We start from the raw sequence: 45,388 nt of genomic DNA on the forward strand, positions 1-45,388 counted from the left end.
GCTCGCGCCTGCCGCCGCGGCTCCACCCGCCCGAACCTGGCCGCGACCCGAGCGAACAATGCGTCCAACCCCGACACCCACGACTCAACGTCGCTTACCGCCACCTCTGTCACAGTAGAACCATAAACCCAGAAAGCTCACTGTAGTACTAGGGCCTGTCTCGAAGTCCCCGTCCGTAGCGAGCGGTGTCCAGGTGGTGCCTCGCAAGGCGGAGGAGGGAGTCAGCCCGGTGTTGGCTGGCGACCGACGACAACGCGGCGAGGCGCCGCCTGGGCACCGCGCAGTAGGACAGCGGGACTTCGAGACAGGCCCTAGGGGCGGTGGTGGGCCTCGCCCGGCCAGGAGCCTTCCAGGCCGTCGTCCTGGCCGGGCAGGTCCAGCTCGCACCAGACGACCTTGCCGTCGGCGACGGGACGGGCGCCCCAGCGCTTGGCGAGCCGGTGGACGACCTGCAGGCCGCGACCGCCCTCGTCGTCGTCGGCCGCCTGGCGGGCCCGGGGCAGGGCGTCGGAGTCGTCGCGGACCTCGCAGACGAGCGTACGGTCGCGCAGCAACCGCAGCTCGATGTCGCCGGAGGCGTACCGCAGCGCGTTGGTCACCAGCTCCGACACGACCAGCTCGGTGCTGAAGGACAGCTCCTCGCACTCCCAGCGTTCGAGCGTCTCGCGCACCCGGGCGCGGGCGTCGCGCACCGCGGTCGGCAGCGCGGGCAGTTTCCAGGAGGCGATCTCGCCGTCGGGCAGCCGCCGAAGGCGGGCGATGAGCACGGCGATGTCGTCCCGGTCGTGGTCGGCGTACGCGCTGTCGAGGGTGGCCTTGGCGAGCTCCTCCAGCGGCCGGAACAGCGCGTCCGCGCCGAACAGTCCCTGCAGTCGGGAGAGGCCGTCGTCGATGTCCTGGCCGCGGTTCTCCACGAGGCCGTCGGTGTAGAGCACCAGGACGCTGCCGTCCCCGATGGTGAACGTGCGGGTCTCGATCATCCCCTCGCCGACGCCGAGCGGGGGCGCGGGCGGAACGTCGAGGAACTCGCTGGTGCCGTTCGGGCGCAGCAGCAGCGGCGGCAGGTGCCCGGCGGAGGCGATCTCGCAGGTGCCGTCCGTGGCGTCGTACACGGCGTAGATACAGGTGGCGAAGGCGGGCTCCCGCTCGCCGAGCTCCCGCATCAGCGCGTCGAGTTGCTGCAGGCCGTCCGCCGGGGACAGCTCCAGGTTGACGATGGTCCGCAGGGCGGTGCGCAGCCGTCCCATCGTGACGGCGGCGCGCACGCCGTGCCCGGCGACGTCGCCGACGATGAGGGCGACGCGGCCGCCCGGCAGGGCGATCGACTCGTACCAGTCGCCGCCGACCTCGATCAGCTGGTTGCCCGGGAGGTAACGGTGCCGTACCGCCACGCTGGACGGGGCCGTCAGGCCGGTGGGCAGCATGCTGCGCTGGAGGGTCAGCGCGGTCGCGCGCTCGCGGCTGTAGTGGCGGGCGTTGTCGATGTAGAGGGCCGCGCGGGCGGCGAACTCCATGCCGATCTCGACGTCGTACGCGTCGAAGGCCCGGTGGGTGGCGCTCCGGGTGCAGACGACGAACCCCAGCGTGGTCCCCCGCGCGATCAGCGGCAGCAGCACCATGGAGCTGTCGGCCAGGAGCTTGGCGACGGGCTTGCGCCGCCAGAGCCGGGCGATCCGCTTGGCCGCCTTGGCGTCGAGGTGTGGCTCCAGCACCGGCTCGCCGGTGGCCATGCAGCGGGTGTACGGCGTGTCGGGCGGGTAGGTGAGGACCTCCCCGGTGGGGAAGGCGGCGTTCCACTTCGGGTCCGAGGCGTCGGTGGCGAGCGCCACGCGGCGCAGCACGGTGGTGCCGTCGGCGGCGATCGAGGGGTGCTCGTCGGCGCCGACGATGCTCTCCTGGATGAGGACGCCGGCGGCGTTGCAGAAGTGCGGCACGACGACGTCGACGAGCTCCCGCGCCATCTGGTCCAGGTCGAGCGTCGCCCCGATCCGGACGAGCGCGTCGTCGAGCATCGCGCGGCGCATCAGCGCCGGATCGGTGAAGCGTTCCAAGTCCATCACGGCGACCCGGATCATCATCAGATCGGTCGGGTCGGCGCCGGTGGCGTGCATCGGCTGGACGGTGACCACGGCGTTGCGCGCCTCGCCGTCCCCGGTCCGCACACCGAGGACGGCCGTCCGCTCGTGGCGGCTCGCGAGGGCGTCGAGGAGCCCTGTCAGGGCCTCCTTGCTCTCCTCGGTGAACAGACCGGTCACGTCGGTGCCGACGACCTCCTCTGGTGGCCGGCCGAGGACACCGGAGGAGTTCTGCCCGCACTGGAGGACCTCGCCGGCCCGGCCGATGCCGAGCACGAGGGTCCTTGCCGAGGAATCGGCCATCCTCCGGAGTCCTTCCTGTGGCCCATCAGCCCTCGAGTAAAAGTATGACCAAAAGGGGACTGGAGGGAAGGAAGATCACGCGTCTCATGGTGAGGGCCGCCCGAGACCGGCGATGAGCTCGTCGACGACGCGCTCGGCGAAGTCCTCCGGGACCGGTCCGGCGCCGACCGCCCTCGCTCGATGGGCCATGGCTCCGGTGAGGATCCACAGGGCCAGCTCGATGTCGAGGTCGGGGCGCAGCTCTCCGGTGGCGATGCCGCGTCGCAGCACCTTCCGCATGACCTCGCGCCGGGGTTCGATGACCTCCCGGTTGAACCGGTCCATGAGCTCCGGATAACGCTCGGCGCTGCTGAGGATGCTCCAGTAGCAGTCCACGCGCTTCTTCTGGGTCTTGTCCGCGATCAGGGCCTGGGCCCAGACGATCAGGTCCTCGCGCACCGACTCGCCGCGCGGCTCGGCGATCGGCTCCTTCAACGCGGCGAGCGCGTCGATGATGAGAGCCTCTTTGTTCGGCCAGCGGCGGTAGATCGTCGTCTTCCCGACTCCCGCCCGCGCGGCGACGGCCTCGATGGAGACGCCGGCCACCCCGCCCTCCTCGGCGAGGATGGCGAGGGTGGCGTCGACGATCGCTTTGTCCGCACGCTCGCTGCGCGGCCGGCCCGGCGGCCGGGCGGCGAGCTGATCACTCGTCTGGGTCATCGCGCATCACCGTCTCATACCTCGACGGCTTCACGCTGCTCGACCGGCGGGGTCTCGACCTCCCGCTCCGGCTGGCCGGGCATCCACTTCAGGACGACGAGCGCCCCGACGAAGGCCACCGCGGCCGAGATCGCGGACGTGATGTGCATGGCGTGCACGAAGGAGTCGTGCGCCGGCGGGAGGATCGCCCGGCCCGCCGCGCCGAACTTCTCCGCCACGCCCGTGGTCGTGCCGATGTCCGCTCCGGCGACGTCGCGCACGCGCTCGGGCAGCGCGGTCAGGTGCGGCTTCAGGCCGCTGCGGTAGATGGAGGAGACCAGGGAGCCCAGGACGGCGACGCCGAGCGCGACCGCGACCTGGCGGGCGATGTTGTTGATGGCCGACCCGGATCCGGCCTGCTCCCTCGGCAGCACCGACATGACGGCGGTGGTGGCCGGGGGCATCACCAGGGCCATTCCGGAACCCTGCACGAAGAAGGTGATCTCCAGGATCCAGACCGGGCTGTGGACGGCGGTGAAGTGGTAGCTGAGCAGCGCCAGCGCGACCATGGTCAGGCCGGTCGCGGCGACCAGCTTGGCGCCGTACCGCTTGACCAGCCCGGCGCTGCGCGGCGAGAAGATCATCTGGCCGACGGCCAGCGGCAGCGTGAGCAGGCCCGCCTGCAGCGGGGAGTAGCCGCGGACGTCCTGCAGGTACAGCGAGATGAACAGGAAGACGCCGCCGAGGGCGAAGAAGACGAGGGCGATGGCGCCGACCGACGCGGACAGCCGCCCGTCGCGGAACAGCCGGACGTTCAGCGAGGGGTGCTCGATGCGGGACTCGTACCAGACGAACGCGGCGAGCAGCGCGACTCCGGCGAGCACGGGGCCGAACACGGTCGGCTCGGTGACGGTCGCCTTGTCGCCGCCCTCGATGATCCCGTACGTCAGGAGGATCAGACCGGCGATCGACAGCAGCACGCCACCGAAGTCGATCTTGGCGCGCACGGCGTTCTTGGACTCCGGCACGACGATCGCGATGCCGATCACGCCGGCGATGACGATCGGGACGTTGATGAGGAACACCGAGCCCCACCAGAAGTGGTCGAGCAGCAGGCCGCCGGTGATGGGCCCGACGGCGATCCCGATGCCGACCGCGCCGGCCCAGACGCCGATGGCCCGGCCGCGCTCCTGCGGCTCGAAGACGTTCGTGATGATCGACAGGGTCTGCGGCATGACCGCCGCGCCGCCGAAGCCCATGGCCGCGCGGGCGAGGATGAGCTGGCCGGGGGTCTGGGCGTACGAGGAGAGCAGCGAGGCCAGGCCGAACAGCAGCATGCCGATCATCAGCATGCGCTTGCGGCCGATCCGGTCGCCGAGCACGCCGAACGTGAACAGGAGGCCGGCGAAGACGAGGGTGTAGGAGTTGATCGCCCATTCGAGCTGGCCCTGGGTGGCGCCGAGGCCGTCGCGCGGGTCCGCGATCGTCTTCAGCGCGACGTTGAGGACCGTGTTGTCGAGCACGATCACGAGCAGGCTGACGATCAGGACGCCGAGGATCGTCCAGCGCCTCTTGTGGATGGTCTGCGGATCCATGAGGCCCTTCAGAGATATCGATACGATGCTGTTGCGTTTCTTAACGTCGCCAACCTTAGGATATTCCCGATCCGATACGCAACCGTAGCGTTTCATATCGGACGCCGGGAAGGTCCGGGCTGTACGGGTCGTTGACCTCGTGGGATCATCGATCTCGTCCGGGGACGCCACCGTGGCGCCTCGAGGCAGGAGGTTTCCGATGTCTGTATCGACCGGTCGGCCGACCGCCCTGTACGGCGGCCAGACGGGGCGCCGCGTGACCGTCCGCGACATCGCGGCGGCGAAGGAGCGCGGCGAGAAGTGGCCCATGCTCACCGCGTACGACGCGCTCACCGCGCGGGTCTTCGACGACGCCGGGATCCCGGTGCTGCTCGTCGGCGACTCCGCCGGGATGGTGATCTTCGGCCACGAATCCACGATCCCCGTCACCGTGGACGATCTCATCCCCCTCACCGCGGCGGTGGTGCGCGGCACCTCTCGCGCCATGGTCGTCGCCGACCTGCCCTTCGGCGCGTACCAGACCGGCGTGCCCGAGGCCCTGCACACCGGCGCCCGATTCCTCAAGGAGGCCGGCGCGCAGGCGGTCAAGCTCGAAGGCGGCCGTCGGGTGCTCCCCCAGGTCGAGGCGATGGTCGCCGCCGGCATCCCGGTCATGGCGCACCTCGGGCTGACGCCGCAGTCGGTGAACGCCTTCGGCGGCTACCGCGTCCAGGGACGCGGCGAGGACGGCGAACGCCTCATGGCCGACGCCAAGGACCTCGAGGCCGCGGGCGCCTTCGCGGTCGTCCTCGAATGCGTCCCCTCCGAACTGGCCGACCGCGTCACCGCCGCGCTGTCGATCCCGACCATCGGCATCGGCGCGGGCCCGGGCACCGACGCCCAGGTGCTCGTGTGGCAGGACATGGCCGGCCTCACGCCGCACACCGCGAAGTTCGTCAAGCAGTACGCCGACGTGGCAGGCGTCCTGCGCGGCGCCGTACAGGAGTACGCGGCCGAGGTCGTCTCGGGCGCCTTCCCCGGCCCGGAGCACGCCTACCGCTGATCCGTACGGCATTCACCACCGGCCCCGGTCCACCCGGGGTCGACGGTGAATGTCGCCCCCTCGTCGCGTCCCCCGGTCGTCCTGTGTTCCGCGGCCCCGGCCAGCGAGGTGGCGGCCACACGCCTCGATCCGCCGAAGGCGCGTGTCCTCATGCACCTTCTGCTCGACGCGGGCCACGACCGTGCCTCGGTGCTCGCCGCCTTCGCCGCTCTCGAGGGCTCCGGCGCCATGCCGCCCTCGCCACGAGCGGCGACGTACGGAACGCACGCTCACCACACCCAGAACTTCCGGCGAAACGCCGCAAACTGCCGCTCGGATAGCCGACCGCTCCGGCCACCAGACCGACGCTTCCGCCGCCGAGCCACGTACGCCCACGGTGACACGAGTCCCTGACCTGGAGTCTTTTTACGCGTTTGTCACACTTCGCCGTTAAATAACCACATATTCGTCCGCCGGTTCCATAGCCTTCAGGGACGACTGTCCGGATGGTGGGGCAAACCCCCCGCTACCGGAAGGCATCGCCATGCCGCGAGTCCTGACCGTCGCCCTGACCACCGTCACGGTGACCGTTGCCCTCGTCGTTCCCATCTCGGCCGTCGCGACCCCGGCGTACGCCGCCACCTGCTCGCAGAGCTACCTGCCGCTGCCCGACCCGTCCTGCCAGCCGGGCGCGACCAACCCGGACGTCACGCAGTCCACCATCAACTCGACGATCTGCGTGTCCGGCTGGACGAGCACGGTACGGCCGCCGACGTCGTACACGAACCCGCTGAAGGTCAAGCAGATCGCCGAGTACGGCTACAGCAACACGAGCACCGCGGACTACGAGGAGGACCACCTCATCCCCCTGGAACTGGGCGGCGCGCCCAAGGACCCGAAGAACCTGTGGCCCGAGCCGCGCTACGACGCCGGCGGATCCACCTCGGCGGACAAGGACACGGTGGAGAACGCCCTCAAGAAGAAGGTCTGCGCCGGCACGATGACGCTCGCCAGCGCACGGCACATCATGGCGACGGACTGGAGGCAGGGCCAGAGTGCTCTAGCGACGCGCTGAGGACGCGCCGCGCCTCGGTGAGCGAGGGCCCGTACCACTCCAGGTGACGGCCGCTCACCAGCGCCACCGGGAGGCCGGGGAAAGTCTCCGGCCCGTCGGTGGCGGAGAAGGCGTACGGCTCGTCCGGCAGGACGACGAGGTCCGGCCGCCGGTGCAGCATCTCCTCGACCGACACCTTCGGGTACCGCTCGGCGGCACGCGCGTAAACGTTGCCGACGCCCAGTCGGGCGAGGAGGTCCCCGGCGAAGGTGTCGCGGCCGAGCACCATCCAGGGGCGTCGCCAGACGGGCACGACCGCGACCGCGCCGGACGGCGGGAGCTCGCGCAGGACGTCGGCCCAGGCGACACGGGCGCCCGCCAGCCAGGCGGGCGTGCCCTGCCCGCACGCGGCCAGCATCCGCTCGAGGCTGGTCAGCGCCTCCGGGAGAGTACGGATCATGGTGACCCACACGGGGACGCCGGCCGTCCGCAGGGCGTCGAGGTCGGCCTCGCGGTTCTCCTCGAAGTTGGCCAGCACCAGGTCCGGCGCGAGCTCGACGACCTTCCGCAGGTCGGGATTCTTGGTCCCGCCGACGCGTACGACGTCGAGGCCTGGCGGCTCGACGCACCAGTCGGTGGCGCCCACCAGCAGGTCCGGCGCCGTGCACGCGACCGCCTCCGTGAGGGACGGCACGAGCGAGACGATCCGGCGGACCTCGCGCGGAGCCCGGAACAGCACTCCCAGGTCGTCGACCATCGGGGGCGCAGGGGCACCGCGCGGCGATCCGGTCATCGGGGGGCGGCCTCGTCCAGCGCGGCCAGGAACTCCTCCGGGGTCATCAGGCCGGGCTGCCGGCCCTCGCGGGCCATCCGGTTCGCCAGCCGTCGGAGCAGCTCGTTGACCGGGGTGGGCACGCCGTGCTCGCGGCCGAGCAGAATGATCTCGCCGTTCAGGTAGTCGGCCTCGATCGTGCCGGTCCCCCGCTGCAGGCTCTGGAAGGAGGAACCGCCGGAGCGCCTGCGCCCGCGGATCGGGCGGATCTGGCTCGCGATGCCCACCCCGCTCGGCGCGTCGATGCCCGCGGCGCGCAGGCACGCCGTGCCCTCCTCCCGGGCGAGCCGGGCGATGTCCGCGCCCTGCTCACCGGGGCCGATGACGACCTCGACGGCGTTGCCGAGGTTCGTCAGGAGCTTGCCGTACTTGTAGCGCATGACATCCGGCCGGGCCTCGGACGCGAACGTCGCGCCCGCGAAGGCCGCCGCGAGGGACTCCGCGGTGTCGTCCACGCCCACCGGGTACCGGCCGACGTCGAGGCCGCCCGTCCGGGGCGCCAGGTACGCCTCGACGACGCCGGGTTCGAGGAACGCCGACGGCAGCAGGACGCAGACGCCGTACACGTGGGGGAACAGCCGCAGGGCGAGGCGTTCGTTCTCCACGCCGTTCTGGGCGGGCGCGACGACGATGTCCGGTGGCGCGACGGCCGCCAGCTCGGCCAGCGCCGGCAGGGTGTCCTGCGTCTTCATCGTGAGCAGGACGACGTCGCCGGGCTGGAACGTCACCGCCGACGGCCGGTCGACGACCGGGACCGGCACCGTGACGCTCTCCTCCGGGGTGTCGAGGCGCAGGCCCCGGTCGCGGACGGCCTCGTAGTGCGCGCCGCGGGCGATGAGCGTCACATCGTGACCCTGCTGAAAGAGCCGTGCCCCGATGACGCCGCCGACCGCGCCGGCGCCGTAGACGACAAACCTCATATTTTTCGCAGCATGGATTCCTCTGTCTTCAGACCGAGGAAGAAATGCCGCGTCCTCCTTCGAATAGCGATAGCAATCGATACTGTGCTGGCATGACTCGGTTCCGCCTCCAGCCTTCGCCCAGCCAAGAGCGTGCGTTGCTGGAGCACTGCGCCCATGCGCGTTTCGTATGGAACCTCGCCGTCGAACAACATCAGGATTGGCGGCCCGGCCGAAAGAGTGGACCCGGATACCTTGAGCAGTGCCGTCAACTGACCGCCGCCCGAGCGGAGTTCGCCTGGCTGCGTGCCGGGAGCCAGACCGTCCAGCAGCAGGCGCTCCGGGATTTCGCGCAGGCCATGGCGAGATTCTTCGACGGAACCTGTCGTCGCCCGACCTGGCGTAAAGCCGGGCGCCACGAAGGGTTCCGCATCGTCGGTCAGCGAGGCAATCAATGGGAAGTCCGACGGGTGTCCCGCAACGTCGGACAGGTCAGGATTCCTAAAGTCGGTTGGGTGCCCTTTCGCTGGTCCCGGCCTGTTCCCAAAGACGTCAAGTCCTTCCGTGTCACCAAAGACCGAGCCGGGCGCTGGCACGTCGCATTCGCCGCCATCCCAAAACCCATCCTTGCCCCCGCCGGCAGTGAGGTCGTCGGCATCGACCGAGGTGTGACCGTTTCGGCTGCCCTGTCGACTGGGAGACTGCTGCATGCCCCTAGCCTTATCCGGCCTGAGACTCAACGCCTCAGACGGCTGCAGCGGGCGCTGGCACGCGCCAAGCCTGGCTCCAATCGGCGCAGCGGCATCAAGAGCGCCCTTGCCCGGCTCAAGACCCGCGAAACGGACCGACGCAAGGACTGGGTGGAACACGCCAGCACCGCGCTGGCCCGCCAATTCGCGCTTATCGCCGTAGAGGACCTCAACATTCGAGGGATGACCCGCTCGGCGCGCGGCACCATTGACGCGCCCGGCCAATGCGTGGCCGCCAAGGCCGGGCTCAACCGCGGCATCCTCGCCGGGGGCTGGGGCCAACTCGTACAACGACTGGAGGACAAGGCTCCCGGACGGTTGGTCAAAGTCAGCGCCGCGTTCACGTCGCAGACCTGTAACGCCTGCGGGCATCGCGCAGCGAGCAGTCGCAAGAGCCAAGCACTGTTCCGCTGCGTCGCCTGTGGGCATGAGGTCAACGCCGACGTCAACGCTGCCCGCAACATCAGAGATATCGCGGCGGGACGCGCCGTGACTGCGCGGGAAGGGCCACGGATTACCGGGCCGACGCACCGCGAACCTCAACCTGTCCTCCTGCGAGCTTAGGGAGTGATGGGTTGGAATCTCCGCCGTACGCGGCGGAGAGGACGTCAAACGTCGGTCACCCGGAGGCCGGCGTGGGCCTTGTAACGGCGGTTGATGGAGATCAGGTTCGCGGTCAGCGCCTCGATCTGGTGGGCGTTGCGGAGCCTGCCGCCGTAGACGCCGCGCATGCCCTTGACGCGGGCCGCCAGGGCCTGGACGGTGTTCGTGGCCTCCCGGTCGTCGCCGAGCACCAGCACGTCGAGGTCGACCTGGTCGATCTCCGGGTCGAGGAGGACGACGGCCGAGACGTGGTGGAAGGCCGCCACGACGGTGCTGTCGGGCAGGACGGCGGCGGCCTGCTGCGCGGCGCTGCCCTCCTCGACCGGCAGCGCGTAGGCGCCCTGCTTGTCGAAGCCGAGCGGGTTGACGCAGTCGATCACGATCTTGCCGGCCAGCTCCTCGCGCAGCGACTCGAGGGTCGCCTTGTGGCCGTCCCACGGAACCGCCACGATCACGACGTCGGCCTCGCGGGCGACGGCGGCGTTCTCCGCGCCCCGGGCGGTCGCCCCCTCCCCCAGGCTGTCGGCGGCCTGCTGGGCGCGTTCGGCACTGCGGGAACCGATGATCACTTCATGGCCGGCGAGGGCGAACCGGCGTGCCAGCCCCTTGCCCTGGTCGCCGGTGCCGCCGAGGATGCCGATGGACAGGCCACTGACATCCGGCGCATCTGCGTGCTGAATGCTCATAGTGGACGATCCTGCCAGGGCACCTCAGACCGGCTCCTTCCCGGGTACCGCGGCCATGGCGGCGCCGATGATGCCGGCGTCGTTGTGCAGCTCGGCGGCCACGACCGGGGTCCGCACCTCTTCCAGGTACGGCAGGAAGCGGTCGGCCCTCTTGCTGACCCCGCCGCCCAGGATGATCAGCGACGGCCACAGCAGGTCCTCGATGCGGTGCATGTACTCGCCGAGCCGCTTCGCCCACTGCTGCCAGTCCCAGTCGTGGACGTCGCGGGCGTGCGCGGAGGCCCGCCGCTCGGCGTCCTTGCCGCGGATCTCGATGTGCCCGAGCTCGGTGTTGGGCACGAGCCGCCCGTCGACGAACAGCGCGGTGCCCACGCCGGTGCCGAGCGTCAGCATGAGCACCGTGCCGGCCCGGCCGCGCCCCACGCCGAAGGTCATCTCCGCCACGCCGGCCGCGTCGGCGTCGTTGAGCAGCGTCACGGGCACCCCGGCGGTCTCCGCGAACAGGTCGCGCGCGGCCAGGTCGATCCACGCCTCGCCGAGGTTGACCGCCGTACGGACGACGCCGCCGGTGACCACGCCCGGGAAGGTGACGCCCACCGGGCCCGTCCAGCCGAAGTGCGCGACGATCTCGGCGACGATCCGTGCCACCTCGCGGGGCGATGCCCCCTCCGGGGTGGCCAGGCGCAGCCGCTCCTGCGCGAACTCGCCCTTCTCCACGTCGACCGGCGCGCCCTTGATGCCGGACCCGCCGATGTCGACACCGAGTATCTCCATAGGGCTATACCTACCTGACATCGCCGGGCCTAACAAAGCGCACGTGATCTCACGCTCCGTACGGCACCATGGGGCCATGGACGCGAGTCAGGTGGCGGCTCTGCGGGAGCTGCTCGCGACGACCGGCTGGCCGGAGCGCACCCGGGAGTTCGCCTGGGCGCTGCGTTCGTCCACCCGGGAGCCAGGCGGTCTGCTGGTGTTCGGCCCGCCCGACGACGAGCCGTGGCACCTCGCCGCCCACCTCGACGACGAGAGCCGGTTCGGCGGCGTCCCGGAGCTTTCGCCCACGCTGGTGCGCTGGGAGCCGCCGCCCGGCGCCCCGCCGCACCTGCGGGTCGGCCTGGAGCGCCTGGAGGCGGCCGGGCGCGGGGAGACGCTGGTCGTCGTTTCCGAGGACGAGTCGGCGGCGCCGCTGCTGGAGCGGGTGGACGACGCGCGGCGCATCGGCGCGACGATCTTCGCGCTGGACACCGGCGACCGGGAGCTGCAAGGCCTCGCGCACGAGGCGCTGACCGTGCCGGTCGACGACCGGCTCGTGTCGTTCGACGCGGCCCAGCACCTCGTGAGCGCCGCCGCCGGGGAGCCGCTCCCCAAACGGGGTCTGCGCGACCGCCTGGCCCGTCTCCTGGAGACGATCAGCGGCCCCACCGTGTCCTGAAGGCTGTTTCACGAGCCCGCGTCAGCCTCGCCGCGCAGGCGGACGGCGGGCTCATGAAACAACCGCTGGTCTCAGCTCTTGCGGCGCCACTCCTCGTTGCGCTCCGCGGCGCGCTCGAACGCGTGCGCCGCCTCTTCCTCGGTGGCGTAGGGGCCCATGCGGTCACGGTTCGGGCAGCCGGGCCCGTGCTCGACCCTGCGGTGCTTGAGGCAGAAGAACCACTTGCCCTCGTCACTCATCGCGCTCTCCGATCATGGTGTCATCGTGCCCCGGCGGGCTGACTACACTCCAACAGCATGACGACGCAACTCCGTCCTGGTCACGTCTCCCCGATGCGCAAAGTGCCGGCGGACATCCCCCGGCCGGAGTACGTCGGCAAGAAGGTGCCCCGCACCGGAGAGCCGGACGTCAAGACGCCCGAGATCATCGAGCGGATGCGGGTCGCCGGGCGGATCGCCGCGCAGGCGCTCGAGGAGGTCGGCAAGAACATCCGGCCGGGTGTCACCACCGACGAACTCGACCGGATCGGGCACGAGTTCATGCTCGACCACGGCGCGTACCCCTCGACGCTGGGTTACCGGGGCTTCCCCAAGTCGCTGTGCACCTCGCTGAACGAGGTCATCTGCCACGGAATCCCGGACGACACGGTCGTCCGGGAGGGCGACATCATCAACATCGACATCACCGCGTTCAAGGACGGCGTGCACGGGGACACCGACGCGACCTTCCTGGTCGGCGAGGTGCACGAGGAGTCGCGGCTGCTCGTCGAGCGCACGCGCGAGGCGATGATGCGCGCCATCAAGGCCGTCCGCCCGGGCCGGCAGCTCAACGTCATCGGCCGGGTCATCGAGTCGTACGCCAAGCGGTTCGGCTACGGCGTCGTCCGCGACTTCACCGGACACGGCATCGGCACGACGTTCCATTCCGGGCTGATCGTGCCGCACTACGACGACCCGCACGCGACCACGATCATCGAGGCGGGGATGACGTTCACGATCGAGCCGATGCTGACGCTCGGCACGATCGACTACGAGATCTGGCCGGACCGCTGGACGGTCGTGACGAAGGACCGCAAGCGCACCGCGCAGTTCGAGCACACGCTCCTCGTCACCGACACGGGCGCGGAGATCCTGACGCTCCCGTGAGATAGGGCGGTTCGTCGCGGGTACGTACCGCGCCGTGGCCGACAGACTCGGGACGTACCGCAGCAAGCGCGACGCGCGCCGTACGCCGGAGCCGGTTCCAGGCGAGGGGCCGCTCCCCCGTGGGAACGACGACACGTTCGTGATCCAGGAGCATCACGCGCGGCGGCTGCACTGGGACTTCCGGCTCGAGCGCGACGGCGTGCTGGTGTCCTGGGCGCTGCCGAAGGGCGTGCCGGACGATCCGCGGACCAATCACCTGGCCGTGCACACCGAGGACCATCCGCTGGAGTACGCGTCGTTCGCCGGGGAGATCCCGCAAGGCGAGTACGGCGGCGGTCAGGTCACCATCTGGGACCGCGGGACGTACGAGACCGAGAAGTGGACCGACCGTGAGGTCAAGGTCGTCCTGCGCGGAAACCGAGTGTCCGGCCGATATGTCCTGTTTCGGACGAACGGCAAGAACTGGATGATCCACCGGATGGACCCGCCGGTCGACCCGGACGCCGACCCGATGCCCGAGCGGGTCGACCCCGTACGGCCCGAGGTGCGCGAACGCCTTCCCCGCCGCGCGGAGGCGTACGGCTTCGAGTTCGCGTGGGGCGGGCGCCGGTTGATCGTGTTCTCCGACCGCGGCACGACGCACGCTCAGGACGCCGACGGCGACGCCGCCAGGGCCCCGTCCGGGCTCGGGGAGTCGCTCGCCGCCCACCGGATCGTCCTGGACGGCGAGGTGGCCGTCGTCGAGGACCACGAGACCTACATGATCTTCGACGTGCTCCACCTGGACGGCCGTTCGCTGTTCGACGAGCCGTACGAACGGCGCCGGGAGCTCCTCGACGGCCTGCGTCTCGCCGGGCTCCGGTGGCAGACCGCGCCCTGCTTCGACGACGGCGAGGCGGTGCGGGCGGCCGCCCGGCAGCAGCGCCTGCCCGGGGTCGTCGCCAAGCGTCTCGACGCGCCCTACCGCCCGGGGAAGGCCGACTGGCGTCTCGTACCGGCGGAGTGAGGGGCGACGCCCTCGATCCGTCGTCGTGACCCGATCCTGTCAAACATTCTGTCCGAATCAGGACGAATCAGCATTAAAACGGAAATCTCCCTAGCCGGAATGTCAGTGGCTAATTACGCTACGGTCGTCATTCCCATGCATCTGGAGGCAATACGTGGGCGGTTCCCGCTTCCCCTTCCCCACCCCGGGAGAGCCGATCCTTCACACCTACGCCCGGCTTCGTGACGCCGGGCCCGTGGTCCCCATCGAGTTGCCGGGAAACGTTCCCGCCTGGGCGGTGAACAGCTACGAGGCGCTCGCCGACGTCTTCGCACGCGACAACAAGGTGTTCTCGGCGGACCCTCGGCACTGGGTCGCCCTGCACGACGGAACGGTCCCCGCGGACTGGCCGTTGCGCCCCCTCGTCTCCGGCGACCACCTTCAGGTCAAGGAGGGCGTGGACCACCGGCGGCTGCGGACCCTGATCGCCCGGGCGTTCACGGCCGCCCGGGTGGAGGCGATGGCACCCCGGATCACCGAGGTGACGGCCGCGCTCATCGACGGGATCGCCGCGGCCGGAGACGGCGTCGACCTCGTGCCCGCCCTCACCGAGACGTTGCCGATGTCGGTCATCTGCGACCTGTACGGCGTTCCTCAGGACGGACGGGCCCAACTGCGCGGCTGGACGACCGCGCTGCTGTCGCACACCTCCACCGGCGAGCAGGCCGCCGCCGCCAATGAGGCGCTGAACTCCTACCTGGCGTCGCTGGTCGACCTCAAACGCCGCGAACCGGGAGACGACCTGACGACCGGGCTCGTCCGGGCGCACGACGACGAGGACCGTCTCTCCGACGACGAACTCGTCAGTGCCCTGTGGGTCATGCTCGTCGCCGGCCACGAGACGACCGTCCACCTGCTCGGCAACGCCATCATCACACTGTGCGCCCACCGGGATCAGCTCGCCCTGGCGATCGAACGGGACCTGTGGCCCCAGGTGGTCGAGGAGACCCTGCGCTACCGCGGCCCCGTGCTCGGCTCGCCGTTCCGGTACACCATGACCGACACGACCCTGGCGGACGTGCCCATCCCCGCCGGTGAGGCCCTCTGGCTGAGCCTGGCGCACCACGGGACGGAACACGGACGGTACGGCGACACGGCCGACCGGTTCGACATCACCCGCGAGCAGAGCGGTCACCTGGCGTTCGGGTTCGGCCCGCACTTCTGCGTCGGCGCGCCGCTGGCCCGGCTGGAGAGCCGCATCGCCCTGGAGGCGCTGTTCGGGCGCTTCCCGGAGCTCAGCCTGGCCACCGACTCCGACGCCATTCAGTACAACCCGTCCGCCATCACGTTCGGGCCGTTGTCCCTGCCGGTGAACCTCGGCCCGGCGCGGGAGCGCGCCACGGAGGAACGCCTGCCGGAGCACGCCTGACCTTCCGATGAGCGCGCTCTCCGGGACGCGCTCAAGCCCCCGGACCCGGTCCTGACCGGGTCCGGGCCATGGCGCGTCCACACTCCGGACTGATTCGGGTCGATCGTGGAACCGCTCCGGCGCGTCGCGCGTCCGTACTCCCCGAAGCGGGCTACAGTCCGCGCGTGTCAACAAAGCGGGTGATCTTCACATGATGGGCCATACGCACGCGCTGGCCGGGGCTGCGGCCTGGCTCGGGACCGTGCCGTTCCTCGCGGACTACGGCATGCGGATGACTCCCGGCCAGATCGCGGCCGGAGCCGTCGTCTGTGCCGGGGCGGCGCTGCTTCCGGACCTCGACCACCACGACGGAACGATCGCCAACACGTTCGGCCCGGTCACCCGCGTCCTGTGCAAGGGCATCAGCGTGGTGTCCGGCGGGCACCGGCACGCGACGCACTCGCTGTTGTTCTGCGTGCTCATGGCGATCGGCGCCGACTACCTGTCGGAGAGCGTCCTCCCGGCGTGGTGGGTGATGATGTTCCTGCTCATCGGCCTGGGGTTGCAGGGGATCGGGATCGGTGTTCCCAAGAAGGAGCACTTCGACGCGCTGCTCAACGCCGCGATCGCCGGCGGGCTGACCTTCCTCATGGCGAACATGAAGTTCGCCGGGCCCGGACTGGGGACGCACGGCTACACGCTGGGGTGGGCCGGATTCGCGGTGGGGCTCGGCTGCCTCATGCACGTCATCACCGACTCCATCACGCCGCAGGGCTGCCCCGTGTTCTGGCCCATCCCCTGGCGGCTCGCGATCCCGATCGTGCCCCGCACCAACGGGAAGGTCGAGCTGTGGGTGGTCACGCCCCTGCTCACGCTCGCCATCGTGATTCTCGGCATCCGGTCGTCGGCCGGTTCCTTCGCCGCGCACTGGCTCACGCGGAACGGCGGCTGACCCTCTGGCTCTCGCGTGGCGTCGGCGGGCACCCCTGGTACCTGCCGGCGGCGTTTCCGTTGCCGCACGCCATACCGCTTCACCCTGCGACCTGCTGGGAAGAGCAGTGATGTGGGACACATGACACGGTGTGGCGTGGCCGTGATCACCGGACTGGTGCTGGTCGCCGGGTGCGGTGACGGCGACGCCAACAAGACGAACGCGGCCGCGACCTCTCCGGCCGCGGGCGCTCCACCGCCGGCCCAGGGGTACGCCGGCCAACTGGAGCAAGCGTACGAGCAGGTCGTCAAGACGGTGCTGCCCTCCGTGGTCCAGATCGACACCGACTCGGGCCTCGGGTCCGGCGTCATCTACGACAACAGGGGCGACATCGTCACGAACGCCCATGTCGTCGCGGGGGCCAACCGGCTGACGGTGACCACCGCGACCGGCAAGAAGGCGCTGCCCGCGGCGCTCATCGGCCAGTACGCCCCGGACGACCTGGCGGTCGTGCGGGTGAGCAACGGGTCACTGAAACCCGCGCGCTTCGGCGACTCCAGCCGCCTGACGGTGGGTCAGATCGTCCTCGCCATGGGCAATCCGCTCGGCCTGTCGGGCAGCGTGACCAACGGCATCGTCTCCGCGGTCGGACGCACGGTGTCCTCGCCGCGCGAGGGCGCCTTCGCCGGCGCGACGATCGCCGGAGCGGTGCAGACGAGCGCGCCGATCAACCCGGGCAACAGCGGCGGCGCGCTGGTGACCCTGAACAACGAGGTGATCGGCATCCCCGCCCTCGCGGCCTCCGACCCGCAGATCGGCGGCGCGGCCGCGGGCATCGGCTTCGCGATCCCCAGCAACATGGTCAAACTGATCGCCGATCAGCTCATCAAGTCGGGCCGCGTGACCAACTCGGGCCGGGCCGCGCTCGGCGTCACCATCCGGAACGTCGCCGACCTGGCGGGCAACGTCGTCGGCGTCGGGGTGGCGTCGGTGACGAAGGGCGGCCCCGCCGACAGGGCCGGGATCCGCCCCAACGACATCATCGCGTCGGTCAACGGCACCAAGACGCCGACCACCGCCGAACTGTCGGACGTCCTGGCCGTGCTGAAGCCCGGCGACAAGGCGCAGATCGTGGTCCAGCACCCGGACGGCAGCAAGACCACGACCACGGTCACCCTGGGCCAACTGCCCGGCTAGGGCCTATCCGGCTGTACGGGAGGTCCTCCGGCGAACCCGGCCAGCGCGCGGTCGGTGACCTCGCGCAGCCGGTCACGGACCTTCGGGTCGTACGCGTCGCCGTGCGCCCTGGAGCGCCTCATGCCGTCGAAGAAACCACCCGTTCCGACATCCTCGGTGACGAGCCGCAGCACGGCGTCGCCGCCCTCCTCGACCGTCGACCATGGGGTGACGCCGGCTTCGCGGACCATGGCGGTGTCCATGTAGGTCGCCGGGTGGATGCAGTTGACCGCGACGCCGTCCAGCCGATCGGCCAGGTCGAAGGTCCAGGCGGCGAGCGCCAGCTTGCTTCGGCAGTACGCGAGGGTGCCGTTGTAGCGGCGGTCCATCGTCAGGTCGTCGAAGTCGATCGTGTCCTGGCCGAGGGATCCCTCGTTGACGATCCGGGCGCCCGGTCCCAGCGCGGGCAGCAGCAGGCGCGTGAGCAGCACGGGCGCCAGGTAATTGACGGCCCAGTGCAGCTCGTGCCCGTCGGCGGTGAGCCGGCGGTCCGTGCCGCTGCCGACACCCGCGTTGTTGATCAGTACGTCCAGCCCTGCGCCGCCGGCGCTCTCCGCCGCGAGGTCGGCGCGGACGCGGTCGGCGAGGTCGCGCACCTCTGCGAGCGACGCGAGGTCGGCGACGTACGGCCGGCCGCCGGTGTCCGCCGCGACCGCGTCGAGTTTCGTCCGATCACGGCCGTGCAGCAGAACGGTCATGCCCCGCTCGGCGAGGTGCCCGGCGAGGTACCGTCCCACGCCGGCCGTGGATCCGGTGATCAGTACTGTGGTCATGGTCCGATCCTCGTACGCGCTGCCGTGCCGGTACCAGGGCACGCCGGTCCTGGTACAACGGCCACCACTCACGGCCGGAAGTCGATGCGGTCGTGCTGGAAGTCGAGGGTGACGCTGCTGAAACGACGGAGTTCGTCCGAGCCGAGCAGCCCGGACACTCCCATGCCGAGGTCGACGACGGCGAGCGAGTGAGCCCGGAGCGGAATGCCGCCGATCGTCCACTGCCGCACCTTGACGATCGGCACGGTTCCGCTGCCGGTGACGCCCTGGACCCGGTGCTGCTGCCCCGTGCGCGGCAGCCCGAGCCGGCGGACGAGGCTGCGGTCCACGGAGGAGTTCGACGACCCGGTGTCCAGGACGAACTCGTACGGGCCTCGGCCGTTCACCCGCACCGGGACGAAGACCAGCGTGCCGTCGCCGCTGTTGATGACCCGCATGGGGAGCGAGAAGGCGCTGCCGGTCTCCACCGGCGAAGGCGCCACCCCCAGCGGCGAGGGCAACGACGATATGGGGACCGAACCGGCGGGGCGCGACGCGTGGGCCGCGGGCCGGGCCTGTGTCTCGCCGCAGCCTACGGCGGCGGGCAGCGCGGCCGCCAGCAGCAGCCTGATGATCATCGTGCGGGACACAGGGACGGACGTTCCCGTCGGTGGGCGGGCTAACCCGGGTCGCGGAAGAAGCTGGCCGGATCTTGGCGGCCGGAAATGGACCGCGGAGGTCAGGCGTCGCAGCCGGCCGTGACCGCGGAGGTCAGGCGTCGCAGCCGGCCGTGACCGCGGAAATCAGGCGTCGCAGCCGGGACGGGACCCCGGAGATCGGGCGTCGCGGCCGGGCGGTAGGACACGGGCGGCCAGGTCCAGGACTCCCGCCCGGATGCGCTCCCAGTCGTGACCGTCGGCGCGTAGCGCGTGGACGAGGTCCGCCGACAACGCGGCCAGGAGCACGTGGGACAGATGGTCGGCGTCGGCGCCCGGGTCGGCCTCACGGATGAGGATCGCCAGGTGACGATGCCAGAACCGGTAGCTTCCGATGCGGTAGCGCGCGCCCGGCACGGCGGTCTCGGACAGCCGCAGCACGTCGAGGTGGCCGCTGAGGTAGTCGACGTAGGCGTCGAGGAACGCCGTGATCCGCTCCGCCGCCGGGACCCCGGGTCCGAGCGGCGGCGGGCCCGACAGGATCCCTTCCTGGAGTTCGCGCTCCCGATCGTCGAGGAGGGCAACCGCCAGACCCGACTTGTCGCCGAAGCGCCGGAAGACCGTCCCCTTGCCGACCCCGGCCTCGCGGGCGACGGCGTCCATGCTCACCCCGTCCACGCCGTGCACGGCGAACAGCTTGGCCGCGGCGTCGAGCACGAGCCGCCGGTTGCGCGCGGCGTCGGCCCGTTCGGTCGGCCTCCGGGCCGCCAGCGACGACAGCTCGACGTCCTCCGGCATCCGCGCTCCCTCACTCGATCGATCCCTCGACATTCGGACCATAGTCCGGTAGCGTCCCCGATATCAACCGGACTGCGGTCCGATTATCGAAGGGACCATCATGACCGCGCTCATCTCCCGCGACGACCTGCGTGCCGCCATCGAGGCCGACACGGTGACCGTCGTCGACGCCCTGCCCGAGTCGTACTACGCGCAGCAGCACCTGCCCGGCGCGCTCAACCTCGTCGAGGACGAGGTCGACGCCCGCGCGGCGGACCTGCTGCCGGACCGGAACGCCCCGATCGTCACCTACTGCTCGAACGCCGCCTGCGGCAACAGCGAGGCCGTGGCGACCCGCCTGACGGGCCTCGGCTACACCGACGTCCGCAAGTACCGTGACGGCATCCAGGACTGGGTGGAGGCCGGCCTGCCCGTCGAGTCCGGAACTCCCGCCGCCCGCTGACCGGCCGGCACCGCCGAGCGGCCGCGGCCCGCTTCCGCCCGGCCGCTCAGGCGTCCCCTCCGGCCCGCGCCCGCCCGGCACTCAGAGGTCGCCCCCGGCCCGCGCCCGCCCGGCACTCAGAGGTCAACCCCGGCCCGCCCTCACCCGGCCGCTCAAACGTCCCCTCCGGCCCGGCACTTCGCGGCACGCAGGCGTCCCCTCCGCCCCGGCGCTTCACGGCACGCAGGCGTCACCCCGACCCGGCCTCTCGCGGCACGCAGGAGTTACCCCGACCCGGCCTCTCGCGGCATTTCAGGGGTCACGCCGGCCCCGGGCTCATCCCGCGCTCAGGCGCCGGTCTCGGCCGCCCGTACGCGCTCGATGACGGGGGCGAACGCCTCCATGTACGAGCCGTGCACCGTGTAGTACGTGAAGCCGTAGCGCTCGCGATATCGCAGGATCCGCTCGGCCATCTCGTCGACGGTACCGATCAGGACGAAGGGCGTATCGAGGATCTCGTCGGCGCTCAGGACGCGCCCGAACCGCTCGCTCACCTTCTCTGCGGCCGCCCGCCGGTCCTTCGTCTCCAGCACGATCTGGACGAGCGTCTGCCACTCGACCTCGTCCGCCCGCTCGCCCGCGCATTCGCGCGCGTAGCGGACGCGTTCGTCCGCCTCGGCCGCCGTGGCGAGGCGGAACGTCCCCGGAGGCTGGCCCTTGACCTGGTACGTCCCGGCGATCCCGACGATGTCGGCGCGCTTCGCGGCGACGCGCAGGATCCGGTCCCCTGTGCCGCCGATCAGCAGCGGCGGCCCGGAGCCGTCGAACCCGCGCCGCTGCACCGGTGCGAGCACCGGGAGCCCCATCGCCTCGCGGAGCGCGGCCTGCTGTTCGAAGCCGTCCCCGGCGAAGAGCCGGGCCAGTTCGTCGATGGTCGCCTCGAGGCGGTCGGCTCGGGCGCCGAAGGGCTCCCACGGGACGCCGGCCTCGTCGAACTCCCATTTCATGTGACCCGCGCCGAGGCCCAGCTCCAGCCGGCCGTCCGTGAGGACGTCCGTGGTGGCCACCTCCCGCGCCAGCAGGGCCGGATTCCAGAAGGCGGCGTTCAGCACGAGCGTGCCGACCCGGAGGCGCTCGGTCGCCGCGGCCACGGCGACCAGTGCCGGGAACGGCGCGGGCATGCCGAGGTGGTCCGCGGCGAACACCGTGTCGAAGCCGTACCGCTCACCCTGCCGGCAGGTTTCGACGAGCGCCGCGCGGGAGTCGAGGCCGAGGAGGTTGAAGGAGAACCGGAATCCGCCCATGACGATCACCCTCACTCACGACGGCGGGGTCGGCAAAGCCCTTCACCTCAGGGCGAAACGGTCAGTCCTGGCTCCGTGCCCGCTTGTCCAGCGACGCCAGGTAGGCGTTGTAGTCGGCCAGTTCGTCGGCCTCCTTGCGCACGGCCGCCCGGTCGGCGCGGCGCTCCTCGCGGCGCGCCACCCGCTGGTCCTCCGCGAACCACTGGAACACCATCGCGATCAGCACGATGAACGTCGGAATCTCCCCGAACGCCCACGCGATGCCGCCTCCGGTGTGCTGGTCGGCGAGGATCGACGGCCCCCACGACCGGTGCAGCGAGTTGTACCAGCCCTGGGCGATCGGCTGCCCGAGCTCCATCAGCGCGATGCCGAAGAAGGCGTGGAACGGCATGGTGACGAACAGCAGGATGATCTTGGCGACGAACGGCATCCGGCGCGGCGTCGGATCGACCCCGATCAGCACGTAGAAGAACAGCGTGCCCGCGACCAAGAAGTGCACGAGCATCGCGAGGTGGCCGACGTGGGCGCGCATGAGGTAGCCGAACAGCCCCGTGAAGTACAGCACGTACGTGCTGCCCATGAAGATGATCGTCGCGGTGGCCGGGTGGGCGATGAACGCCATCCCCCGGCTGTTCAGGATGGCGGTCAGCCATTCGCGCGGTCCCCGGTCGCCGCGGATCGCGGCCGGCTTGAGCGCGCGCAGCGCGAGCGTCACCGGGGCGCCCAGCACCAGGAAGATCGGGGTCAGCATGGACAGCACCATGTGCTGGATCATGTGCACGCTGAACAGCACCGGAGCGTACGTCGCGGCGCCCGTCATCGTCACCGCCACCACCGTGACCAGGCCGACGAACCACGCGGCGGTCCGGGTCATGGGCCAGCGGTCACCGCGGCGGCGCAGCCGCATCACCCCGGCGACGTACAGGCCGCCGAGCACGACGACGAGGACGGCGAAGAACAGGTCGGGCCGCCACAGCGTCGCCAGCCGGACGACGTTCACCGGCGCCGGCATGTCGAAGCCCAGCAGGCTGCGCACGGGGGTCTCGTCGGTCGCGGGCGCCGGCGGGGCGGTGCGGGCGAGCGCGACCGCGACTCCCATCGTGGCGGCCATCACGAACGCCTCGACGGCGACGAGCCGGATGAACGGCCACGGCGGGCGCACGACCGACGGCCGCGCGTACCCCTTGGGGTTGTGCGCCATGATCGCCGGCAGCGTGCGTTCGCGGTGCAGCCAGCCGAGCACGCCCAGCGTCGTGAACAGGGTCGCCTTGACCACTATCAGCCGACCGTAGTCGCTGGTGAACAGCTCGGCCGGAGTGGGGACGCGGGAGATCGCGTTGGCGACGCCGCTGACCCCGACGGCGACGAAGCACCACAGCGCCATCCGGCTGAACCGGTGGGCGGCCACCCCGAGATGGTCGCCGTCGTGAGCGGCGTGCCAGCCCAGGATCAGCAGTCCGCCCACCCAGGGCGCGAGCGCGACGACGTGCATGGCGAGGCCGCTGATGGCCAGCTCGTGGTTGGGCGAGGACGCCGAGTGGCCGGTCAGCGGGGGCGGCAGGAGCGCGACGACGGCGGCGACGAGCAGGCCGGCCGCGCTGCCGGGCGTGGCGGCCGTCCGGGCCAGCAGCGCGATCATCGCGGTCAGCAGCACGACGATCATCAGCGCCGTGCCCTGCGGCAGCTGACCGACGTAGCTGGAGAGCTCGTTCCCGCCCGCGACCTTGGCGACGGGCTCGCCGAGGATGTCGGAGACGGTGAAGATCAGGGTGGCGGCGGACCCGGCCGCCCAGACCGCGGCGATCCAGGAGGCCCCCCGTAGGTAGCGCACGGCCTGCGGGTCGAGCACGCCCTTGACCGACGGCAGCAGGACGACGGCGCCCAGCAGCGCGCCGACGGTGAGGGTGCCGCCGAGGTCCATGGTCAACCGGGCGACCGGGAGACCCCACCGGGTGAGCGTGCCCGCGTCGGCGAGCCCGCTGATGACCTTCTCGCGGACCGCCCCGCCGGCGACCAGCGCGATGAGAAGGGCGGCGAGGCTGGTGAGCCCGACGAGCGCCGCAGCGATGTACGGCCGGTGGCTACGCACGGGAGACCGCGGCCCGGACTCGGACGGCTGGGCGAGGCGCACCGCCGTGGGCGCCGACCGAGCCGAGGCGGGCACCGACCAAGGCGGGGCGGGCGCCGGCCGAGCCGAAGTCGGCGTCGAGCAAGCCGAAGCCGGCCAAGCCTGGGTGGGCGCCGACCGAGCCTGAGCAGGCGTCGGCCGAGCCGAAGTCGGCGTCGAGCGAGCCGGAGCGGACGTCGGCCAGGCCGGGGCGTGCGGCGGCGGAGCCGGGGCGGCGCGCGGGCGGCGAGAGGTTCATCATGGCGAAGGAGGCGGTCTCTCCGGGTCGGCAGGTGATCCCGGGGCGCTCACCGCTCTGGGCGTGCTCCGCGTGCGGCCTCGTCCCCGGCCGCCGCTCGCCCGCTCGTCAGGATCGCTCCCCGGACCTCCTCAGCTTATTCACCCTCCGGGGCCCGGCGGATACGGGTCGCCCGGAGCGCTCCTGGCCTCCTCCGGCCGCCCGGTCCGTCACAGGCCGGCGCAGGCCAGCGCCCGCCGGTACGCGTCGGCCCGCTGCTGCGGTGAGCCGGCGTCCGACAGCAGTTCGGCGAGCCGGAACCAGCCCTGCGCCGCCTCACGGGAGGGCCCGATCTCCCTGAGGCAGGTCATGGCACGCTCCAGCGTGGCCGCCGCCTCGTCCGGGCGGCCGAGCCGCAGGGTCGCCTCCGCGAGTGCGATCAGGGCTCCGGCGGTGGCCGGCCGCGCATCGTTCCCCAGGAGTTCCAGCGCTTCGTTCGCCCGGTCGGCGGCCCGCTGAGCCTCGCCCGTCGCGAGCTCCGCGCGGGCGAGTTCGGTGAGGCACCAGGCGACGTCGAGGTCCGCCGCCCCGGTCGCGGTCAGCTCGTGGAGGGCGCGTTCGAGCTCGTCGCGGGCGCGTCGCGCGTCCTGCGGCCGGGCCAGCAGCATGAGGGTGGCGTACTCCCTCCGCAACCGGCTCACGTCGCGCAGGTCCGCGGCCTCTCCCAAGAGGGACAGCGCCCGCTCCCCGTACGTCGCCGCCGTGTCGAAGTCGCCCTGGTGCTTGGCGACGAGGGCGGTCTCCCAGTAGGCGGCCATGCGGGCGGCCGGGCTGCCGGTCGCCTCCGCCTGGTCCAGCAGCCGGTCGGTCAGCTGCCGGGCGCTGACCAGGTCGCCGCGTTCGAGGTAGACGCCGACGAGGGTGCCGCCGAGCTTGACCGTCTCGTCGCTCCACGGCCCCTCTTTGGCCGTCACCCGCGCGAACGCGCGCTCTGCCAAGGCCGCGCTCTCCGCCAGGTCGCCCTTCTCCCGGTGGCAGCGGGCGGCGGCAACGTTGACCCGGATCCATTCGTCGGTGTCGTACTCCGGTGACAGGTCCGACCCGAGGGCGGCCAACTCCCGCAACGCCTCGTCCAGCGCACCTGCCGCCTCGAGGGCGAGCGCGTGCCCCCACCGGGCCTGGCGCGCCGACTCGGGCAGCGCGGCCAGCGCCGGGTCGGCCAGCAGTTCGGCGAACCGGTCGCGCGCCTCGCCCGCCCGGCCGTTCCGCAGGGCGGTCTCGGCACGGTCGAGGGTCGTCTGCAGCCGATCCTGCGTGGCCTCGTCGATGCCGCTCGAGAGGTAGGACGCCGAGCAGCCGAGCTTGCGGGCGAGGAGCCGGACGACATCAGGGGTCGGGGTGCGCTTCCCACTCTCGATCAAGGAGACGTAGCTGTCGGACAGCTCCGGAAGAGCCAGCTGCGCCTGGGAAAGACCCTTGCGCATCCGCGCCCAGCGGATGCGTTGTCCGAGCGATTGGTGACTATCCACATTGACCCACTTTTACGAAAACAATCAACTAAGAATCAGGAGGGTTTGTTGAATCCACGGCGCGCATCACGAGGCCTCGCGGGCGTTGCCCCGCAGGCGGGACGTTCTCCCGCCGACCAGCGACACTTCGACGATCACGCCCCCTAACAGCGGCCGACCGATCGACCCGCTCGGCCCGATCTGCGGCACTGAAGATACTTGTACCAGAAAGGATAGTTTTCGCTGCCTTCTTACAGAAGACTCTTGGACGACTTTCGAAACCCGGCCACGGCGATCCACCACCGGAACGCCCGCCATGGGCGGCCGATCCGCCCACCGGCACCGGCAAAGCAGGACGACGATTCGCCCCATTTCACACATAGATCCGGAAACGTCGCGCTGGCACGTGCCGTACGAGCGGGCGGGTGCCGCACCCTACCGGCCGTCCGGCCTGCGAGGGGGTGTCCGGTGGATCCCTGTCCGGCTGCGCGGCGAACAAGACCCACCGGACACCCCCTGGGGGATCCGTAACTCGCATACCGATGAGTCCGGAAGACGACGTCAACGACTAGTCTTCCGACGTCACCCCTGCGGCCCACGACTCGTGCGATCCCGTTCATGATCGATTCGTCGGAGGCCGTGCTGAGTCGCGACCCCTGCGAAACGGAGCCCCGAATGACGACGCGGCTGGAGGCCGGAGGTCCCCTCGACCGCTTCTTCGACCTGACCGCACGCCGGACCACGGTGGCGCGCGAGGTGCGCGGCGGCATCACCACGTTCGTGGCGATGGCCTACATCATCCTGCTGAACCCCATCATCCTCGGCGGAGCGGAGGATGTGACCCACGCGCACCTGTCGATCCCCCAGCTGACCACCATGACCGCGCTGTCGGCAGCGATCTCCACCCTCATCATGGGCCTGGTCGGCAACGCGCCGCTGGCCCTCGCGTCCGGGCTGGGCATCAACGCGGTCGTCGCCTTCCAGGCCGCTCCGCACATGACCTGGCCGCAGGCCATGGGCCTCGTCGTGCTCGAGGGCGTGGTCATCGTGATCCTGGCCGTCACCGGGTTCCGCGAACGGATCATGAACGCCATCCCCTTGGCGCTCAAGCACGCCATCGCCGCGGGCATCGGCGCCTTCATCGCCCTGATCGGCATGGTCGACTCCGGCTTCGTCGGCAAGGGCGACGGCACTCCCCTGACCCTCGGCTCGGGCGGCCACCTCGCGGGCTGGCCGGTCGTCGTGTTCGTCATCGGCCTACTGCTGATGATCGTGCTGTACGTCCGCCGCGTCCCCGGAGCGATCCTGCTGAGCATCGCGGTCGCCACTGTGCTCGCCATCGTCATCAACAGCAACGCCACGATCGCCGCCAAGGCGTGGGGCACGGTCGTACCGAAGCTGCCCTCCAAGCTCGTCTCGACCCCCGACTTCGGGCTGCTGGGCAAGGTCGACCTCTTCGGCGGCTTCGGCCGGGCCGGCGTGCTCACGGCCCTCGTCGTACTGTTCACCCTCGTGCTGAGCGGCTTCTTCGACGCGATGGGCACGATCCTCGGGCTCACCGAGGAGGCCGGGCTGCTCGACGAGCAGGGACACGTGCCGCGGCTGGGGCGCATCCTCGCCGTGGACGGCACGTCGGCGATGATCGGCGGTCTCACCAGTTCCTCCGCCGGCACCGTGTTCGTCGAGTCGGCGGCGGGCATCGGCGAGGGCGCCCGCACAGGGCTGGCCAACATCGTCACCGGGCTCCTCTTCACCGCGACGCTGTTCCTCACCCCGATCGCGGCCGTGGTGCCGGCGCAGGCCGCCGCGCCCGCGCTCGTGATCGTCGGCGCCCTGATGATGACCCAGGTCGCCAAGATCGGCTGGTCCGACCTGGACATCGCGATCCCGGCCTTCGTCGCGATCGTGATGATGCCCTTCACGTACTCCATCACCAACGGCGTCGGCGCGGGCGTCATCGCCTACACCCTCATCCAGACCGCCCGCGGCCGGTGGGCCGGCTGGCTGCTGTGGCTCATCTCGGTCGTCTTCGTCGCCTACTTCGGCATCAACGTGATCGAGCGGATCTTCGGCATCTCCTGACGCCGCGTCCGACGGCCCCGGGAGCCGCTGGCGTCCGGGGCGGCCAGGCACGCGACGTACGGGGCCACAAGGACGCCGCGCACCCGGCGGATCACCGGTGCGCGGCCCGAGGAGCGCGGCGCACCGGCCGACATCGCGCGCGTGGCCGCATCCCGCGTCGCGTATGGATACCGTTAAGACCTAGGTGTGCCGGGAAGTCTGGTCGGCTCTGTCTTTGTCGTCCCCTTTTTAGGAAGAGGCAGCCGCCGTGGCAGACGTCGAAGCGTTCGGGCTCGCCGTTCTCGTGACCGCACTCATCGGCACGGTGGCCGTGCTGTCCAACCGGTTCAGCGAACGCGCCCGGATCCCGGCACCGGCGATCTTCCTGGTGTGCGCGGCGATCGCCTCCGACCTGTGGCCTCGTCTCGGCTCGGTCTCCCTGCCGACGATCGAGAAGGTCGTCACCGTGGCGCTCGCCGTGATCCTCTTCGACGGCGGCATGCACATCGGCCGACGCCGTTTCCGTTCCGCGGCCGCCGCCACGGTCTGGATCGGCGTCGCCGGGACGCTCATCACCACCGCGGCCCTCGCCCTGCTCGCCCATTACGCGTTCGGCATGGACTGGCGCCTGGCCATGCTGCTCGGCACCGCCCTCGCCCCGACCGACCCGGCCGTGGTCTTCTCCGTGCTGGGCCGCCGGGAGATCGCCGGGCGCACCGGCACCCTCCTGGAGGGAGAGTCCGGGGCCAACGATCCGGTCGGCATCGCCCTGCTCGTCGCCGTGCTCGGCGCGACCGGCGGCGGACTGTCGGCGGTCGGCCATGTCACGGTCGCGTTCCTCCAGCAGATGGTGATCGGGGGCGCCGTCGGAGTCGCGGGCGGAATGCTCCTGCTGGCCTTCATGCGGCGCGTCCCGCTCCCCAGTGAGGGCCTGTACGCGCTGCGGGTGCTGTTCGGCGCGCTGGTGATCTACGGGCTGGCGACCGTCGCGCACGGTTCGGGCTTCCTCGCCGTCTTCGCGGCCGGCATCCTGCTCGGCGACGAGCGCGCCCCGTACAAGAGAGAGATCGAGCGGTTCCACTCGTCGCTGGCGAGCCTCGCCGAGATCGTCGCCTTCATCATGCTCGGCCTCACGATCAGTCTGCGCGGCCTCGGTGACGGTGGAGCGTGGTGGATCGGCCTCATCATCGCCGCCGCGCTGGCCTTCGTGATCCGGCCGGTGTTCGTCGGGCTCCTGCTGTGGCCGGTGCGCCTGCGGCGGAGCGAGCGGATCTTCGTACTGTGGACCGGGCTGAAGGGAGCGGTGCCGATCCTGCTCGGCCTGTTCATCCTGCAGGAGGGACTGCCCGGCGTCCGGCGCGCCTACGAGATCATCTTCGTGGTGGTCGCGTTCTCGGTGACCGTCCAGGGCGGTCTGGTGCCGGAGCTCGCCCGCCGGCTGCGCATTCCCCTGCGCGTCGTCGAGCCCGAGCCGTGGAGCCTGGGCGTACGGTTCCAGGAGGAGCCGGAGGGCCTGCACCGATACCAGGTAAGGGCGGGCTCGGCCGCCGACGGCATGACCGTCGACGAACTGCCCTGCGGCGAGGACGTCTGGGTCAGCTTCGTCATCCGGGGCGGCCGCCTGGTCCCGGTGCGCGCCGACACGCTCATGCGGGCGGGAGACGAGGTGCTCGTCCTGGCCCCCGACACCCCGGACCTGGAGGCCGTCTTCACCCGCCGGCGGGACTCGGCGAGCTGACAGTGTGTCAGCATCCTTGGCGATGCGGATACAGATTGATGCCGCCTCTGCGGCCGTCGCGCGGTCACTCTTAGGGGAGAAGCACCCTGAGGAGGAAACGTGAAGGTCGCCGTACCCCGCGAGATAAAGAACCACGAATACCGCGTGGCCATCACGCCCGCAGGCGTGCACGAACTGGTCCGGCACGGCCACGACGTCCTCATCGAGCGCGGAGCCGGCGCCGGCTCGTCGATTCCGGACGAGGACTTCATCGGCGCCGGGGCCAAGATCCTTGAGACGGCCGACGACGTGTGGGCGGCCGGCGACCTGATCCTCAAGGTCAAGGAGCCCATCGCCGACGAGTACCACCGGATGCGGAAGGGCCAGACGCTCTTCACCTACCTGCACCTGGCGGCCTCGCGCGCGTGCACCCAGGCCCTGCTCGACGCCGGCGTCACCTCCATCGCGTACGAGACCGTCCAGCTGCCGAACCGGTCGCTGCCGCTGCTCGCGCCGATGTCGGAGGTCGCGGGCCGGCTCGCGCCGCAGGTCGGCGCGTACAACCTGATGCGCTTCAACGGCGGACGCGGCGTGCTCCCCGGCGGGGTTCCCGGCGTCGCCCCGGCGAAGGTCGTCGTGATCGGCGGCGGGGTCTCCGGGCTGAACGCCGCCCAGATCGCCGTCGGGATGGGCGCGGACGTCACCGTGATGGACGTCAACGTCGACCGGCTCCGGCACATCGACGCGATCTACCAGGGCCGGCTGAAGACGCTGGTGTCGAGCGCGTACGCGATCGAGCAGGAGGCGCTCGGCGCCGACCTGGTCATCGGCGCGGTGCTGATCCCCGGCGCCAAGGCCCCGACGCTGATCTCGAACGAGCTGGTGTCCCGGATGAAGCCGGGTTCGGTGCTCGTGGACATCGCGATCGACCAGGGCGGCTGCTTCGAGGACTCCCACCCCACGACGCACGCCGACCCGACCTACAAGGTCCACGAGTCGGTCTTCTACTGCGTCGCCAACATGCCGGGCTCGGTGCCGAACACCTCGACGTACGCGCTGACGAACGTCACGCTCCCCTACGCCGTCGCGCTCGCCGACAAGGGCTGGCGTACGGCGCTGCGGGACGACCACGCGCTGGCGCTCGGCCTCAGCACCCACGACGGCGCACTGGTCAGCGAGCCGGTCGCCGAGGCGCACGGCCTCCAGGCGACCGCGCTGGAGGACCTGCTCGCCTGACGGCGTCGACACGAGCGCCCCGGCGGCCGCCGGGGCGCTCGTGCGCTCGCCGAGGCGGGTCAGAGCGCCCGTTCCGCGTCCCGTATCGTGCCACCCATGGGGGAATTGATCCTGCTGCGACACGGTGAGACTGAATGGAGCCGCACCGGAAGGCACACCGGCCGCACCGACGTCGCCCTGACCCCGCGTGGCGAGGAGCAGGCCAAGGCGCTGGCGCCGCTCGTCGCCGCCCGGGACATCGCGCTGACCGTGACGAGCCCGGCCCAGCGCGCCCGGCGTACGGCCGAGCTGGCGGGACTGACCGGCACCGAGACCGACGACCGGCTCTGGGAGTGGGACTACGGCGCGTACGAGGGCCGCACCACGCCCGCGATCCGCGAGGAGCGTCCCGGCTGGTACCTGTGGACCGACGGGGTGCCGGAGGGAGAGACCGTCGACCAGGTCGGCGCCCGGGCGGACGCCGTCATCGAGCGCGTCCGGCCGTACCTCGCCGAGAGCGACGTCGCCCTCGTGGCGCACGGGCACGTGCTGCGGGTGCTGACGGCCCGGTACCTCGGCCTGCCGGCCGCCGACGGCCGCCTTTTCCGCCTCGACACCGGAACGATCTCCGCCCTGGGCGTCGAACACGAACGTCCCGTGATCAGCTCGTGGAACGTCCCCGCCCGGTAACCGCCCGCCTCGGTGCCGGGCACACGATTGCCGTCACCGTTGACTCCTTGCCGCCGGTGGCGCCGGGCAATTGACGGAGTTGCCGGAATTTGTGCGTCAACAGTGGCGGCAAAGCCCTGCGTCACCGGGGGCGCGTCGGCCGCAATACGCCCGAGGCGAACGCGGGATCGATCGTGCGTACTCGCGCCGTAGGCTCGCGCCGTGAACGATCGTCGTACGGCCGGCGTCGGTGACGTGCGCCTGGCCTACCAGGTCTACGGGGCGTCGGCGGCCCCTCCGGTCGTGCTGCTGCACGCGCTCGGCGAGGTCGGCTCGACCTGGCAGGAGACCGCGACGGGCCTCGCCGTCTCCCACCACGTATACGCGGTCGACCTGCGCGGGCACGGCGCGAGCGACCGGGCCGCCGCGTACTCCTTCGAGCTCATGCGCGATGACGTCGTGGCCCTCCTCGACGTCCTCGGGCTCGACCGGGTGACCCTCGTCGGGCACTCGATGGGCGCCACCGTGGCGTACCTGCTGGCCGGGAGGCACCCCGAACGCGTGGACCGCCTCGTCCTGGAAGAGCCGCCACCGCCGGTGCCCGCCGATCCGCCGAGGCACCTACCCGAGCACCCGGAGGAGACCGAGGCGTTCGACTGGGCGGCGGTGGACGCGATCTACCGGCAGCGCAACGATCCCGACCCGGCCTACTGGGACGTCGTGGCCGCGATCACCGCACCGACGCTGGTCGTCGCGGGCGGGCCGGGCAGCCCTCTCCCCCAGGACCAGATGGCAAGGCTCGCCGAGACGATCCCCGACCACCGGCTGGTGACCATCGACGCCGGGCACCTCGTCCACGAGGAGAGACCCGAGGAGTTCGCCGCCGCGCTCGCCGCCTTCCTCTCCTGAGCTCAGGAGGCGGCGGGAAGGTCGGCGGTCCCTTCCCGGGTCAGGCGGCGGGCTCTGCGGGCGTCGGGCGAGTAGATCCACTGCTCGGGCACCACCTGAGTGCCCCGGTACAGCGCCTTCAGCGTGGTCGTCGCCCACAGGTCCTCCAGCGGCGTGGCCGGCAGACCGTACATGCGGCGCGCCCAGCGCGGGAGGGTGGCCACGACGAGCGTCGCGATGCTCGGCGCGGCCAGTTTGAGCGGCAGCATCCGGCGCGGAACGGTCGGGTTGTACAGGCGCCGCAGGCCCTGCTTCGCCTCCTTGCACGCGTAGATCCTGGGCCGCATCTCCTCGTAGTACGCCCGCATCTCGGCGACCGAGGCGGGGATGTCGGCGGGGTCGAGACCGACGACGGCGCCGGATCGGCGCTGCTCGTCGACGAACGCGTCGGCCTCCTCAGGCGTCAGCGGGACACCGGCGCGCAGCGCGATGTCGAGGTAGGAGTCGACCTCGCCCATGTGGACCCAGAGGAGGTTCTCCGGCTCGTCGATCCGGAAGATCTCCCCGGTGACCGGGTGGTAGCCGGTCAGCTTGGAATGGAGGCGGCGCACCCGGCGGCCCGTCCGCTCGACCTCCTCGAGGGTGCCGTACGTGCGGACGCGGACGAACTCGATCGTGCGGCCCAGCCGCGACCAGGCCGCCCGGGGGTCCATGAGGTCGGAGTTCTGCGCGGTGCCCCACATGGACGGCGGGTGCAGTGCCTGCAGGATGAGCGCCCGGAAGCCGCCCACCATCTGGACCGGCTCCCCCATCACCTTCCAGGTCACCGAACCGGGGCCGAACAGCCCGTAGTCCTCGCTCATCGCCACCGCCTCGGGAGGTCCTGCCGGCGCGGTACAACTCGCGCCCTATGCAAGTAAATGATTATTTCCCCGGATCTAGGTTTTCACACGCCGTCGATGCGGCCGTCGAGCAGTCCGAGCAGGTGGGGGCAGTCGCGGAGCGGGGCGTCGCCGGGGCATTCACCGCGTGCTCCAGGGTCTCCACTGCGGCCTCCGCGCCGGCGATCCGCTCCCGGAGCACGGCTTCGACTTCACGGGGCCGTGAAGTGGCGACCCCGCGGCGGTCAGATCGTGGTCTGCTCGCGGACCCAGGCGAGGTAGTCGCCGCTGCCGGCGACGACCGGGGTCGCGATGATCTCCGGAGTGTCGTAGGAGTGCTGCTCGGTGATCTGCGCGGCCAGCGCCTCGAAGCGCTCGGCGGTGGTCTTGAACACCACCATCCACTCCTCGGCCGATTCGATCTCGCCCTCCCACCAGTAGGTGCTGGCGATGGGGCCGACGAGCTGGGCCGCGGCGGCGAGGCGCCCGGTGACCGCCGAGCGGGCGATCTCGGCCGCCTCCTGGCGTGAGTCGGTGGTCGTCGTCACCTGGACGTACGCCTCAGCCATCGACGGCTCCCTTCTCCGCTCGATCGTAGCCCCGGCCACCGCTCGCCTCCCGTAGTGATCACGTAATCATTCCGGAACGATCACGTGAGCGGCAGACGACACCGCCGGGTCGACGAGACGACCGGCGCGCTCATCGGCTCGGGCTGACGACCATCGCGCTGCCGCCGTGCCGGCGTACGGGTTCGGCGACGGCCTGGAGCCTGCCGCCGCCGAGGAACTCCACGCCGGCCGCCGCGCCGATCACGCCCGCGGGCGGGCCCGGGAACACCGCGAGGTCGTGCCCCTTGGCCTTGAGGGCGGCGCCGTACTGGTCGATGAAGGCCTGCTCGGCGAAGGTCTGCGCCGTGTTGCGCTGGGTGGCGCGCGGCGCGGCCACCGCCTGCGGCAGCGTCATGCCCAGGTCCACGCGGTTCAGCAGGATCTGCAGCACGGTGGTGATGATGGTGGATCCGCCCGGGGAGCCGACCGCGAGGAACGGCCGCCCGTTCTTCAGCACGATCGTGGGCGCCATACTGCTGCGCGGTCGCTTGCCCGCCGCTGGCAGGTTCGGGTCGGGGTAGCCCGCCGGGGTCGACGAGGTGAAGTCGAAGTCGGTCATCTCGTTGTTGAGGAGGAACCCGCGATGCGGCACGGTGATCCCGCTGCCGCCGAACTGCTCGAGCGTCAGCGTGTAGGAGACGACGTTGCCCCACCGGTCGGCGGTCACGAGATGGGTCGTCTGCGGTCCCTCGTACGGCAGGTTCTGGCCGGCGCCCTGCGGGGTCGCGCAGCCGTGGCCGTTCAGGTCGCCCGGCGGCACCGGGCTCTTGGCCGCCTCGTCCGGCTTGATGAGGCACGCCCGCGAACTGGCGAACCCGTCGGACAGCAGCGTCTTCAACGGAACGTCGACGTACGCCGGATCACCGACGTACGCGCCCCGGTCGGCGTAGGCGAGCCGGGATGCCTCGAGGTAGGTGTGCAGGGCCTGGACCGGGTCGTGGAGGTCGAACTGCTTCATGATGTTCAGCGCCTCGCCCACGGTCGAGCCACCCGAGGAGGGCGGGGCCATGCCGTAGACGTCCAGCCCCCGGTAGTTCACGTGGGTGGGAGCACGCCGCAGGGCGCGGTAGGCGGCGATGTCGGAGGTCTCCATGACGCCGGGCCGGATGTTGAGCGTGGTGGCCGGGTCGACGGGCGGCTTGCGCACCGTGCCGGAGATCTCGGTTCCGAGCGCGCCGCCGTAGAACCAGTCGACGCCGCGCCGGGCGATCTGGCGGTAGGTGTCGGCGAGGTCCGGGTTGCGGAAGGTCGATCCGACGGCCGGCGGTTTCCCGCCGGGCAGGAACAGCTCCCGCGTCGGCACGATGGCCTTGAACCGGTCGGCGTTGAGCGCCGTCTGGTCGTAGAACTCCTGGTCCACCGTGAAGCCGTGGTCGGCCACGCCGATCGCGGGCCGCAGCAGGCTGCCGAGGCTACGGCTGCCGAAGCGCCGCAGTGCGCTGTCCCACGTGGCAAGGGTGCCGGGCACACCGACCGACAGGCCGCTCGTCACGGCCTCGTTGAACGACAGCGGCTTGCCGGTCTTCGGGTCGATGAAGAAGTCCTTGGTCATCTTCGCCGGCCCGGTCTCCCGGCCGTCGATGGTGGAGACCTTGTGGGTCCGCGCGTCGTAGTAGGTGAAGAAGCCTCCGCCGCCGATCGCCGCGACGTACGGTTCGGTCACGCCGAGCATCGCCGCGGTGGCGACCGCCGCGTCCACCGCGTTGCCGCCGCGCCTCAGCACCTCGATGCCGGCTTTGGTCGCGTCGAGGTCGACGCTGGAGACCGCACCGCCGTATCCCACCGCGGTCGCCTGTTTCCCCTGGGGCGGGGCCGCAGCCAGATGCCCGGGCGCGGTGCGCGCCTCGGCCGGCGCGGTGAGGGTCGCCAAGGCAAGGGCGGCGAGCCCGAGAACGGCGTTTCTGCGGCGCATGGAGTTCTCCTGACCCACGGTGAACGCTTGCGCCCACCTTGCCATCCCGTCGCTCCCGCGACCAGACGATCGGCCGATCACGGCCGAACCACTCCGAGGTCTCAGATGTGCCGCTAAGTCGCCATGACCTTGTGATTTACCGTTTATTTGTACATCCTGGGGTGCTCTAGGACTTGTCGGGCGGTGCGGGCTCGGCCGGCCGGAGCAAAGGAGGACCAGACGAGTTGAGCGTCCAGGCGCCGTTCCGGAACAATCTGCTGCGCCGCCTCCCGGTCGAGGAAACCGTTAGCCCGCACTACGGTGGCCGCCACCGCCTCTCCCTGGTCTACAAGACGCGCGACCTGATCGTGCTGGGCCTCGGCGTGATGATCGGCGCCGGCATCTTCAAGATCGCCGGTGAGCAGGCCGCGAGCACGGCCGGTCCCGCCGTGATCGCCTCCTTCGTCGTCGCGGGCCTGGCCTGCCTGCTGTCCGCGCTGTCGTACGCCGAGCTGTCGTCCACGATGCCGGTCGCGGGCAGCGCCTACTCGTTCACCTACGTCGCCTTCGGCGAGATCTGGGCCTGGGTGATCGGCTGGGCGCTCATGCTGGAACTGCAGCTTGCCGCCGCCGTGGTCGGCCGGGCCTGGTCCCTGTACGCGACGCGGCTCATCACCGACCTCGGCACGCTCTCCGGCGTCTCCGCCATCCACGTGCCGTCGTTCCTGGCCGGAGTCGTCGGGCAGGAGACCGGCTTCGACCTGTTCGCCCTGCTGCTCCTCCTGGTCCTGGCCGTGGTCGTGGCAATCGGCGCGCGGCTCAGCCTCTACACGCTGTGGTTCATGGTGCTGGCCAAGGTCATCGCCATCGGGCTGGTCATCGCCGGCGGCCTGCTGTTCTTCCACCCGTCCAACCTCAAGCCGTTCGTGCCGCCCGCCCGGCCCGTCAGCGCGAGCGGCGACCGGACCGTCCTGGACGTGCTGATGGGCGGCGCTCCGCACGCGTTCGGGCTGTTCGGCATCTTCGCCGCCACCTCGGCGATCGCGTTCGCCTACATCGGCTTCGACCTGATCGCCACCGCGGCCGAGGAGACCCAGGACGCCTCCCGCCGCGTCCCCCGAGGAATGATCATCAGCCTGCTCATCACGATCGCCCTCTACATCGGCGTCGCGATCGCGATGGTGGGGATGGTCCCGTACTCCAAGCTCAACCCCTCCACGCCGCTGGCCAGCGCCTTCGCCGCCGTCGGCTCCAGCGCGATGGGCCTGGTCATCGACGTCGGCGCGGTCATCGGCCTGGCCACCGTCGTCCTCGTCGTCATGATCGCCCAGACCCGTGTCATCTTCGCGATGGCGCGCGACGGTCTGCTGCCCTCTCCCCTGGCCGTGATCAGCAGCCGGTACAAGGTACCGACCCGCGCCGCGCTGCTGGTCGGCTTCACGGCGATCGCGCTGTCCCAGGTCGACGTCTGGACCTTCGGGAAGATCAGCGTCCTCACGCTCCAGCAGATGATCGTGATCGGGACGCTGTTCGCCTTCCTGTTCGTGTCGGCCGGCGTGCTGGCGCTCCGCCGCAGCCGCCCGGACCTGCCGCGCGGCTTCCGGGTGCCCGCCGTTCCGGTGACGCCGATCCTGGCGATCGGCGCCACCGGCTGGCTGATGCTCAACCTGCACCTGCGTACCTGGGAGTACTTCGCGATCTGGATGGCGATCGGGCTCGCCGTCTACCTGCTGTACGGGCGGACCAACAGCCGCCTGCGCCACGTCCTCGACGGCCGCCCGGTCCGCGATCGCACCCACGGCCGCCACCGCCGCTGACCGGCCTGGCTGGTTTCCGTCACCCATGTCCGCGATCATTGCCTGGTGTCTGTGACGTCCGTTTCGATCGGTCCAACGCGCCGGGATCGCCTCGCCCGGGTCGCGGTCGCCGCCGTCTTCGCGCTGCACGGCATGGCGGCGGGAAGCTGGGCGGCCCGCATCCCGTGGGTCAAGGAGTCACGGCACCTGTCCTCCGCCGACCTGGGTCTGGCGCTCATGGGCGCGGCGATCGGCGGACTCAGCGCCATGCCGATCGCCGCGTGGCTGAGCGCGCGGGTCGACAGCCGCACCCTGACCCGCGCGATGGTCGTCGCCGTCGCGGTCACCCTGCCGCTGCCGGCGTTCGCGGTCGGCATGCCGTTGCTCTTCGGCGCACTGTTCCTGTTCGGCGCGGCCGGCGGCATTCTCGACGTGTCGATGAACGCCCAGGGCGTCACGGTCCAGGGACGCTACGGTCGCTCGATCATGTCCGGGCTGCACGGCCTGTGGAGCATCGGCGGGCTGATCGGCTCCGCGACCGCCGGCCTGGTCGCCCGGGCGGACATCGCGGCTCCGGCGCACCTGCTGGCCGTCGGCGTCGTCATCGCCGTCGTCGGCACCCTGTGCGGCACCCGGCTCATGCCCGCGCCGCCCTCGGCCCCCGGGAAGGTGTTCGCGCGGCCGGACCGCGCGCTGCTCGTACTCGGCGTGATCACCTTCTGCAGCCTGTTCGGGGAGGCCGCCGCAGCCGACTGGAGCGCGGTGTACCTCCGGACGGTCGCGCACGCGACCACGGACGTCGCCGCGTGGGGCTACGCCGGGTTCTCCCTGTCCATGGCCGCGGCCCGGCTGATCGGCGACCGTGTCGTCGAACGGCTCGGCGCTCCCCTGGTCGTCCGCGCGGCGGCCCTCATCGGCGCACTGGGCCTGGCCCTCGGACTCCTCGTACCGGTCACGCCGGTCGTCATCGTCGCCTTCATCCTGCTCGGGCTCGGCATGGCCACGGTCGTCCCGCTAACCTTCAGCGCCGCCGGCCGGACCCCCGGCCGGGACCCGGGCACGGCGGTCGCCGCCGTCGGGACGGTCGGGTACGGCGGCTGGATGATCGCCCCGCCGGTCATCGGCTTCGTGGCCCAGGCGACCTCGCTCACCACCGCACTCGCGCTCGTGGCGGTCATGACCGCCCTCATCGCCCTGCCCGCCCACGCCCTCCGCGAGGCCTGAGACCCGATCCGCGGCGGGACTTCGATCGCGTCGACCCTGCTCGTGCGGCCTCTCGCCGGCGTCCTGAGGATCGGCCCGGAGAACATTGCAAGGATCGCGCTCTTCGCGACACAAGCGTGATGTGTACCGAAAAGACACGCAGGCGCTTGAGGCGGTGCCGCCCGGCCCGGACGAGAGCCGGGCGCGCTTCATGACACTGTACGAACGCTGCTACGGCAGCATCGTGCGCTACGCATGGCGGCGGGTGGGCCCGGATCAGGCGGAGGACATCGCCAGCGAGACGTTCATCGTCGCCTGGCGGCGGATCGCCGACGTTCCACGCGACCATGAGCTGCCATGGCTGTACTCGGTCGCGCGGAAGGTCATCGCCAACAGGGCACGCCGAGAACAGCGCGACCGGGAGCTCAGCGACGCTCTGAGCGTGGAACCGGAATCCGACCACGCGGAGACCGTGACGAGTCGGCAGACGGCTATCACGGTGCTGCGCAGCCTGAGCGAGAAAGACCGCGAGCTGGCGCGTCTCGCCGCCTGGGAATGCCTGGACAGCCGGGAGATCAGCATCGTGCTGGGTTGCAGCCGCGCCACGGTGAACGTCCGTCTGCACCGCCTCCGCAAACGACTCGAGGGCCTGTTCGACAGCCACCAACGCGAGGAGGCACCCTGATGAATTCCGACATCGACGCCATCCGCACGCTGCTGAGCCCCCACGATCCGGCTGCGGGCGTCGACCCCGCCTTGTCCGGGGCATCATTGACGGCGATCCTCAACGACGCCCCTGGACCCGACTCGGTCCGGCGGCTCTGGGGGCGACGCGCCGTGATGTTCGCGGGGGCGGGCGTCGCCGCGGTCGCGATCGTCGGCGTTGCCGGAGTCGTGGTCCTGCCCGGGAATGGTGAGCCGGGGACGAAGGCGCGCGCGGCGACCCCGCCGTTGCTCGCCTATCACGACGGTGGGTCCACACGTGCCCGGGACGTGCTCCTGCGCCTGGCCGAGCGGGCCGAGCGTCAACCCGACACCGCCGGTACAGGTCGTTACGCCTATGTTCGGACCCGGAACTGGGCGCTCGACGATCAGGGAAACGCGAAGGGCGAGATCAGCAGTGCCGTCATCGCGATGACCTCCGAGCAGTGGCTGGCCGCCGACGGTTCGGGACGCCAACGTTACGAATGGGGCCCGCCGTACTTCCCGACCGAACGCGACCGCCGGTTGTGGGAGAAAACAGAAAAGGACGACGGCGGGATCGTCGCACCAGGCAAGGCCGATCACAGGTTCGGTCCGCACGGCATACCGTTCGGGCTGGCATGGAGCACGCTGTCCGATAACCCGGAGACCTTGCGGAAGCAACTGTATGCGGCGAATCCGAATTCAGACGAGGGGCAGGTGGAAAGACTCGTCGACATCGACCATCTCTACAGCGAACAACCCATCCGGCCCGCAGTCGCTGCCGCCGCGCTCCGGGTCGTCGCCGACATCCCTGGCCTGCACTATGACGGCACGACGACCGATCGGGCGGCGCGTGCCGGCGTCGCGGTCAGCGTCGAGTGGAACGGCTCGGACATCCCACAGCGATACACGTTGATTTTCGACCCGCATACCGGTCGACTGCTTGACAGCGAGCAAGTACTCACTCGGGCCGTCAAGGGATGGAATGTGAGAGTTCCCGCGGTAATCAGTTACACGGTGTTCCTAAAATCCTCCTTCACGAAGAGCCCTGAGCCACCTAAGTGATTTCGGTGGGCGGGGACCACCGGCCGGGGGCGGACGCCAAAGCGGCGGCCGCCCCCGGAACGGGATCGGGGCTCAGCCGTCGCCGGACTCGCGGGGGCGGGTCCGGATGAAGCGGAAGGGGCAGTGGGCGCCGCCCAGCCCGATCGTCGTGGTCCGCTCGAACCGGAAGCCGTGCCGGTCCGGATCGATCGCCTCGATCCAGTTCGTGTCGAACGCGCAGAGGGCGGGTGTCAGCTCCGCCGCAGAGTTGGCGGCGAGCACGTCATGGTAGAAGCAGCGGTGGATCTCCAGCAGGTACTCACGGTCGTCGTCGACCGGACGCTCGAACGTGAACGTCCGGCCGTACGCGTGCTCCTCCTGGGCCTTGCTGAGCTCCACCATCTCGCTGAAGGGGTCGGAGGCCGCGTCCAGCATCGCCAGCGTGCCCTCGCGGAGGACGGGGCCGAGCGGCTCGACGAGCGCCGCCCGTACCGCCTCGAAGGCCGCGTCGCGGCCCAGCCGCGGCAGCAGCGGCTCGTACGCCGCCACCACGGCCAGGGTGAGCCGGAGGTTGTGGCGCGAGGCCTCGTCGACGGCCATGGGGGCGTTCGCCGCCAGCAGTTCCGCGTGCCGGGCCCGCATGGCGGTGAGGAGCTCACCGGGCAGCGCGTGCTCCCGGAGCGTCGCGGCGATGTGGTCGAACAGGGCGTCGATGAGATCGTCGATCGCCCGCTCGGGGTCGTGGACGTTGCCGTCGCCGGTGAGCTCGAAGTGGTCGGTGGCCATGCCTGGTCCTTTCGGGACGGGCTCGGTCCCGAACACGGATCCGACGATGGCGAACATGCCGGACGTGCTCGCGACCGAGCGAGCACGCCGACGCACACCACCGACCGACCAGGCGCCGACGAACTTCACTGATTTCTGACGGCGCGATCATGGCACGGCCCGCGCGGGGCCGTCCAGTCGCGGCTCAGGGCTCCAGGAACGGCGTCAGCAGGCCGGGGAGCGCCTCTTCTGCGACGCGGAGGGCCTCGTTCAGGGGGACGTCCTGGACCTCCACCCGCTGCCGTCCCGCCGCGGTCGTCGCGACGAGCGTGGCCAGGCCGCTGCGCCGCTGGAAGAACGACCGGCGCAGATTCCAGCCGATGATCCCCTCACACGACAGCACGCTGCGGCGCCGGACGAGCGAGCCCCGGCGGCCGACGAGGGCGCCGTTCACGACGGCGTGGCCGAGGGCGTGCGCGCGGTCGGCGGCCACCAGGGCGGCGAGGGGTACCGGCACGATGGCCGCCTGCCACATCCACGCGGGCACCGCTCCGACGCCCCACAGGGCGAGGGCCGCCACGAGGATGAGGAGGGTGGCACCCAGCGCGCGGGAGAATCGGCGGCGCGTGGCGCGCGGGCCGTGCCCGGTCAGGGGCGCCGTGAACGGGGCGTCGTTCCGCATGACCGCGCCGGCCACCCGGAGCGCCTCGGGACACGGTGCGGGCGGCAGCAGCAGCGACCCGCCGCGCTCGGCGCCCCGTCCGACCCGCAGGCCGGTGGTGATGGCGATGCAGCGGGCGGCGCCCACCGCCCGAAGCAGCAGGGGCTCACTGAACTCGACGCCGCGCAGCCTCCGCTCCTCGATGGTGATCGAGCGGGTCGTGATGAGCCCGCGCGTGACATGGAGCGTTCCCGCGCTGCCCCGCGTGAGCCGGAAGCCGTGGAAGGCCAGGAGGTATCCCAGGGTGGAGGCGACCGCGACGACCACGAGCAGCGCGACCACGACGACGAGGACGTCCACGGCCAGCGGGGTCCGCTGGAAACGGTCCGCGAGCGCGCTGAGCGCGCCGATGCGCCGGGGGTCCACGTGCGCCTCGTTGAGCGAGCGCCACACGACCCCGGCGATGACGCCGACCGTGACGAACCCCGTCAGCGTGAACGGGCCGTACCGCAGCCATTCGGGCCGCATGCGCGCCAGGAGCGTCTCCCGGGGCGGCTCGGCCGCCCGAACGGCGGACGACGCCGCCGGAGCGCCGGTGTTCGCCCGGTGCAGGAGCTCCTCGCGCAGCCGGGCGGCCTCGGTGGCGTTCAGGGCGTCGAGCTTGACGCCCTCGTTCTTACGGTCGGTACGCCCCGTGCCGATCTCCACCTTGGCCAGGCCGAGTGACCGGTGCAGCGCGTGGGCGGTGACGTCGACCGTACGGATCCGGTCGCGCGGGACGGTCAGGACCTGCCGCCGGAGGAGCCCCTTGCGGACCTGGACCTGTTCGGCGGTCACGCGGTAGGTGGTGGTGAACCAGCGCAACAGCCCGCCGAGGATGACGAGGCCGGTGGCGATCAGGCTCCACCAGGACCCGTGCCCGCCGGCGCTTCCGGCGACCACCAGGCCGAGGAGTAGCGGCCAGGCCCGCAGCAGTTCCTGCACCGGATGGATCAGGAGCATGCGGGTGGACAGCCGCCGCCACTCGCCGGCGCCGGGCTCGATCGCCGTCATGTGGCGTCCGTACGGTCGGCGGCCGTGCCCTCGGTCAGCCGGTCGACGAGCCGCTCCGCCGTCTCCTGGTCGAGCCCGCGGATCTTCAGCGGGCCGGCCGCCGAAGCCGTGGTCACGGTGACGTTGGCGAGGCCGAACAGCTGCTCCACCGGTCCACGCTCACTGTCGACGGTCTGGATCCGGGAGATCGGGGCGATGCGCCGCTCCTGGTCGAACCAGCCGGACTGGGTGTAGACCGCCTCGAGGGTGACCTCCCAGCGGTGCACACGGAACCTCCACTGGGGCATGACGATGACGTGCGCTGCGCCGAGCACGCCGGTCAGGATCAGCCCGCCGACGTGCCACGAGGCGTCGCCGCCGTCGTTGATCAGCCAGACGACCTGGGCGGCGGCCACGAGCAGCCAGCCCGCCAGCGCGCGCACGGTCCAATAGCCGATCGCCTTCGGGCTGACCAGTTGTCGTGGCGGCCGGAGCCGCACTTCGGTTGACTCCACGGCAGGATCCTGGCAGAGCCGTCCTCTCCTCTATAGAGCGCCCTGTCCCCGATTTTCCATGACAGATGTCATCGAGAGCCTCTCGCGCTCCGGTTCGTACGAACGTGATGAGCGTCACGCAGGAGGTAGCGTCGGCAACGATATATCGGAATAAAGTTAGGCATGCCTAAGTGAGGAGCGACAGATGGCGAACGACAGACCGGCCGGGCGAGGCCGGCGTTTGAACCACGGACGCGTCCGCCGCGTCGAGTGGATCTCCCCGCACATGATCCGGGTGGTGATCGGCGGGGACGGCCTCGCCGGCTTCCCCGCCGGGTCGTACACCGATCACTACGTGAAGATCCTCTTTCCCGTGCCGGGCGTGACGTACCCCGAGCCGCTCGACATGGAGGCCGTACGGCGCGACCTCCCTCGGGACCAGTGGCCGCGGATACGCACGTACACCGTGCGCTCGTGGGACCCGGAGGCGGTGGAACTGACCATCGACTTCGTGCACCACGGCGACCGTGGCCTGGCCGGGCCGTGGGCCGCCCAGGCGAAGCCCGGCGACGAGGTGCTGTTCCAGGGCCCCGGCGGCGCGTACGCGCCGAGCGAGAAGGCCGACTGGCACCTGCTCGTCGGCGACGAGAGCGCCCTCCCGGCCATCGCGGCGTCGCTGGAGAGGATCCCGCAGGGCGTGCCCACGCGGGTCTTCGTCGAGGTGGCCGGCAAGGAGGACGAACTCCCGCTCGACACGCCGGGCGACGCCCGGATCGTGTGGCTGCACCGCGGCGACGGGCAGATCGGCGACGCCCTCGTCTCAGCCGTACAGGACCTGGAGTTCCCGCCGGGCGAGATCCACGCGTTCGTGCACGGCGAGGCGAACTTCGTCAAGCGGCTGCGGCGCCACCTGCGCGTCGATCGGGGACTCCCCCTCGAGCAGCTGTCCATCTCCGGGTACTGGCGTTGCGACACGGACGAGGACGGCTGGCAGGCGGGCAAACGCGAATGGAACCGCCGCATCGAGGAAGAAGAGGTCGCCGCGACCGCCTGAACAGGCCCGGACCGGCCGGAGGCCACCCCGACCCACGCGCGATTCACGCCATTCGCCCGTCATCCAGCGATATTTCGATCGCGGTTGGCCGTCAGGTCTGTTCACCAGTGGTCATCAATGGCAGACTCTGCCCGCATTGTGGTGATCGGAGGTGGGTACGGTGGCTGTCGCGGTGCATTCGGTGAGCAGGCCCACCGTCCGCCGCAGGATCGTGGGAGCGCAGCTGCGCCGCCTGCGCGAGGCGGCCGGGGTGGCCCGCAAGGAGGCCGCCGAGGCGATCCACGCCACCGAGAACAAGATCGGCCGCGTGGAGCAGGGCCGGGCCGGCCTCGACGAGGACGACATCGTCGCCCTGCTGAAGCTGTACGGCATCGATGACCGCGGCGAACGCGACGCCCTGCTCACCGTCGTCCGGGAGGCCAGCCGGCCGGGCTGGCTCCAGGCCTACAGCAACGCGATGCCCGCCTGGTTCCGCCCGTACGTCGACCTGGAAGAGGCCGCGCAGGTCATCCGGACGTACGAGGTGCAGTTCATCCCGGGCCTGCTGCAGACCCCGGAGTACACCCGCGCCGTCATCGCCCAGGGGATGTCCGATCCGCCGGCCGAGGAGATCGACCGGCGGGTCGAGCTGCGGATGCGCCGCCAGCGGATGCTCCACCAGTCGCATCCGCCCCGTCTGTGGGCGGTGATCGACGAGGCGGCGCTGTGGCGGCCGATCGGCGGCGTGGACGTCGCCCGCGCCCAGCTTCGCGCGCTGCACGAGTCGGCCCGGCGCGAGAACGTCACGGTGCAGGTCATGCCGTTCCGGGTGGGTGGTCACGCCGGCGAGGCCGGGGCGTTCACAATCCTGCGGTTCCCCGAGCCCGAGCTGCCCGACATCGCCTACATCGAACAGCTCACCGGCGCGATGTACCTCGAGAAGGACGACGACATGGACCACTACACCGCGGCGATGGAGCGCCTGTGCGTGCAGAGCGCCTCGCCGGAGGAGTCCATGGACCTGATCAGCAAGATCATCCGCGAACTCTGAGCCGAGCGCCGTTCGGGGCGCGGCAGATTAAAACGCGCGGGAAATCAGAACACGCGAGACATTAGAACGCGTGGGACATCAAAGGTCGCGGAGAATTTCGCCGAGGGTATCGCGGATGCGGGTGGCGGGCTCGGCGTCGATACACAACCGCTCCATCACCGCCAGATAATTGTCCACATCCTCACGCTTATCCAGATACAACGAACTCGTCAACTGCTCCAGATACACCACATCCGGCAAATCCGGCTCCGCGAACCGCAAAATACTGAACGGACCACC

The 45,388-nt window shown here is 70.9% G+C and carries 43 protein-coding genes; 21 read left to right on the top strand and 22 right to left on the bottom strand.

What is annotated here, in order from left to right; genetic code table 11:
* Nucleotides 1-311 precede the first annotated feature (311 nt).
* The 3 genes from AB0I04_RS50780 to AB0I04_RS50790 all read right to left on the bottom strand — a co-directional run bounded on the left by AB0I04_RS50780 (nucleotide 312) and on the right by AB0I04_RS50790 (nucleotide 4,651).
* Entirely contained in the window at nucleotides 312-2,378 is a 2,067-nt protein-coding gene (locus tag AB0I04_RS50780) for a SpoIIE family protein phosphatase (protein WP_360902648.1), read from the bottom strand.
* 84 nt (nucleotides 2,379-2,462) lie between these two features.
* On the bottom strand, nucleotides 2,463-3,077 hold the full coding sequence (locus AB0I04_RS50785) for a TetR/AcrR family transcriptional regulator (RefSeq protein WP_360902651.1): 615 nt from the start codon (nucleotides 3,075-3,077) through the stop codon (nucleotides 2,463-2,465).
* Between the two features lie 14 nt (nucleotides 3,078-3,091).
* Nucleotides 3,092-4,651: an MFS transporter gene (locus AB0I04_RS50790; RefSeq protein ID WP_360902654.1), complete on the bottom strand. Its 1,560-nt coding sequence runs from the start codon at nucleotides 4,649-4,651 to the stop codon at nucleotides 3,092-3,094.
* Nucleotides 4,652-4,850: 199 nt separating this feature from the next.
* Here AB0I04_RS50790 and panB point away from each other — a divergent pair, with 199 nt between their 5' ends.
* Both panB and AB0I04_RS50800 read left to right on the top strand, forming a co-directional pair.
* Nucleotides 4,851-5,693, top strand: coding sequence for a 3-methyl-2-oxobutanoate hydroxymethyltransferase (panB, locus tag AB0I04_RS50795; protein WP_360902657.1), 843 nt, complete (start codon nucleotides 4,851-4,853; stop codon nucleotides 5,691-5,693).
* A gap of 523 nt (nucleotides 5,694-6,216) precedes the next feature.
* The gene (locus AB0I04_RS50800) at nucleotides 6,217-6,747 is read left to right on the top strand and encodes a hypothetical protein (RefSeq protein ID WP_360902660.1); all 531 of its coding nucleotides are present in this window, start codon (nucleotides 6,217-6,219) and stop codon (nucleotides 6,745-6,747) included.
* On the opposite strand, the gene AB0I04_RS50805 is transcribed toward AB0I04_RS50800, so the two are convergent.
* Nucleotides 6,698-7,483 carry a helical backbone metal receptor gene (locus tag AB0I04_RS50805; RefSeq protein ID WP_360902770.1) on the bottom strand — a complete coding sequence of 262 codons (786 nt, stop codon included), beginning with the start codon at nucleotides 7,481-7,483 and terminating at the stop codon, nucleotides 6,698-6,700. The genes AB0I04_RS50800 and AB0I04_RS50805 overlap by 50 nt on opposite strands.
* A gap of 32 nt (nucleotides 7,484-7,515) precedes the next feature.
* Nucleotides 7,516-8,478, bottom strand: coding sequence for a 2-dehydropantoate 2-reductase (locus AB0I04_RS50810; protein ID WP_360902663.1), 963 nt, complete (start codon nucleotides 8,476-8,478; stop codon nucleotides 7,516-7,518).
* 92 nt (nucleotides 8,479-8,570) lie between these two features.
* Between AB0I04_RS50810 and AB0I04_RS50815 the strand changes: the two genes are divergently transcribed.
* The gene (locus tag AB0I04_RS50815; protein ID WP_360902666.1) at nucleotides 8,571-9,770 is read left to right on the top strand and encodes a transposase; all 1,200 of its coding nucleotides are present in this window, start codon (nucleotides 8,571-8,573) and stop codon (nucleotides 9,768-9,770) included.
* Nucleotides 9,771-9,814: 44 nt separating this feature from the next.
* On the opposite strand, the gene npdG is transcribed toward AB0I04_RS50815, so the two are convergent.
* Nucleotides 9,815-10,495, bottom strand: coding sequence for an NADPH-dependent F420 reductase (gene npdG, locus AB0I04_RS50820; RefSeq protein ID WP_360902669.1), 681 nt, complete (start codon nucleotides 10,493-10,495; stop codon nucleotides 9,815-9,817).
* A gap of 24 nt (nucleotides 10,496-10,519) precedes the next feature.
* Nucleotides 10,520-11,269 (bottom strand): polyphosphate--glucose phosphotransferase, encoded by a 750-nt coding sequence (gene ppgK / locus AB0I04_RS50825; RefSeq protein WP_360902672.1) that lies wholly within the window; start codon nucleotides 11,267-11,269, stop codon nucleotides 10,520-10,522.
* Between the two features lie 76 nt (nucleotides 11,270-11,345).
* Between ppgK and AB0I04_RS50830 the strand changes: the two genes are divergently transcribed.
* Nucleotides 11,346-11,927, top strand: a complete 582-nt coding sequence (locus AB0I04_RS50830) for a hypothetical protein (protein WP_360902675.1) — start codon at nucleotides 11,346-11,348, stop codon at nucleotides 11,925-11,927.
* A gap of 71 nt (nucleotides 11,928-11,998) precedes the next feature.
* Here AB0I04_RS50830 and AB0I04_RS50835 read toward each other — a convergent pair whose 3' ends face one another.
* Nucleotides 11,999-12,166 (bottom strand): hypothetical protein, encoded by a 168-nt coding sequence (locus AB0I04_RS50835; protein WP_360902678.1) that lies wholly within the window; start codon nucleotides 12,164-12,166, stop codon nucleotides 11,999-12,001.
* 57 nt (nucleotides 12,167-12,223) lie between these two features.
* On the opposite strand from AB0I04_RS50835, the gene map reads away from it, so the two are divergent.
* The 5 genes from map to AB0I04_RS50860 all read left to right on the top strand — a co-directional run bounded on the left by map (nucleotide 12,224) and on the right by AB0I04_RS50860 (nucleotide 17,593).
* On the top strand, nucleotides 12,224-13,072 hold the full coding sequence (gene map, locus AB0I04_RS50840; RefSeq protein ID WP_360902681.1) for a type I methionyl aminopeptidase: 849 nt from the start codon (nucleotides 12,224-12,226) through the stop codon (nucleotides 13,070-13,072).
* Nucleotides 13,073-13,106: 34 nt separating this feature from the next.
* Nucleotides 13,107-14,078, top strand: coding sequence for a DNA polymerase ligase N-terminal domain-containing protein (locus tag AB0I04_RS50845; RefSeq protein ID WP_360902684.1), 972 nt, complete (start codon nucleotides 13,107-13,109; stop codon nucleotides 14,076-14,078).
* Nucleotides 14,079-14,232: 154 nt separating this feature from the next.
* Entirely contained in the window at nucleotides 14,233-15,486 is a 1,254-nt protein-coding gene (locus tag AB0I04_RS50850; RefSeq protein ID WP_360902687.1) for a cytochrome P450, read from the top strand.
* A 190-nt stretch (nucleotides 15,487-15,676) separates the two neighbouring features.
* Nucleotides 15,677-16,417 (top strand): metal-dependent hydrolase, encoded by a 741-nt coding sequence (locus tag AB0I04_RS50855; protein ID WP_360902690.1) that lies wholly within the window; start codon nucleotides 15,677-15,679, stop codon nucleotides 16,415-16,417.
* A gap of 120 nt (nucleotides 16,418-16,537) precedes the next feature.
* Nucleotides 16,538-17,593, top strand: coding sequence for a trypsin-like peptidase domain-containing protein (locus tag AB0I04_RS50860; RefSeq protein WP_360902693.1), 1,056 nt, complete (start codon nucleotides 16,538-16,540; stop codon nucleotides 17,591-17,593).
* Here the strand turns inward: AB0I04_RS50860 and AB0I04_RS50865 are convergent.
* From AB0I04_RS50865 to AB0I04_RS50875, 3 genes are all read right to left on the bottom strand, one after another.
* Entirely contained in the window at nucleotides 17,590-18,405 is an 816-nt protein-coding gene (locus AB0I04_RS50865) for an SDR family NAD(P)-dependent oxidoreductase (protein WP_360902696.1), read from the bottom strand. The genes AB0I04_RS50860 and AB0I04_RS50865 overlap by 4 nt on opposite strands.
* 68 nt (nucleotides 18,406-18,473) lie before the next feature.
* Nucleotides 18,474-19,022, bottom strand: coding sequence for a retropepsin-like aspartic protease (locus AB0I04_RS50870; protein ID WP_360902699.1), 549 nt, complete (start codon nucleotides 19,020-19,022; stop codon nucleotides 18,474-18,476).
* 165 nt (nucleotides 19,023-19,187) lie between these two features.
* Nucleotides 19,188-19,838 carry a helix-turn-helix domain-containing protein gene (locus AB0I04_RS50875; RefSeq protein ID WP_360902702.1) on the bottom strand — a complete coding sequence of 217 codons (651 nt, stop codon included), beginning with the start codon at nucleotides 19,836-19,838 and terminating at the stop codon, nucleotides 19,188-19,190.
* A 100-nt stretch (nucleotides 19,839-19,938) separates the two neighbouring features.
* On the opposite strand from AB0I04_RS50875, the gene AB0I04_RS50880 reads away from it, so the two are divergent.
* Nucleotides 19,939-20,280: a rhodanese-like domain-containing protein gene (locus tag AB0I04_RS50880; protein WP_360902705.1), complete on the top strand. Its 342-nt coding sequence runs from the start codon at nucleotides 19,939-19,941 to the stop codon at nucleotides 20,278-20,280.
* A gap of 326 nt (nucleotides 20,281-20,606) precedes the next feature.
* Here AB0I04_RS50880 and AB0I04_RS50885 read toward each other — a convergent pair whose 3' ends face one another.
* The 4 genes from AB0I04_RS50885 to AB0I04_RS50900 all read right to left on the bottom strand — a co-directional run bounded on the left by AB0I04_RS50885 (nucleotide 20,607) and on the right by AB0I04_RS50900 (nucleotide 25,437).
* Nucleotides 20,607-21,563 (bottom strand): LLM class F420-dependent oxidoreductase, encoded by a 957-nt coding sequence (locus AB0I04_RS50885; RefSeq protein ID WP_360902708.1) that lies wholly within the window; start codon nucleotides 21,561-21,563, stop codon nucleotides 20,607-20,609.
* A gap of 61 nt (nucleotides 21,564-21,624) precedes the next feature.
* Entirely contained in the window at nucleotides 21,625-23,652 is a 2,028-nt protein-coding gene (locus AB0I04_RS50890; RefSeq protein WP_360902711.1) for a cytochrome c oxidase assembly protein, read from the bottom strand.
* The gene (locus tag AB0I04_RS50895; RefSeq protein ID WP_360902714.1) at nucleotides 23,645-23,932 is read right to left on the bottom strand and encodes a hypothetical protein; all 288 of its coding nucleotides are present in this window, start codon (nucleotides 23,930-23,932) and stop codon (nucleotides 23,645-23,647) included. The genes AB0I04_RS50890 and AB0I04_RS50895 overlap by 8 nt, the downstream gene beginning before the upstream one ends.
* 206 nt (nucleotides 23,933-24,138) lie before the next feature.
* Nucleotides 24,139-25,437: a helix-turn-helix domain-containing protein gene (locus AB0I04_RS50900; RefSeq protein WP_360902717.1), complete on the bottom strand. Its 1,299-nt coding sequence runs from the start codon at nucleotides 25,435-25,437 to the stop codon at nucleotides 24,139-24,141.
* 654 nt (nucleotides 25,438-26,091) lie between these two features.
* Here AB0I04_RS50900 and AB0I04_RS50905 point away from each other — a divergent pair.
* From AB0I04_RS50905 to AB0I04_RS50925, 5 genes are all read left to right on the top strand, one after another.
* A complete protein-coding gene (locus AB0I04_RS50905; RefSeq protein ID WP_360902720.1) occupies nucleotides 26,092-27,498 on the top strand; it encodes an NCS2 family permease in 1,407 nt (468 codons plus the stop codon).
* Nucleotides 27,499-27,745: 247 nt separating this feature from the next.
* Nucleotides 27,746-29,215: a potassium/proton antiporter gene (locus tag AB0I04_RS50910; RefSeq protein WP_360902723.1), complete on the top strand. Its 1,470-nt coding sequence runs from the start codon at nucleotides 27,746-27,748 to the stop codon at nucleotides 29,213-29,215.
* A 99-nt stretch (nucleotides 29,216-29,314) separates the two neighbouring features.
* Complete coding sequence (gene ald / locus AB0I04_RS50915) at nucleotides 29,315-30,430, top strand: alanine dehydrogenase (protein ID WP_360902726.1); 1,116 nt, start codon at nucleotides 29,315-29,317, stop codon at nucleotides 30,428-30,430.
* A gap of 96 nt (nucleotides 30,431-30,526) precedes the next feature.
* Nucleotides 30,527-31,099, top strand: a complete 573-nt coding sequence (locus AB0I04_RS50920; RefSeq protein WP_360902729.1) for a histidine phosphatase family protein — start codon at nucleotides 30,527-30,529, stop codon at nucleotides 31,097-31,099.
* Nucleotides 31,100-31,300: 201 nt separating this feature from the next.
* Nucleotides 31,301-31,987, top strand: coding sequence for an alpha/beta hydrolase (locus AB0I04_RS50925; protein ID WP_360902732.1), 687 nt, complete (start codon nucleotides 31,301-31,303; stop codon nucleotides 31,985-31,987).
* A gap of 2 nt (nucleotides 31,988-31,989) precedes the next feature.
* Here the strand turns inward: AB0I04_RS50925 and AB0I04_RS50930 are convergent, their stop codons facing one another.
* The 3 genes from AB0I04_RS50930 to ggt all read right to left on the bottom strand — a co-directional run bounded on the left by AB0I04_RS50930 (nucleotide 31,990) and on the right by ggt (nucleotide 35,367).
* Nucleotides 31,990-32,829: an oxygenase MpaB family protein gene (locus tag AB0I04_RS50930; protein ID WP_360902735.1), complete on the bottom strand. Its 840-nt coding sequence runs from the start codon at nucleotides 32,827-32,829 to the stop codon at nucleotides 31,990-31,992.
* A 263-nt stretch (nucleotides 32,830-33,092) separates the two neighbouring features.
* Nucleotides 33,093-33,416: a divalent-cation tolerance protein CutA gene (cutA, locus tag AB0I04_RS50935; protein ID WP_345443535.1), complete on the bottom strand. Its 324-nt coding sequence runs from the start codon at nucleotides 33,414-33,416 to the stop codon at nucleotides 33,093-33,095.
* A gap of 130 nt (nucleotides 33,417-33,546) precedes the next feature.
* Complete coding sequence (gene ggt, locus AB0I04_RS50940; RefSeq protein WP_360902738.1) at nucleotides 33,547-35,367, bottom strand: gamma-glutamyltransferase; 1,821 nt, start codon at nucleotides 35,365-35,367, stop codon at nucleotides 33,547-33,549.
* 224 nt (nucleotides 35,368-35,591) lie between these two features.
* On the opposite strand from ggt, the gene AB0I04_RS50945 reads away from it, so the two are divergent.
* From AB0I04_RS50945 to AB0I04_RS50960, 4 genes are all read left to right on the top strand, one after another.
* On the top strand, nucleotides 35,592-37,163 hold the full coding sequence (locus AB0I04_RS50945) for an amino acid permease (RefSeq protein WP_360902741.1): 1,572 nt from the start codon (nucleotides 35,592-35,594) through the stop codon (nucleotides 37,161-37,163).
* A 45-nt stretch (nucleotides 37,164-37,208) separates the two neighbouring features.
* Nucleotides 37,209-38,366 (top strand): MFS transporter, encoded by a 1,158-nt coding sequence (locus AB0I04_RS50950; RefSeq protein ID WP_360902744.1) that lies wholly within the window; start codon nucleotides 37,209-37,211, stop codon nucleotides 38,364-38,366.
* Nucleotides 38,367-38,487: 121 nt separating this feature from the next.
* Nucleotides 38,488-39,030 carry a sigma-70 family RNA polymerase sigma factor gene (locus tag AB0I04_RS50955; protein WP_360902746.1) on the top strand — a complete coding sequence of 181 codons (543 nt, stop codon included), beginning with the start codon at nucleotides 38,488-38,490 and terminating at the stop codon, nucleotides 39,028-39,030.
* Entirely contained in the window at nucleotides 39,030-40,094 is a 1,065-nt protein-coding gene (locus AB0I04_RS50960) for a CU044_5270 family protein (RefSeq protein ID WP_360902749.1), read from the top strand. The genes AB0I04_RS50955 and AB0I04_RS50960 overlap by 1 nt, the downstream gene beginning before the upstream one ends.
* A gap of 72 nt (nucleotides 40,095-40,166) precedes the next feature.
* Here the strand turns inward: AB0I04_RS50960 and AB0I04_RS50965 are convergent, their stop codons facing one another.
* The 3 genes from AB0I04_RS50965 to AB0I04_RS50975 form a co-directional block, all read right to left on the bottom strand.
* Nucleotides 40,167-40,859 carry an L-2-amino-thiazoline-4-carboxylic acid hydrolase gene (locus AB0I04_RS50965; protein ID WP_360902752.1) on the bottom strand — a complete coding sequence of 231 codons (693 nt, stop codon included), beginning with the start codon at nucleotides 40,857-40,859 and terminating at the stop codon, nucleotides 40,167-40,169.
* A gap of 184 nt (nucleotides 40,860-41,043) precedes the next feature.
* Nucleotides 41,044-42,552 carry a PH domain-containing protein gene (locus AB0I04_RS50970; RefSeq protein WP_360902755.1) on the bottom strand — a complete coding sequence of 503 codons (1,509 nt, stop codon included), beginning with the start codon at nucleotides 42,550-42,552 and terminating at the stop codon, nucleotides 41,044-41,046.
* Nucleotides 42,549-43,046 (bottom strand): PH domain-containing protein, encoded by a 498-nt coding sequence (locus tag AB0I04_RS50975; RefSeq protein ID WP_360902758.1) that lies wholly within the window; start codon nucleotides 43,044-43,046, stop codon nucleotides 42,549-42,551. The genes AB0I04_RS50970 and AB0I04_RS50975 overlap by 4 nt, the downstream gene beginning before the upstream one ends.
* A 184-nt stretch (nucleotides 43,047-43,230) precedes the next feature.
* On the opposite strand from AB0I04_RS50975, the gene AB0I04_RS50980 reads away from it, so the two are divergent.
* Entirely contained in the window at nucleotides 43,231-44,079 is an 849-nt protein-coding gene (locus AB0I04_RS50980) for a siderophore-interacting protein (RefSeq protein ID WP_360902761.1), read from the top strand.
* A 181-nt stretch (nucleotides 44,080-44,260) separates the two neighbouring features.
* Nucleotides 44,261-45,109, top strand: a complete 849-nt coding sequence (locus tag AB0I04_RS50985; protein WP_360902764.1) for a helix-turn-helix transcriptional regulator — start codon at nucleotides 44,261-44,263, stop codon at nucleotides 45,107-45,109.
* A 78-nt stretch (nucleotides 45,110-45,187) separates the two neighbouring features.
* On the opposite strand, the gene AB0I04_RS50990 is transcribed toward AB0I04_RS50985, so the two are convergent.
* A partial coding sequence (locus AB0I04_RS50990) for a Scr1 family TA system antitoxin-like transcriptional regulator (protein WP_360902767.1) occupies nucleotides 45,188-45,388 on the bottom strand: 201 nt, incomplete at its 5' end.

The sequence above is a fragment of the Actinoallomurus sp. NPDC050550 genome (assembly GCF_040655075.1).
GTDB lineage: Bacteria > Actinomycetota > Actinomycetes > Streptosporangiales > Streptosporangiaceae > Actinoallomurus.

Coding starts and splice junctions, on each gene's coding strand:
- AB0I04_RS50860 (WP_360902693.1), top strand. CDS start 16,538: ATGACACGGTGTGGCGTGGCCGTGATCACCGGACTGGTGCTGGTCGCC.
- AB0I04_RS50790 (WP_360902654.1), bottom strand. CDS start 4,651: ATGGATCCGCAGACCATCCACAAGAGGCGCTGGACGATCCTCGGCGTC.
- AB0I04_RS50835 (WP_360902678.1), bottom strand. CDS start 12,166: ATGAGTGACGAGGGCAAGTGGTTCTTCTGCCTCAAGCACCGCAGGGTC.
- AB0I04_RS50875 (WP_360902702.1), bottom strand. CDS start 19,838: ATGCCGGAGGACGTCGAGCTGTCGTCGCTGGCGGCCCGGAGGCCGACC.
- map (WP_360902681.1), top strand. CDS start 12,224: ATGACGACGCAACTCCGTCCTGGTCACGTCTCCCCGATGCGCAAAGTG.
- AB0I04_RS50870 (WP_360902699.1), bottom strand. CDS start 19,022: ATGATCATCAGGCTGCTGCTGGCGGCCGCGCTGCCCGCCGCCGTAGGC.
- panB (WP_360902657.1), top strand. CDS start 4,851: ATGTCTGTATCGACCGGTCGGCCGACCGCCCTGTACGGCGGCCAGACG.
- AB0I04_RS50805 (WP_360902770.1), bottom strand. CDS start 7,483: ATGGTCGACGACCTGGGAGTGCTGTTCCGGGCTCCGCGCGAGGTCCGC.
- AB0I04_RS50965 (WP_360902752.1), bottom strand. CDS start 40,859: ATGGCCACCGACCACTTCGAGCTCACCGGCGACGGCAACGTCCACGAC.
- AB0I04_RS50865 (WP_360902696.1), bottom strand. CDS start 18,405: ATGACCACAGTACTGATCACCGGATCCACGGCCGGCGTGGGACGGTAC.
- AB0I04_RS50960 (WP_360902749.1), top strand. CDS start 39,030: ATGAATTCCGACATCGACGCCATCCGCACGCTGCTGAGCCCCCACGAT.
- AB0I04_RS50905 (WP_360902720.1), top strand. CDS start 26,092: ATGACGACGCGGCTGGAGGCCGGAGGTCCCCTCGACCGCTTCTTCGAC.
- ppgK (WP_360902672.1), bottom strand. CDS start 11,269: ATGGAGATACTCGGTGTCGACATCGGCGGGTCCGGCATCAAGGGCGCG.
- AB0I04_RS50980 (WP_360902761.1), top strand. CDS start 43,231: ATGGCGAACGACAGACCGGCCGGGCGAGGCCGGCGTTTGAACCACGGA.
- AB0I04_RS50785 (WP_360902651.1), bottom strand. CDS start 3,077: ATGACCCAGACGAGTGATCAGCTCGCCGCCCGGCCGCCGGGCCGGCCG.
- AB0I04_RS50855 (WP_360902690.1), top strand. CDS start 15,677: ATGATGGGCCATACGCACGCGCTGGCCGGGGCTGCGGCCTGGCTCGGG.
- AB0I04_RS50810 (WP_360902663.1), bottom strand. CDS start 8,478: ATGAGGTTTGTCGTCTACGGCGCCGGCGCGGTCGGCGGCGTCATCGGG.
- AB0I04_RS50880 (WP_360902705.1), top strand. CDS start 19,939: ATGACCGCGCTCATCTCCCGCGACGACCTGCGTGCCGCCATCGAGGCC.
- AB0I04_RS50920 (WP_360902729.1), top strand. CDS start 30,527: ATGGGGGAATTGATCCTGCTGCGACACGGTGAGACTGAATGGAGCCGC.
- AB0I04_RS50830 (WP_360902675.1), top strand. CDS start 11,346: ATGGACGCGAGTCAGGTGGCGGCTCTGCGGGAGCTGCTCGCGACGACC.
- AB0I04_RS50815 (WP_360902666.1), top strand. CDS start 8,571: ATGACTCGGTTCCGCCTCCAGCCTTCGCCCAGCCAAGAGCGTGCGTTG.
- AB0I04_RS50885 (WP_360902708.1), bottom strand. CDS start 21,563: ATGGGCGGATTCCGGTTCTCCTTCAACCTCCTCGGCCTCGACTCCCGC.
- ggt (WP_360902738.1), bottom strand. CDS start 35,367: ATGCGCCGCAGAAACGCCGTTCTCGGGCTCGCCGCCCTTGCCTTGGCG.
- npdG (WP_360902669.1), bottom strand. CDS start 10,495: ATGAGCATTCAGCACGCAGATGCGCCGGATGTCAGTGGCCTGTCCATC.
- AB0I04_RS50970 (WP_360902755.1), bottom strand. CDS start 42,552: ATGACGGCGATCGAGCCCGGCGCCGGCGAGTGGCGGCGGCTGTCCACC.
- AB0I04_RS50780 (WP_360902648.1), bottom strand. CDS start 2,378: ATGGCCGATTCCTCGGCAAGGACCCTCGTGCTCGGCATCGGCCGGGCC.
- AB0I04_RS50930 (WP_360902735.1), bottom strand. CDS start 32,829: ATGAGCGAGGACTACGGGCTGTTCGGCCCCGGTTCGGTGACCTGGAAG.
- AB0I04_RS50800 (WP_360902660.1), top strand. CDS start 6,217: ATGCCGCGAGTCCTGACCGTCGCCCTGACCACCGTCACGGTGACCGTT.
- AB0I04_RS50895 (WP_360902714.1), bottom strand. CDS start 23,932: ATGATGAACCTCTCGCCGCCCGCGCGCCGCCCCGGCTCCGCCGCCGCA.
- cutA (WP_345443535.1), bottom strand. CDS start 33,416: ATGGCTGAGGCGTACGTCCAGGTGACGACGACCACCGACTCACGCCAG.